We start from the raw sequence: 57,671 nt of genomic DNA, 5'->3' as shown, positions 1-57,671 counted from the left end.
GATCGGTGATTCGTTCACCCAGGGCGAAAAAATGAAGTTTACCGGTATTCCGAACTTCGCCCCGGAACTGTTCCGTCGTATCCGGCTGCGTGACCCTCTGAAACAGAAACAGTTGCTGAAAGGGCTGGTACAGCTTTCAGAAGAAGGTGCCGTCCAGGTGTTCCGCCCGGTCTCAAACAATGATCTGATCGTGGGTGCCGTCGGTGTGCTGCAGTTTGATGTGGTGGTTGCCCGACTAAAAAGCGAATATAACGTTGAAGCTATCTACGAATCGGTAAACGTTTCAACGGCGCGCTGGGTTGAATGCAGCGATGTGAAGAAGTTTGATGAATTCCAGCGTAAGAACGAAGTTAACTTGGCGCTGGATGGCGGGGATAATCTGACCTATATCGCACCGACGATGGTTAACCTGAACATTACTCAGGAACGTTATCCGGATGTTGTCTTCCGGAAGACACGCGAACACTAACCGGTTGTTGTTTCCATGAAACCGGCCTCTGGCCGGTTTTTTTAAGATATTCCCGCGTTCTGATTCAGGATTTTCCTGCTTCTGCCAGCCTGTATATATTGCTTATTATCACTTTCTTTTGGCAGTGAGGGCTTCCCGTCTTTGCTTTGCAGCAGTCTGTTTCCGGACTCAGCAGATTCCTAAAAATCTGCACAACAATAAAACTCAACTATTATTAAAGAGATGTGACCGATGCCCGTACCGGGAATGACCGGATACGACATTCAGCGACAGGCAGACGTCACTATCATGCAGGATATTATTAATGAAAAAAATCAACCAGCTGAAAAAGCTGTTACTTATTTCCGCACTTTGCAGTCTGCATGTCTACGCCGGCGGGCCGTCGACAGAGAACTCCCCGACACAGGGGAAATCGGTGATGCGAAGTGTAGACAACTTTATGGATGACAGTGCCATCACCGCGAAAGTAAAAACTGCGCTGGTCGATGATAAAGAGATTAATAGTACCGATCTTTCACTGTCGACAACCCGGGGTGTGGTCACCGTGGATGGCTTTGTGACATCGCACCAGCAGATTGAACGGGTGGATCACCTGGTCAGAAGCATCAGCGGGGTGAAGCAGGTGATTAACCATCTGCATTTAAAATCAGCAGAACAGACAAACCTGAAGAGTTATGCCAGTGATACCGCGACAACCAGTGAGATTGTGGCCCGCCTGATGGCGGATAAGCAAGTCTCATCGAGGCATATCTCTGTGACGACCACCCGCGGTATGGTCCTGCTGACCGGTAATGTCAGTAGTCGTGAGCAAAAAAACAGGGCCGCTGAGGTCGTACGGAAGGTTTCCGGGGTCAAAGCGGTCAGAAACGAATTATCTGTCAGCAAATGACCTGAGCTATCGACGCAGGCTGCAGGGAAATTGAAGATAAATACGCGTTCTGAGTGGTTGTCAGAACAAATTATAAGATGAGTCTGTTAATGAAGGTAAGGAGATTACTATGTTTCGTTGGGGAATTATCTTTCTGGTGATTGCATTAATTGCAGCGGCGCTGGGCTTTGGCGGACTGGCAGGCACTGCTGCCTGGGCTGCTAAAATTGTATTTATTGTCGGTATCATCCTGTTCCTTATCAGCCTGTTTACCGGCCGGAGAAAGTTATAACGTTGTCCTGAAGTCTCTCACTCTACTGCCGGAAGGGATGCCGGCAGCGTCCCCGCCTGATACACTTCTCCGTACAGTCTGACGGCTACCCTGTTTGTTACAGCGTTTTCTGCCGCCGGCACTTTATTATGCTGCCCGGGAGAATGTTGTGCGTTTTATTGATACCCACTGTCACTTTGATTTTCCGCCATTTGCTGAGCATGAGGCTGAGGAGCTGACCCGTGCCCGTCACGCCGGGGTACAGGGGATAGTCATTCCTGCGGTGACGGCTTCCCGGTTTAGCCAGATTATCTCTCTCTGTGAACGTTTTCCTTCCCTCTGGTATGCCCCCGGGCTGCATCCGTTATGGATTGCAGAACATACTGCGGAAGATGTCGATTGCCTGCAGCAGTGTCTGCAGCAGGGGGGGGATAAGCTGGTGGCGTTGGGGGAGGCCGGGCTGGATTTTTATACGGAGGAGCTGGCCGCACAGGCAGATAAACAGCGCTCTCTGTTACAGAGCCAGCTGACATTGGCACGGCGCTATGACCTTCCGGTGATCCTCCATTCCAGACGTTCTCATGACCCGCTGACCGCTTTACTGCGGAAGGCTGACCTGCCTGCCGGCGGGGTGATCCACGGTTTTTCGGGGAGCCTGCAACAGGCCAGCGCATTCGTTCGTCTGGGGTTTGCTATCGGCGTCGGCGGCACGATCACCTATCCCCGGGCCCGTAAGACCCGTGAAACTATAGCTTCTCTGCCCCTCAGTGCACTGGTGCTGGAAACCGATGCTCCGGATATGCCGGTCCACGGATCCCAGGGGCAGCCAAACCGGCCTGAACATGTGGTCACTATTCTGCAGGCTCTTGCGGAACTCCGTCCGGAACCCCCGGAACAGTTGGCTGAAACCCTATGGCAGAACTCTTTGCGGCTATTCCCTCGGTTACACGTACACGCCTCCGATGCGGATTAAAGTTATTTTGTTATTTTTATAACATTTACCCTTCCGGCCCCTGACGGCTTTTCCCGAATTTTACGGCCTTATTTGCGATTTTTTCCTCTTTTAGTTCGGGGGAATGGATTATTTGATCCGTCACGCAGTCCTTACGGCGATTAATTGTTAGAATTATGACAAATAGTGGTGCGTCTTTTCCTGCACCGGATACCGGCTCTTTGCAGAGGAATAAAGAATGACTGATATGACAACGATCGCCCGCCGGGCCCTCGGATTGATGGATCTCACCACGCTGAATGATGATGATACTGATGAAAAAATTATCGCTCTGTGTCGGCAGGCAAATTCAGCCGCCGGACAGACGGCCGCCATTTGTATCTATCCGCGGTTTGTTCCGCTGGCCCGGAAAGTCCTGCGTGAGCAGGGGACTCCCGGCATCCGCATCGCCACCGTGACCAACTTTCCGCACGGTAATGATGACATCGATATCGCGGTGGCAGAAACCCGGGCAGCCATTGCCTATGGTGCGGATGAAGTCGATGTGGTTTTCCCCTGGAAAGCATTGAAGCGCGGAGACACACAGCGGGGAGCCGAACTGGTCAGCGCCTGTAAAAAGCACTGCGGAGAAGCCAATGTGCTGCTGAAGGTGATTATTGAATCCGGGGAATTACAGGATCCTGCGCTGATCCGTCAGGCCTCGGAAATTGCCATCGATGCGGGGGCTGATTTTATTAAAACTTCCACCGGAAAAGTGGCCGTCAATGCCACCCCTGAAGCCGCCAGAATTATGCTGGAAGTGATCCGTGATAAAGGTGTATCAGCGAGCGTCGGTTTTAAACCTGCCGGCGGCGTGCGTACCACCCGGGATGCCGCCGATTATCTGGCGATGGCTGCCGGGATCCTCGGAGACGACTGGGCCGATGCCCGCCACTTCCGCTTCGGAGCCTCCGGGTTACTGAACAGCTTACTGAAAAGCTGTGGTGTGGACACCGAAGCACCGGCCGCCGGTTACTGACACGGCATACCTCATACCTCAGAAAAGTGATATTACTGCCGCGGCACGTCATTCGTAAAGCCCGACGATGCCGGTATCAGGGAGTCAGGACTCTTCAGCACAGCGGGGAAGCACCATGTTTTTGCCACAGGAAATTATCCGTAAAAAACGTAACGGTCACAGTCTGACAGACCAGGAAATCAGGGCTTTTATTCAGGGGATCACGGACGGTAGCGTCGCCGGGGAACAGATTGCTGCGCTGGCGATGGCTATCTGGTTTCGGGATATGACGCTGCCGGAGCGCGTAGCCCTGACCCTGGCAATGCGGGATTCCGGTACCGTACTGAACTGGCAGGATCTGCATCTTAACGGACCTGTACTGGATAAACATTCCACCGGCGGTGTCGGGGACGTCACTTCTCTGATGCTCGGCCCGATGGTCGCAGCCTGTGGTGGGTATGTTCCGATGATTTCCGGGCGTGGCCTGGGACACACCGGAGGGACTCTGGATAAACTGGAAGCCATCCCCGGGTTGAATATTTTTCCCGACAACGATCGCTTTCGTCAAATCATTCGCGAAAATGGTGTGGCAATCATCGGTCAGACCCGCACCCTGGCACCGGCAGATCAGCGTTTTTATGCTACCCGGGACGTGACCGCAACCGTGGATTCTGTTCCGCTGATCACGGCATCCATTCTGGCGAAAAAACTGGCTGAAGGGCTGGATGCGCTGGTGATGGATGTCAAAGCCGGCAGCGGGGCATTTATGCCGGATTTTGACAGCTCGGAGCAACTGGCCCGATCCATTGTCGATGTGGCAAACGGTGCCGGCTGCCGGACGACGGCGTTACTGACCGATATGAGTCAGGTACTGGCCTCTTCGGCCGGTAATGCGCTTGAAGTCCGTGAGGCGGTACGCTTTCTGACCGGCGAGTACCGCCATCCCCGGTTACTGGAAGTGACCATGGCCCTGAGCAGTGAAATGCTGATCAGTGGCGGATTGGCCGGCAACGATCAGCAGGCGCGGGCCCGGTTGCAGCAGGTACTGGATAATGGCCGGGCCGCTGAGGTGTTCGCTCAGATGGTCGCGGCTCAGGGCGGCCCGGCCGACTTTGTCGAACAGTATGCGCGTTATTTAACGGCTGCGCCGGTGATTAAACCGGTATTTGCCAGGGAGCCAGGGGTTATCAGTGCAATGGATACCCGGGAGATCGGGATGACTATTGTCCGGATGGGCGGCGGCCGTCAGCGGGCCGGTGAAAGTATCGATTACCGGGTCGGTATCAGTGATATTGTCGCCGCGGGCCAGCCGGTGGATACGCACCGCCCTCTGGCAATGGTGCATGCGGCCGATGAGCAGAGCTGGCAACAGGCGGCAGAGAGCCTGCAAGCCGCCATTTCGGTTACGCACCAACCGCCAAAAGAAATCCCTTTAATTTATCGCAGAATTTGCTGAATGGTTGCATACTGTTCTGATCAGTTTTTTTCTCATGACATGAACGCACAGGAGGCGAGCATGAAACGTGCATTTATTATGGTGCTGGATTCCTTCGGGATCGGAGCCAGCAAAGATGCAGAGAAATTCGGTGATGTCGGCTCAGACACGCTGGGCCATATTGCTCAGGCTTGCTACGACGGTAAGGCTAATCAGGGCAGACAAGGTCCGCTGCATTTACCGAATCTGACGGCGCTGGGTCTGGCAAAAGCCGCAGAGATATCGACAGGTAAAATCCCTGCGGGGATGGATGCCGATGCCACTATTCTCGGGGCTTATGCTAGTGCGGCTGAACTTTCCTCCGGGAAAGATACGCCGTCCGGGCACTGGGAGATCGCAGGAGTACCGGTGCTGTTTGACTGGGGATATTTCAGTGACACAGAAAACAGTTTCCCGCAGGCGCTACTGGACACGCTGGTCGAACAGGCCGGGCTGCCGGGTTACCTGGGGAACTGCCATTCTTCAGGTACGGTGATCCTCGATAAGCTGGGCGAGGAGCATATGCGTACCGGTAAGCCTATCTTTTATACCTCCGCGGACTCGGTCTTCCAGATAGCCTGCCATGAAGAGACGTTCGGTGTAGAGCGGTTGTATGAACTCTGCGAAATCGCCCGTAAGATCCTGACCGAGGGTGGCTATAACATCGGCCGTGTTATTGCCCGTCCGTTTATCGGAGCCAAAGCCGGTGAATTTGTCCGTACCGGTAACCGCCATGACCTCGCGGTCGAACCGCCTTCTGCCACCATGTTACAAAAACTGGTGGAAGAGAAAGGAGGAAAGGTGATTTCGGTCGGTAAGATTGCCGATATTTATGCCCAGCAAGGGATCACCCGTAAGGTTAAAGCGACCGGACTGGATGCGCTTTTTGATGCCACACTGACAGAGATGAAACAGGCTCCGGATAATTCGATTGTCTTCACTAATTTTGTAGACTTCGATTCCAGCTGGGGACACCGCCGTGATGTCGCCGGATATGCCGGGGGGCTGGAATTATTTGACCGCCGTCTGCCGGAATTAATGGCGTTGGTGGGGGAAGGGGATATTTTGATCCTGACCGCAGACCATGGCTGTGACCCGACCTGGTCTGGCACGGATCATACCCGTGAGCATATCCCTGTATTGATCTACGGACCCGGGGTTAAACCCGGCCCGCTGGGACAGCGTGAGACCTTTGCCGATATCGGGCAGACAATCGCGACCTATTTTGGTCTTTCAGCTATGGATTACGGGCGTAACATGCTGTAAAAAAGTCTCCTGTTTCTCATTTGCTGGCAGTCATGCCGGTAAATGACACGATTAAAAGGAAAAATAACATGGCAACACCTCATATTAATGCTGAAGCTGGTGATTTTGCAGACGTTGTTCTGATGCCGGGCGACCCTCTGCGTGCGAAATATATTGCTGAAACTTTCCTGCAGGATGCCCGTGAAGTGAATAACGTTCGCGGCATGCTGGGTTATACCGGGACCTATAAAGGCCGCCGTATTTCAGTCATGGGACACGGTATGGGGATCCCTTCCTGCTCTATCTACGCGAAAGAGCTGATCACCGAGTTTGGCGTCAAAACCATTATTCGTGTGGGTTCCTGCGGTGCGGTACGTTCTGACGTTAACCTGCGTGATGTGGTTATTGGTATGGGCGCCTGTACGGATTCTAAAGTGAACCGTATGCGCTTCAAGGATCATGACTTTGCCGCGATTGCTGATTTCGATCTGGTTCGTAACGCAGTGGATGCAGCGAAAGCGCTGGGTATTGATGCCCGTGTCGGTAACCTGTTCTCTGCCGATCTGTTCTATACTCCGGACCCGCAAATGTTTGACGTCATGGAAAAATACGGCATTCTGGGTGTGGAAATGGAAGCGGCCGGTATCTACGGTGTGGCCGCTGAGTTCGGTGCTAAGGCTCTGGCTATCTGTACCGTTTCAGATCATATCCGCTCCGGCGAGCAGACGACGGCCGAAGAACGTCAGCTGACTTTCAATGATATGATCAACATCGCGCTGGAGTCTGTTCTGATCGGTGACAAGGCTTAAGATATCTCTTATTTAGCCTCAGCAACGCGAAGAGTGATTGCTTTTCGCGTTGTTCATTTCTTGTTACATTCTTCAACAAATGACACACTTTAATCTTTCCCGGATCAACTTGTCACTGGCACTGGCTGACTATCTCTCTATGATAGGCTGCTGGTGATAGCTCTCCCTGCAAACTATGTTATGTAATGAATCTGCGCAATTTCGAAATTGAAGAAAAACTATTTATTCGTCGTGCCATCACGGCGTTTGTTCTGGTAGCAGTATGCTTTGGCATCCTGGTATATAACCTCTATCGGCTGCAGATTTGTGAGCATAGTTATTACCAGACCCGATCAAACGATAATGATATCAAAATGATCCCGATCGCACCCACGCGGGGGATTATCTACGATCGCAATGGCACGGCGCTGGTACGCAATATCACTCAGTATGATCTGACGGTGATCCCGTACAAAGAAACCAATCTTAAAGCGACTATCCAGGCGCTGACGCCACTCATCGGCCTGACGCCGGAAGATGTGAGCGATTTCTGGCATCGTCTTAAACAGACCAGCCGTTATAAACCTATCATCATTAAAGATGAGCTGAGCGAAGAACAGATAGCGCGCTTTGCAGTGGATGAATATCGCTTCCCCGGGGTCAGCATCGACTCTTATCAGGATCGTCAGTACCCGTATGGCGCGGATTTGGCCCATGTCGTCGGTTATGTTTCTAAGATCAACGACAATGACTTCAAACGCCTGAATGCCGAAGGGATTGCTGAGAACTATGCGGCAGACCACAACATTGGTAAGCAGGGGATTGAAGGTTACTATGAATCCGTCCTTCACGGCCAGACCGGTTATCAGGAAGTAGAAGTCGATAACCATGGGCGCATCGTGCGCGTACTGAGTGAAAAGCCACCTGTTGCCGGAAAAAATGTCTGGCTGACACTCGATTTGCCGCTGCAGCAATATATTGAAAGTTTGCTGACGGGGCAGCGTGCTGCAGTGCTGGTGGAAGATCCCCATGATGGTTCTGTACTGGCGATGGTTTCGGCCCCCAGTTATGATCCTAACCCGTTCGTGAAGGGAATCAGCTATCAGGCCTATAAGAAGCTGCTGGATAATAAAGATCTGCCGCTGATTAACCGCGTGACCCAGGGGTTATACCCGCCGGCATCGACGGTGAAACCTTATATGGCGATGTCTGCGTTGCTGAACGGGGTTATCACTCCGCAAACGACGTTCTTCGGTGCTCCGACCTGGACACTGCCCGGGACTGACAGACGTTATCGTGACTGGAAGAAGACCGGTCACGGCATGCTGAATGTGACCAAAGCCATCGAGGAGTCGGCAGATACCTTCTTCTATCAGGTAGCTTATATGATGGGGATTGATCGTATTCATCATATGCTTAGCCAGTTTGGTTACGGTAAGCTGACCGGTATCGACTTGCATGAAGAGTATAAAGGTCTGCTACCGAGTCGTGAGTGGAAAGAGAAAGTCCATAAGAAAGTCTGGTATCAGGGGGATACTATCTCTGTCGGTATCGGGCAAGGATACTGGATAGCAACGCCTATTCAGATGGTGAAAGCCCTGGTGGCCTTACTGAATAACGGCCGCGTGATCACCCCGCATTTGTTATACAAAGAACAGCAGGGTAACGATGTTCAATTGTATCACCCGACCGAGGCCCAGCCGCAGATAGGTGACCCGAATTCGCCTTACTGGGCACTGGTTCGCCGTGCCATGTTTGGTATGGCGAATGCACCTAACGGGACCGGCTATCGCTATTTCCATACGGCACCTTATGGTATAGCGGCGAAAAGTGGTACATCGCAGGTATTTAGTCTGAAGCAGAACCAGATCTATAACGCGAAGATGATCCCGATACGCTTACGTGACCATATCTTCTATACGGCATTTGCGCCGTTTAAGGATCCGAAAGTTGCCGTCGCATTAATCCTTGAGAACGGTGGCGTCAATGGTGTCACGGCAGCGCCGTTAATGCGTAAGATTCTGGACCATATTATGTTACCGGCAGACCAGGCGAATATGCCGGTCACCGATAAAGATAAGGGCAGCGTTCCTGCGGATATCCCGGGGATGGGAGATGCCGCACCCGGGTCGGTGACAACTGACCAGTAAGAGCCGGACAGACAGAGGCGCAAGGTGTTGCCTTTGTCTGTTGTTTTTACGGGAGTTGGGCTAAATTTCAGCGCATTGCTGTAAAAGTCAGCGGTCAGTTCATCTGAGACGAAAAGTGATTGACGGAAAAGCGCTATTACGGTTTAATGCGCCCCGTTGCCCGAATAGCTCAGTCGGTAGAGCAGGGGATTGAAAATCCCCGTGTCCTTGGTTCGATTCCGAGTTCGGGCACCACTCTTTCTAAGGCCCCGCAGAAATGCGGGGCTTTTTCGTTTCTGCGGTATGGTCCTTCCCCGGGGTGTCCTCTGTTTTATCCTGATGCCTGTCTCCAGATATTGCCTGTAGCCTGCTCACTCACACATTCCTGCTGTTCTGACGGCCTGACATTCTGTCTGTGTGGCCCCGGTCAGCTTCTGCTGTGCCCTATGCATGACTCAGCTCTGTTTCTCTTTTTTTCCGGGAGAATTACCTGAGCAGGCTCAGAGTTTCTGGTTATCCACTCATACCGTACTCTGGCAGCTTGATGAACATCATACTGTGCCTGATCCCCTTTTGTTGCAGATTGCTCCGGGGCATCCGGAGTTTGTGTTGTATCCGGAGGATGGCGGATATTTGGGACCCGGTATTGTCAGTGATGAAGGCCAGGGAATGTTCTTTTTTCCCTGGTAACGACTGAGACGGATAACGGAGGCCATCTATAAAGTTAAAATATTTCTGATAGTTAACTCAGGATTTCGTATTGTGTTTTTATCGTTATTCATGGGAATACTACATTTAATAGCCTGCCGGTTTTAATTTTTCGAAGACCAAAACCACCCAAAACAGAAAATAAAAATGGACTCATCCTGCCCCTGCATTTATCAAAAATGCTGCGTACAATTAATGATAGCTGGGAAACCTATTGCATCAAAAGCGACTAAGTAGCGTTCATATAATAATTTACTGACATCAATAAACAAACTCCGGATTGTCCGACAAAAATGTATCGGGATAACACGATAAGGCAGTGCACTATTATGTGGCAGAAATGCACAAAATCATGTTTTTTTGAACCATTATCGGTAAGTTACGCACCATAAAAGTGATTACCATGCACTTTTCTCTCCCTCTTTAAATTGTCCAACAAAATAAGGTAATGACATCTTGCTTTTTCGCGGTGGCGGGTGTTATGTTTATTTTGACTCTGCAAACTGATGGACAATTTGTGTGGTGTTGTCTCCTGGCGGGGAGCTGATTTTTGATCGCTTAAGTCAGAATTTTGAGTGCTGTCCTCTGTGAGAAAGGGCATATTTTTTATGTTTAAAAAATCAAAAGCAGAGAAACTATGATAACCAATGATGCAATCAAAAAATCCAGGCTCTCAGCTGCACTCAGCCTTCTTGATGAAAGTGGTCTGGTGAATGGAAAGGATGAAATATCTCCGGCTCTGGTAAAAAATATCTTAAATATCAGATACGGACTGGAGGGTGAATTAAGACGGTTACCTACTGAAAAAGATGACAGTTTTATTCTGACTTGCGACGGGGGTCATCGCCTCGTAAAAATATCATCATCCGGCGAATCACGTGGAGTCGTGGAAATGCAGTCGGCCGTAATGGAATGGCTTAATAACCACACTTCGGCCTGGGAAGTGCAGAATGTTATTACCACCCTGGATGGCGAGAGCATTGTTCCAATTCAAACAAAATCTGTTCGTTATTTACGGGTATTGACCTATATCTCCGGTGACATTATGGCAACTGTTCCGGTTGACGAGGAGCAGCTTATCTTAACAGGGCGCGCTGCCGGTGAGATTGATATGGCATTGCGGGGATTTGCTCATCAACATGATTTGCATCCTTTGGTATGGGATCTTGCAAATGTTCCAACGCTGGAAATTCTGCAGGAAGAATTAACAGATGAAAATCTTCGGGCATTAGCCGCTGAAGCTTTTGAGCGGTTTACACGCAATGTGGTCCCTCTGATGGGAGAACTTGAAACCCAGGTAATACATGGGGATTTCAGCCCTTACAACGTCTTAGTCTCTGCAGAGTCGGCGGATTTTGTCAGTGGAATAATTGATTTTGGTGACGCAGTTCGGACGTGTGTGATATTTGAACCCGCCGTAAGCGTATGTAATCTCCTGGGCAAATGGGCTGATGACCCCTGGGGGGCTCCCCTGGCTTATCTGCGGGGATATCTGTCGAGCTATCAAATGTCACCAGCGCATGCGGTACTCATTGCTGATGCGGCTACTGCTCGTCTGGCATTACGTGCGGTGGTTTCTCAATGGAGAGCACAACGTCTCCCTGACCGCCGGGAATATATTGAATCTCATGCAAAACATGACCGGGACAACCTCGCGATGGCGCTGGCGACGCCCGTTTCAGATGTGCAGGCGCGCATCCATCACCTATCTGCAACGTCATCTTTCTGACCGGAGCAATGACCAATGACAACTCCTAAGTACGACACAAAAGTAAGCCGGGCACTTGAAGTTTATCCCAATAAATTTGATCCCTCCCGGATGGATAACCTTGAGCCACGCTTGCGTTCTATCGTGGAACGGCGAATGAGTATTCTGGGGCCGGGATATTCACTCATCTATCGTAACCCGGTTGAATTTGTGGAAGGGCGGGGAGCTCATCTGTTTGATCGCGAAGGAAATGACTTTCTTGATGCGTATAACAATGTGGCATGCGTGGGTCACTCGCATCCGCATGTTGTCGAAGCCATCACTTCACAGATTAAGAAACTCAACACCAATAACCGATATGTACAGGAAAGCCTGGTTGACTATGCAGAACGTCTGGTCGCTACCTTCCCGGAGGAACTCTCCCGTGTAACATTCGGCTGTTCAGGATCGGAAGCTAACGATCTGGCCATTCGCGTCGCGAAATTCTACACCCGTAATCAGGGGATTATAGTTACCCGTAATGCCTATCATGGCATTACCAGTGAAGTCGCTTCCTTTTCTCCTGGTCTGGGGCCGACATCGCCTATCGGACCCAATGTTGTTCTTATTGAAGCCCCTGATCCTCGTGTCGCTGCTGCCGAAGGGCTTTCCATTGATGAGTATATGAGGAAGGAGATTAAGCGAGGGATCTCTGAACTTGCCCGGCATGGCTTTGGGCTGGCAGCATTTGTGGCAGACTCCCTGTTCACCAGTGACGGAATTTTTGCTGACCCGACGAGCTATCTGAAACCCATGATTGAAGAGGTTCATGCTGCCGGGGGGCTTTATATCGCAGATGAAGTACAGTCAGGATTCGGCCGTTGCGGGGATGCCATGTGGGGGTTTCAGCGTCATGGTATTATTCCGGATATCGTCACACTGGGTAAACCGATGGGCAATGGATTACCGCTATCGGGTACTGTTTTCCGCCCCGAGGTTGCGTACGAGTTTGGTCAGAATTGCAGGTATTTCAATACCTTTGCTGCCAGCCAGCTCCCCATCGCGGCGGGTGCGGCTGTTCTCGATGTGATCAGCAGCGAGAATCTGTTGGAAAATGCCATAGTCCAGGGGAATGCGCTGCGTAAGGGGCTGCACGAGATCGTTAAGAATTCTCCTCATGTATCTGATATCAGAGGGGTCGGATTATATACCGGTGTTGAAATCGTTGCTGATCGGGATTCCGGATCACCGGATAAACTACGCACTGAAAAATTCATTGATGAATTACGCGAAAGAAGGATCCTTATTCGCAGCTGTGGGGGGGATGGAAATGTCCTTAAAATTCGTCCTCCGTTAGTCTTCAATTCATCTGACGTAACACGTTTTCTTGAGACCTTCTCTGATATTGCAAAAGAGTTACTCTGAATACGTGAGAGCCTTATCAGGGTACCGGTCATTACCCATGTCCGGCCCCCTGATAATTCTGTAATCAGCGAAATGTATGGTAATGTGCTTCGGGTCTGCTTATATATCGGGGCTGTCTGAAAAGGAATGGTCAGACAGTTATCGGAAAGGAAGTCGTCACCGGGCGGTTAACTTTTGCTGAAATCTTTTGCTATTTTCTTACTACAGAATGCACAGTGTGTTTTCTTTTTAAGCAATCATCAACATTAACATGTAGTTATATCATGGAAAATCATCTGCAATCACCTTTGTCTTCTGAAGAAAGCAAATCCACCACTTTAGAATCACTTGTCTTAACGATACGACAGCGGATCCTGCATGGTGAGTTCGAACCTGGCTCATTTTTGCGTGACATCCGTATGGCAGAAGAGCATGGGGTATCCAGAACGACATTCAGAAGTGCGGCTCAGATTCTAGTCAGCCAGGGACTGCTGGTACAAATTGTGAACAGAGGGTTCTGTGTACCAAAATTCGGCCCTAACGATATTGTTGATGTGACGCGGCTTCGCGGGGTTTTAGAAGGCGAAGCGGTACGCATGATTACCTACAGTGGATTGATCCCTAAAGGTGCTCTTGATGCTATTGAAGTTATGCGTGCGGCTCCTGCGGGTGCATCATCGGCATACCTGAGTGCAGCCGATAGAGCCTTTCATCGTGCGATTATCGATGCCAGTTTGAGTCCCAGGTTACAAAAAAGTTATAGCGTTTTGGAGGGTGAGATTGAGTTACTCATGGTTCAGCGTAATGCCTTCTACGAGAATTCAAAAGAATTAGTGGCTGAACATGAGCATCTTATACGTTGCCTTGAAACGCGTGTGTTCGATATTGCCCGTGATGCATTTGTTGAGCACTGGGAGGATTTGAGTAAAAAGTTATTATTACCGACGTGAACCTTCTTAATTTAACGGGGATTTATTAAATTCCCGCCAAATAGTGGGCCATAATTAGCCCTTACTAAGATCCCCACCGATGATAATTACTGTACCCCCTCTGTTTTAAAACCGGGAGCGGGAAAATACACGATTACAACGGCCCGCTTCATATATCGCAGCAGTATTACTGAATTTTCAGCGGCAGAAGAAGCCTGCGCTATCTGCAAAGTATTTCTTATACCGGTATCGTTCATGAACCGGAACGTATTTCCTGCTCACGGCCTTTAGCAACCGGCGCGTCAAAGTCCGGTTTACGCTTCACATTACACGGTGTCCGGGACAGGAACAGTGGCAGTAAAAATATCATTGTTTATCGTCTTTGCTCAACTGTCTGTTTAGAACATTGTGATCGGCAGGCGTGAAAGTCTGCATGATCGGTAAGATGTTCGCTGCCACTGACCTGCGCAGTCTGCCGAAAATAATAAATTTCCTTCCCGGACAATGAGTTTACAAAAAATAATGACGAGTCATCTTGATCAAAACACTCCGTTAGTATTACTGTATATTTATACAGTAAAAATCTGAGAAACCGATCATGAAGTTCTATCTGCCTGCAGAGATCCATGCCATGCAGGATCTGCCTTTTTTTATCAGTCGTGTCCCTTGCGGTTTCCCGTCACCTGCACAGGATTATGTTGAACAGCGTATCGATCTTAATCAGTTATTGATACGGCATCCCGGTGCTACCTATTTTGTCCGGGTCAGTGGTGACTCCATGATTGAAGGCGGGATCGATGACGGCGATATGCTGATTGTCGACAGCTCACTTAAGGCAGGGCATGGGGATATTGTGGTGGCCGCAGTGACGGGGGAATTTACCGTCAAGCAACTGATGCTGAGACCTTCACTGCATCTGAGGCCGATGAATATCACCCATTCAGTGATAACGATTTCTGATGCTGATCAGTTTGAAATTTTCGGTGTAGTAAAACACGTAGTCAAAACGCTGGGGCAGTAATGTTTGCGCTGGTAGATGTGAACTCATTTTATGCATCGTGCGAAACCGTATTCCGCCCGGATTTAAAAGGGACGCCGGTGGTTGTGCTGAGCAATAACGATGGTTGTGTTATCGCGCGTTCAGCGGAAGCTAAAAAACTGAATATCAGTATGGGGGAACCCTATTTCCGGCTGAAAAAACTTTTTCGCGAGCATCGGGTCAGTGTGTTCAGCTCAAACTATGCCTTATACGCAGATATGAGTCACCGCGTGATGAGTACGCTGGAAGCACTGGCACCGGCAGTAGAAATTTATTCCATTGATGAAGCATTTATGGATCTCACCGGCATTCGTCATTGCCGGAATCCGGAAGCCTTTGGCCGGGAAGTCCGGGAGCGGGTGCTACGTGATACCCATCTTACCGTAGGGGTCGGGATAGCCCCGACGAAGACATTAGCCAAGCTCGCCAATCATGCGGCTAAAACCTGGCGAAAAACCGACGGAGTCGTTGATCTGTCAAATGTCGAGCGTCAGCGTAAATTGATGGCCCTGACTCCGGTGGCGGAAGTCTGGGGAGTGGGGCGGCGCATCAGCCAGAAACTGAACAGGATGGGTATCCTCACGGCAAAAGATTTATCGGAACAGAGCACATGGGTCATTCGCAAACATTTTAATGTGGTACTGGAACGGACGGTGAGGGAACTGCGGGGCGAACCTTGTCTTGAACTGGAAGAATTTGCTCCGGTGAAACAACAAATTGTCTGTTCCCGTTCGTTTTCTACACGGATCTCTGAATATACGGCGATGCGTGAGGCCATATGTAATTATGCTGTACGGGCTGCGGAAAGATTACGTGGAGAAAGACAATATTGTCGTCAGGTGACGGTATTTCTGCGTACCAGCCCGCATGCACAGGGAGAGATATTTTACGCGAACCAGGCCACGGGCAATCTGCAAACCCCCACCAACGATAGCAGAGATATTATCCGCATTGCGATGAAAGTACTGGACCGTATCTGGCAGGACGGGCCACGGTATATGAAGGCGGGTGTCATGCTGGGGGATTTTTTCAGCCAGGGAGTCTCGCAGCTCAATTTGTTTGATGACTATAAGCCTCAGGCTAACAGTGAATCACTGATGAGGGTCATTGATGGCGTTAATCAGAGTGGAAAAGGGCAATTGTGGTTTGCCGGCCAGGGCGTCGAACAACTCTGGGTAATGAAACGCGATATGCTTTCTCCCTGTTATACCACCCGCTACACCGATCTTCCCGTGGCCCGCTAAGGCGGGGCATATCCGGTCACCCGGTGCCCACGGGTTTGTTCCGGACATTTGCTCTCTGTGGCAGAACCCCGTCTGAAATTAGCGATATTAAATAATTTATTTAAGTTAACCCGCTATCAGTATATCGCTGGCGGGGTAGTAAATGTGCGCGCTCCCCGGGGATATCCGGAGCGGAGGTCGTTTCTGATATGGGAGCATACAGAAGAAGAATAAAGGGAAGTTGATCTCTGCTTGTGATAACGATACTAATTCTCATTATTATTTACATTTATTGGTTTGTTCGTACAATAGGAAACATCTGCCGGTGTAATAAAATGTTACATGGAGCATTCTGTTTGCAGTCATCGGCGAGGGTGAAGCATTTTGATCAACAAATGGAATCGATGATAATGAGAATACTTCGCGTAAAACCGTTCGCAGTGATACTGACAACGGCCTTTTTCCCCGGAATGGCGGATGCTACCGATAAAGAAACACTGGTGGTCACTGCGACGGGTTTTGAACAAAAAATTCAGAACGCACCGGCCTCCATCTCTGTGGTTACCAGAGAACAAATCGAAGACAAAGCCTACCGCGATATTACCGATGCGCTGAAAGATGTCCCTGGCGTGGTCGTCACCGGCGGGGGGAGCAGCAGCGATATCAGTATCCGCGGAATGTCCTCTCAGTACACTCTTATCCTGGTCGATGGTCGGCGGGTGAGTACGCGGGGAACCCGGCCAAATAGTGATAATGCCGGTATTGAGCAGGGCTGGTTACCTCCTCTGGGATCTATAGAACGGATAGAAGTGATCCGCGGCCCCATGTCTTCCCTGTATGGTTCGGATGCGATGGGAGGGGTCATTAATGTGATCACCAAAAAAACCTATAACCGTGGTAACTGGCTGGGATCACTGCATTCGGAAGCCACTTTTCAGGAACATCGTCGCTCCGGAGATCTTTATCAGACGGATGCCTATGTTTCCGGCCCGTTGATTGACGGGCTGCTGGATATGAAACTCAGCGGGTTACTCTCCCGACGTCAGGAAGACAGGGTAGTCAATGGCTATAACGAGCAGCGGATGCGCAATGGTGCCGCGACGCTCACCCTGACACCTGATGACAGAAACCGTATGAGTGTGGATATTGCCAGAGAGCTTCAGGACAGAAACAGTACTCCCGGAAAATCTCAGGCAGTGGAGAGCTGTCGGGGCACCGTATGTACGCCGAACAGCCGCAGTGAAAACCGTTATGAACACACGACTTATGCGCTGACGCATCATGGATATTATGATGAGCTGAATACCAGCAGCTATCTGCAACGGGAGGAAACTAATAATCCCGGCCGCGCAATGAAATCTTATAACACTACACTGAATACTCAGGGCCAATGGCTGCTGGATGAGCATTCGATCACTTTGGGCGGACAGTATGGTTATGAAAAACTCCATGATGACGGAAACCAGTTAGAAGCGGCCGCGGGACTGAATAAACTGACACGCTGGAGCTGGGCTGTTTTTGCGGAAGATGAGTGGGCAATAACCCGGAGTTTTTCGCTGACCGGTGGAATGCGGATGGATAAAGACCAGAACTATGGAACACACTGGACCCCGCGAGGCTATGGTGTCTGGCACCTGAACGACCAGTGGACAATAAAAGGCGGTATTTCAGCGGGTTATCGCTCACCCGATCTGCGTCAGTCCTCCGCCAGTTGGGGGCAGACCACCGGAGGAGGGCGGTCAAACGGAATTATTGTCGGTAACCCTGATCTAAAACCCGAGAAGAGCCTGAGCGAAGAAATAGCGCTGCTATGGGATAACGGTCATCAATTGAATGCCGGATTAACGCTATTTAATACCGATTTTAAAAATAAAATTACCGAAGTTCGTCGGTGCAATAGTAGTGCAGACCCCGCCTGTACCATTGGCAGTACGCATTACGATTTTGTCAGTGACCGTGTCAATGTGGATAAGGCGACTCTGCGTGGTGCGGAGGCGACTCTGGGATGGAAACCCGCAGAAGGCTGGAAACTGACCGGTAACTATACGTATACAGATTCTGAGCAGAAAACCGGGCAGTTTTCCGGCAAGCCACTCAATAAAATGCCAAAACATATGGTTAATATGACACTGAACTGGCAAGCAACCCGGGATCTGTCCGTATGGAGCCGGATAAACTTCCGGAGCAGAACGTCGGAGTATCTGAGCCGCACAAGTATGGCGGAAGGAACGCCCTCTTATAGTTTTGTTGATACTGGTATTAATTACTCTGTGACTGAATCATTATCACTGCTCACGGGGATTTATAACCTGCTGGATAAAACTATCAGCTATGAAAACTATTCAGCGACTCTTGACGGACGTCGTTATTACCTGGGAGCCAATTATAATTTCTGATCTTACCGGCCACACTTGTGTGGCCGGTGTTAACGCCTTACATTTCTTAGATTTATTCTATTTCCCTCCTAAGATCATCCGAACTTTTATTTTTAATTTTCTCTTTTCAATTAATGCTTATTATTAAGAATAATTCCATATGTGGTTGAGCTGCGTGAATTATTAACGGCGGATGAAAGTTTCAGAGTGTTGACTCTGATTATAATAATCAAATGCTTTTAATTACCGCGTTAATAAATAAAACAAAAATAAACACTCCGGATAAATAAATAAACGATCTTTTAAGTGTTAATTTAAAAAATAAATGAAATAAAATACCTAAAATCTAACTGTAGCTAGTGGTTTGTGCTGTTTGTGTGTTTACTGATGGTTTTTAAGTCTGTTTTTTGTGTTTTACATGGCATTAAAAAGCAAGTACCATCGCCTCAAGCTTTGGGTGGAATTAAAAATGTATATTCTTATGTCTGGCGATAGTTATAACCAGATGGTAGGGGAGGATGGGCTATTATTTCATCCTGTAAGGGTGCTGAAATATTCCTGGCAGAGTGATTGATGATTTTTCTTATAGTAATAATAACCACTGGAATATTTTAAGAGTTAATGTGTCGAGAGTGAGCTATGAGGTCTGTTTAATTAAAGGGTCTTAAATGAACTCTTCCTCAGAACTAATCTATTATTTCCATATAAATAATATTAAATAATTACGCTGTTTAATTTCATTATGAAAAAAGAAAATATTGAGAACATGACCCGGGGATGGTTTATCGGTCCTTTTGAGCCTTCCGTATTCCGAACCAGCAATATGGAGGTTGCTGTAAAATATTATCAGGCAGGTGACCAGGAACATGCACATTATCATAAAGTTGCGACAGAGATTACTGTTATCGTTTCCGGCGCGGTCAGAATGTCAGGTCAGTATTATTACCGTGGAGATATTATCACTATTGAGGCGGGGCAGGTAACCGACTTTTATGCTGTTGAGGATACCGTGACCACGGTGGTGAAAATTCCTGGCGTCAATAATGATAAATACAGTGCAGAGGAAATGATATGATGAATATTATTATTCCCATGGCAGGTCGGGGTAGCCGTTTTTCAGTCGCCGGATATCGGGAACCCAAACCGTTAATTCGCCTCGGTGACAAGAAAATGATCGAAGTCGTGGTCAATAATCTTCGTCCGCACAGAGCGCATCGGTTTATTTTTGTTTGCCAGGAAGAACATATCTCAGAGTATAAGTTGATTCCATTACTGGAAAATATTGCACCTGGCTCCGTGATAGTCCCTATAAAGGGAATTAGCGGGGGCGCGGCTTGTACTGTATTAGCCGCAGATGCCTATATTGATAATGACCAGCCACTGATGATTGCTAACTCAGATCAGTGGGTTGATATCTGCATTGATGATTATCTGAAACAAATGGATGAGCGGCATCTCGATGGCCTGATAATGACAATGACGGCCAGTGATAGCAAGTGGTCTTATGTGCAATGTAATGAGCAAGGGTGGGTGCAGCGGGTCGTCGAAAAGCAGGTAGTCTCTGATGAAGCGACAGTGGGTATTTATAACTACCGGCGTGGCCGGGACTTCTGTCATTTTGCCCGGCAAATGGTGGGTAACAATGATCTTAGCCACGGAGAGTTTTATGTCGCACCTGTATACAACTACCTGCTGCAACATAATAGTGATTGTCGTATCGGCATTATGAATATAGGCACTGAGATGGATGGCATGTATGGACTGGGTACGCCGGAAGATCTGCAAAACTTTGCCCGGTTACCGGTAGCCAGACAGGCTATTACCTTCTGATAAGAATGCAGCAGGGTGACTTTTCCCGTGAAAATTATTCGCTACGTACATGACAGGAAACTCGGGGCGCGGCCACTAAGCCGGCCTTATACCCTGGCATCTCTGGACATGGATAACACAGAAAATCTGACAGTGATCAGTTTTTCGGACTGCCTTGACCGGCCGGCAGATGAAACCTATATCGTCAATGGTTGCTCGCGGTTTTTTATCGCGGATCTTCAAAATGTCGCACTGGTGAACGTACAGAATGATTCAGCCTTTTATGCACATATGCTTTGGGATATCACTCACCAGATGCCGGCAGGCGGTAAGCTGTATATCCGGGAGAAGATTAGGTGCGAAACACTGCTGGAACGTGGTTACTATCGTGAGGCATTTACAGAGAGCCCGGAGAGCGTATCAGGCTTTCGTGTGTATCAGAAGAACAGCCCTCTGGCAGCCTCGCGGGATAAAGGGCTCACTCAATGGAGCTTCTGCATTCCGGTTGGCCCGGAAGAGCCGACATTTATTAATGCCTGTGTCGAACGCATACTGCAGCTGGATATTGCGGAAAAGGAGATCATTCTGTGCGGTACACCGCACCCGGATTTTCGTTTTTTTGAGCAGGTAAAGATTGTGGGTCAGGATATTCCTGCACCACCAGTACATATTACCCGTAAAAAGAATCTGCTGGTGGAGTCAGCCAGGTATCCGAATCTCTGTATCCTGCATGATCGTGTTCTGCTGGCACTGAACTTTTATCAGGCGGTGCAACGTTTCGGAGATGACTATCCGATGACCGGATTTCAGTCGTTTTATTTTACCGATCAATATAACCTGGTGCCCAGGAAATACTCTGATTTCAATACGATAGAGCAGGATCTGACGAAAGAACTGTCAATCACCGCGGTGACTCAGAAAGACACATCTCTCATCAGTAAGTTGTTTTATTGTTATCAGCATCCGGCCAGAAGCCAGTTTGGCCATGATTATCTGACAGGCAGTTTGTACATCTGTAAAAAGTCAGTCTGGCAGCACTCCCCGCAGAATGAGCAGTTGTACTGGAATGATTATGAAGATATCGAACAGGGAATTCGCTGTAGTTATGAAGGGATCCCGACAATTATTAATCCCTGGTCGATCACGCAGAGTATGAATGCCCGTTCAGTGATCCATTATTACGGATATGTTGCAGTCAAAGATTACCGGGGGAACAAAAAAATGAGCCGTTGTCGCCTGGAAATGTTGCCTTTTATTCCTAAAAAGCCGTTGTTCCGTTTGTCAGATGAACAGGCGAGGAATTTTATTTATCATTTTGCGAAAAAATACGGTGCTTCACAGGAAATATTGCTCTGTATTTCTTCATCAGCGATGAACGGATTGGGCCGTTTTTTACTGATAAAAAAAGTGATCAAAGATATTAAAGTCAGACTTGAGGAAACCAGTGAATTTCTTCGTGACTTTAGTCGCTGGATTTTATGTGAGGATATGGCCCCGAATGAACTGGTGAGGGTTACCCGTGTAATGAATTCGTCCGCCAGTCCGGCGACAAAAAAGAGTATGCTGCTGGGATGCTTTATACTAAATAATCAGCTATCCCATTCCTGGTTTTTTTCGCCATTCTATAAGAATAATGATGACTGGTTTATCAAAAAGCGCAGGATGATTTGTATAAGTAATTTTATATCAGCATGTTACCTTAAATACCTTTACCGGGGAGCTTATTTTCCGATGTCGGTGATGGAGGTGGCAAGGTTACTGAACGACAGTACACCGTACCAATGTGAACGGGGACGCAATGGAACTGAAGGTAGAAGGGATCACTGAAGAGGAATATGGACTGTGGCTTAATGGATTCCCGCAATCGACTATTCCGCCGATGGATGAAGCGGAGTACCAGGTAATTCATATGGGCTTCGATCTGGAGCGGGCGAAGAACTTTTCTATCAGGCCCGATAAGCGAAGATATACGCTGTTCGTTAAGGTCAGTAATGATAAGGAATATGATACTTATCGGGAGCATCTGATTACTTTGGTAAAAATACTGATCATGGATAAATCTGCACAGTGTGAGTCTGTCACCATCTTTATTGTCTCTGCACGATATGAAGATTATAAAAATGAGTTGTGTTCGTTTTTTACGATGAGCACCAGCTATCTGAGAATTAATAATTTTGGTGAGAAGGGTGTATTATTAACTAATTTATCGATGGCATTGTTAGGCGTAAACATAACAGAATTTTTTATTAAATCGAAAAAGTGGCTAAAAGGAAAGGTAAAGGCTCTCAGGAATAGTTGATGGGATTGTTAAGTATCATTTTTCAGGGAGCGGTCATCCATAAAAACAAACTCTGTTGTGATGTGATAGAAAACATAGCTATCACGCGGCATTACTTTCCGAAAGATGAAATTATCCTGTCTACCTGGAAACTGTCCGCACAGTTACGCCAGCAATTGCAGGAGCTGCTGAAAACACTACAGGTAGTCATTATTGAAAGTGAAGACCCCGGACCGCTGGTTTACCGGGAACGGGAAACGCGCTGGGTAACCAATATTAACAGGATGATCGTCTCTTCCCGGCAGGGGATTGGTCGGGCTACCCATAGTCATGTTGTTAAATTACGGACAGATTCCAGGCTTTACAACAGGAATATCGCCTATTTTTTACAACTCTGCGAAGAGGAGGAGAAAGACCAGGTGTACCCACGGGATCAGGCTTATAGCCTGTTCCGTCAGCGGATCATTAATGGCAATCTTTTTGCCCGTAATGTCAGAGGGTATATGCCTTATCTTTTTCATCCGGGAGATATCCTGTTGGCGGGGAATAAACAGGACTTATTAGATCTTTTTGATATTCCACTTGCAGATGAATCAATATTTGAAGTGTGTTTCTGTTTTTCTATTTTTAGTCTGATGCGCTATGTTCCCGAACAGTATATCTGGGTGAAATATATAGAAAAAGTCACCGGGGTTAATGAGTTTCCCGGTAACTGTTTTACGTCGGAGCATCTTAAAAAAACATCGGAAAATTTTTATATCAATAATTTCATCCCTTACTCCAGTGAGGCTTTGGGATTCTTGTGGAACAAATACAGTGAAGTGTATAAAAATAAAGGGTTATCCAGTGTATATACCACCGCGGACTGGGTAGCGTTACAGCATCAACCGTCGAATGCAGAGGCAGGTATATCAATCCTGAGTCAAAAGGCAGACTCAGTGTGGATATTTATCCTGCGAACAATCTTATGGATTAAGTTTACCCCGCTGCATATTCCATTTATCCGGCGGCTGGCAATAAAGATGTTCAGTCGCCGGAGCTGAATGTCTACCCATCAAAGCAGAGGTATAACGGAGGGAATATGCAGATCTTGTCACACCGTGGGCTCTGGACCACAGCAGAAGAAAAAAATAGTCTGCAGGCTTTTTGTCAGTCATTCAGTGCCGGATTCGGCACTGAAACGGATGTCCGGGATTATTGCGGAGAACTGGTCATTTCTCATGATATTCCACACCAGGGATGTCTTTTACTGAGGGATTTTTTTGAATTATTTGTAAGTTATGATCCGTTACTACCCTTAGCGTTAAATATAAAAAGTGACGGTCTGGCTGAGACATTAAAAAATCTCTTACGGGAATATAATATTCATAACTATTTCTGTTTTGATATGTCGGTACCCGACATGCTGAGTTATATCTCCGCCGGAGTGAATGTGTTTGCAAGGCTCAGCGAGTTCGAGTGTGAAAATTCCTTGCTGAGTCAGGTCCAGGGGATTTGGCTGGATAATTTCATTAATGACCAGTGTGACGGGGAAAGGATACAGCGACTGATTGTCAGGGGCTTACCGGTCTGTTGTGTCTCTCCTGAACTTCATCAGCGGGACCCGGCAGAATACTGGCAGCAGCTCCGCAAGGTCGCGGGAGGATTGCCGGTAACGGACGCTCTGATGCTATGTACCGATGTACCGGATCAGGCCCGGGAGGTTTTTCGTGAACACTAACATCAAAGCGGTCATTTTTGATATGGACGGAGTGCTGATTGATGCCAGAGACTGGCATTACGAAGCGCTGAATCAGGCATTAGCCCTGTTCGGGATGGCGATAGCCCGGCATGAACACCTGTCGAAATTTGACGGCCTTCCTACACGCGACAAACTGGCTATCCTGACGGCTGAAAAAGGGTTCCCGACAGCATTGCATGGTTTCATTAATCAGCTAAAACAGAAATATACCCTGGATATCGTGTTTCGCCACTGCAAACCCGTCTTCCAGCATGAATTTGCGTTATCCGAATTACGTAAGGAAGGTTATCGCCTGGCGGTCGCCTCTAATTCTATCCGTGACAGCATAGAAATTATGCTGAGCAGAGCCAACCTGCTGGATAAACTGGAATTTTTTCTCTCTAACCAGGATGTGGTTCAGGGTAAGCCGTCACCGGAAATATATCAGAAAGCTATCTCCAGGCTTGGATTATTACCTGAGCAGTGTCTGGTGATTGAAGACAATGAAAATGGTCTTCGGGCAGCCAAAGAAAGCGGTGCCCGGGTCATGAAGGTGGAGAGCGTGAATGACGTGAATTACACCAATATCAGGCAATATATCGATAGAATTGAGGGGAAAAAAGGATGATCACCGTCATTACCTCCCTGGGAGGACAATCGCTGTACGAGATGAGTTCTGAGTTTTCTTATCCGAAGATCCTGAATGAGATAAATAATAAAACGTTATTCGAATACTCACAGGAAATTATCAGCAGCTTGCATGAGGATGTCAGACGCATTTTTCTGCTGCCTGAAGATAAAGATGATGAGTATCAGCTCTCACCAATGATCTCGGTGGCCAGCCATGGTCAGGGGGAAATACTGCATTTACAAGGTAATACGGGAGGGGCTGCCTGTAGTTGTTTACTGGCCATAGATAAAATCGATCCGGAAGACGAAATGATCATTATTTCTGCCGATCAATATATTCGTGCTGATCTTAGTGAAATCATTGATCATTTCCGATCGCAATCGGCAGATGCCGGTGTGCTGACATTTCCTTCTTTACACCCAAAATGGGCATTTATAAGAAAACAACCGGATGGCCAGGTGACGGAAGTGGCAGAAAAGAGAACCATCAGTCGTGAAGCGATAGCCGGATTTTATTACTTCAGGAAAGGGAGCTTTTTTACCCGGGCGGCACAGAATTGCATTATGAAAGGTGCAACGGTGAACGGACAATATTATTTATCGGGTTGCCTGAATGAGTTAATTTTAGAGAGCAAAAAAATCATCGGCTGGTCACTGGATGATGGAAGCTATTATAATTTTTATGATAATCATGCTATCAAGGCATTTTCTTCGTCACTTCAGGCGAATAAAAATCTGTTACCCGGCGGTTTTAGCTACTCTGATATCTTCGGGATGAAAACTATCCGACATCCTGATGCTATTTTTGATCCCGGTGTTTCTTTACACGAACACTCCCATAATTACATTGGGGTAATTGCAGTCTCTGATTATCTTATTAATTTAATCGGAAAGTCGGAGAAGTTATCTATAGAGTTACAATCTCCCATCAACGAAGGGAATAAAATTATTATTCTTTATGCATTATATTATGGGGATATTTATTCTCAATTCCTGGATGTTATTACGCTTTCTGGTCACGGTAAAATTCTCACAATTCAGCACTCATTGATTAATTAATTATTTGGTAATAATTACGTTTAATTCAGGATGTTTTTTATTTAAATAAGGATGTTTAATGAAACATGTACTCCATGCAGCCATAGTCTCTGCTTGTCTGTGCGGTGCGTTGCCTGCTAAGGGCTTTGACAAAATATATACCTTTGGTGACAGTATCAGCGATGGTGGATTTGCGGGAAATGATACCCGTTATATTTCCGGTTATGCCAGTAAGCTTTATTCAGAGATTATTTCTGAGACTTATACTGGTCAGGAGCTTCTTACTTATACTCAGGGAGGAACAAATTACGCGCAGTCAGGCTCAACCGCCAGCTATACCCCACTGCTGATCTATAAAACCGGCTGGCAAATTGATGATTATCTCGCAAGTCAGCAACAGAAGGCCGATGCTAACGGATTGTATGTTTTATGGATTGGCGGAAATGATATCTCGGTCGATGTGGAGAGTACCATACTGAGACTGAATTTCGGCGCATTGTTTAAACAAGGTGAACATTATCAGTTGTCTGATGCGCCGGCAAATGTAGTGAGTCAGGCCAAAACATTGCTTGATGCCGGGAGTGGTATGCTGGTGATACCTAATCTCCCGAATGCAGGGATGAGTCCCTGGACCGGGACGGCATTATTCGGTTTTGCACAGGCTTTTCTGGGCGGCAACCTGTTCGATTTATTCGAGCTGTATACCCTCCAGGATACTTACCTGCGTTCTTTGGGTTCTGTCCAGGGGGAAGAGGCACGTCAGTCTGCGGTCATCGATTCGTTATCGGTGGTACTGGCCAGTAAAGGGATCACCGTACCGCGGGAGCTGACGGCCAGTATTTTCCGCTGGTTCCTCAACACCGAAAATATGCTTACCGAGCAGTTTAATTATGATGTTGAGCAGGGGCTTTCCCAACTGAACGGCAATATTGTTTATGCAGATATTAATCAGTTGTTTAATGAGATTATCGAGTCTCCGAAAACCTATGGCTTCGACAATATCCTGGTCCCGATCTGTGGTATAGGCACCGGGGCACCGAGGTGTAATGAGGATACGGCGAATTTTCATAACGATCAGGTTTATCTCTTTTCTGACTGGTTCCATCCAAGCCCGGTGGCCCATGAAGTTCTGGCCCGGTACATGATGTCGATTATTGATGCCCCTTTGCTGGTCAGCAGCCTGCAACAGGGCGTTCTGAATGTTCAGTCAGACAGACACCTGTATATGGATGGACAACTGCAGACCCTCCGTTCATTAGACGGCCGGGAAAAAGTGACAGTCTTTGGCGGATACAGTGGTAAGTATGCCAGAGTTCGTGACAATATTTCCTCGTTCAACGGGCATGGTCTTGCCAGCAATGCGCTGCTGGGTTTCGCCATACAACCAGTGGAAGGCGTCCTGGTGGGGGGAACGTACAGTACCGGCTATAACCGTTATCAGTCAGCATCCCTGTTCAAATATAGCTATAGCAGTTCCATTATGGGGATATTCAGCCAGCTTAAAATGGCTAACGGACTCTGGGGAAATGTGGATTTCAGCAGCGGCAGCGTCAATTTCCAAAATATTACGAGACAGATCCAGTTGGGGAGTGCGCTGAGAAACGAAAAAGGTAACAGTCGCGGACGGTTCAGCGGTGTTGCGGTAAAAGCCGGCTATGATTTACAGCTTAATCGTTATCTGACTACGGGGCCGGTGCTGGGCTTTAGCTATGACCGTGCGCGTATCAATGGCTATCATGAACAAGCAGACAGCAGTACCTCAATGCGTTTTGGCGGACAGAATGTTAACCGCCGTCAGTTTACCGGTGGATGGCGTATTGAAGCGAACGGATTGCGGGTTAATCCTTACCTTGAACTTGCGTATCGGCATGAAAACATTTCGGCGACATCCGGGATTACCGCAGCACTGAAGAGTACCGGGACGTCGTTCCGCCGTGATGATGCAGGAAAAAAGACCTCTCAATGGCTGGAAGCCAGACTGGGGATGAATTCTGCACTGTCTGAAAATCTCGGGGTGCATGCAGTCATTAATCTCAATAGCGGTAGTGGAGGAAATACCAGCATTAACTATGCCACGGGCCTGAATTACTCATTCTAGTGATCACCGGAGCAGGCAGGCTGGACAGAACATCTGGTCAGTCTGCCCCGGTAGCTCATCTGAAACTATCCGCTATCCTGGTCTGAGAACCGACAGAGGTCAGTCATGCCCGGCAAAAGTCATAACACACAGATAGAAATGATCCAGATATATCGTGCTATAGCGGCGCTGGCTGTGATTATTTATCATTACAGCTGGTTTGCTTTCCCGCTGGGACAGACATTTTTACGCAGGGGATATCTGGGGGTAGATATTTTCTTTATGGTCAGCGGATTTCTGGCATGGACAACAACACGCCATTTACCCGCAGGCTGGCGCAGCAGTACGACATATCTGCTGCGGCGGGGGTTTCGGATTATTCCAGCCTATGCATTTATCACATTAGGATATGCCGTATTTTTTTATTACTATTCTCCGCAACCGGAGCTGGGATTAAATACACTGAAGTCACTGTTGTTCATCCCCTTAAATGGCGGAGGATCTCCGTCCTATGGTTTTCCGTTGCTTGATAATGGCTGGACGCTGAATTACGAGTTTTTTTTTATCTGCTGGTTACGCTGAGCCTATTGTTACCCCGCTACCGGTATGGCGTTCTGGTGATTATATTAATCGCTTGTATTATGCTATTGCCACGGGGGAACATACTGTCCCTTCAGCAGAAGGATCCCCGGTTTTACTGGCAGTATCTCTGTATGATCAGCGATACGATTAATATGGATTTTCTTGCAGGGATTATCACTGCGATGCTCTACCAGAAAATGTCCGTACGTGCAGGCATTCAGCATTGGTTAATGATGCTGGCATCGGTGATTTATTTCATTGCTGCCGTCGGCTGGTTATATAAACCGTTCGGGGAACTCGGAAATAATCATACCAGTGTAATGACCTTGCCGTGTCTGCTGGTTTTTTTATCCGGGCTGAAACTCAGTAAAGTGAGAAGAATAAATTATTCCGGCTGTTTACTTTTTATAGGTGAAATATCCTATTCACTTTATCTGTTGCATATGGCTGTTATTTTTACGGTGATTGAATTATTTACGTGGTTCTTCGGGAACGACTATTTTGAGGTTTTTTCTCATCGTTTTAATTTGCTCTGCATAAGTTTCGGGATCACTCTTCTTTTATCCTGCGGGTATTATTCTCTGATTGAAGTCAGGTTTTCCCGCTGGCTGAGAATTAATTTTTTCAAATTTATTGGTTTATAAAATATTAAACTAACTCATTATCTTCACGGAGTTTTTATGAATAGTGAAAGGAAATCACGCAGCAATAAAAAGACCGAAATCCTGAAGGCTCTGGAAGAGTTATGCCTGGAAAATGGTTCGTCATCCGGGGGCAGCGGGGCGCTACCGGAGCTGCAGCACTGGCCGAAAACCCGGCAAATTTCAGACCGTTGTGATACCAGTATTTATGTGACCCGTGCCATCCTGTTACAGCTGGTGGATGAGGGAAAAGTTCTGAAGTCTCCGGAGCTCTATTTTAACTCTTTACGCTGGTATATCCGTAAGCGCTGACAATAGCCGGTATCCGTTGATTTATCTGAAAGCAGCAGTCCCCCGGAACCGGGACTGCTGAAAATGATTAAGGACAGGCCATTGCGGTATAGCATTACTCTCTGGTGAACAGACGACGTTTGACGTTCATTAAGAATTCACGGTACGACATACCGCTGGCAGAAACAACAATACGCTGGGCAATCAGCAGGCCTGCCGCCATATAGAGAAAGGCGAATAACCAGTCAGTAAAGGCCGGATCTCTATGGGTCACAAGGTAGTGCAGCGTAGAGAGGGATACCGGCATCAGGACAAAAATGGCCGTCACCAGGCCCGGAGAGTAATACCGGGTGGGTGACATCCGGATAGCCAGCAGATGGGCGATGACTTCCAGTAAACCCAGCAGCATCGGAGCAATTGCCAGGAATAAAACTCCCGGAAAGAAGAACGGGATAAAGACGATAAAGATGACATAACAGGAGGTGATAATCTGCCCGAAATGCAGGTCGTCCCCTTTAAAATTTAGCTGACTGGCAATCATTTCGGTGAATCCCCCCGGGAAGCGGCCTTCTTCCCACAAATGTAAGGTGATCCCGAAAATAAACAGGCCTGACATTCGTTGTGTTACAGGCATGAGCTGCCAGTGAGTCAGTGTGTAGATCAGTATGGCAATGGCCGCCAGACTGAATAACGCCAGATTATGCTTAATTATAAATTGCTTCATTTATTTTCTCCGTTATTCAGCATGGATAATGACCTGTTACACGGTTGACGGCAACCCATGCCGTTCTGAGATCCCGCAGACCCAATACCAGGGATTGCCGGGCATTGATCAAACTGTATTCGCTATTAAGAACGTTATGGTCAGCCCGCCTTCATAGGGCGACTGAAGCAGCGACTATTCTTCTTGTGCATTATGGCGCAGTCAGTGTTTGTTGTACTGCTACCTAACAGACAAGTATATCGTTAATTTCCTTCCATACCGGCAGAAGAAAACTGATTACTTTCTCTCGTTTAGCTGATAAAAAAGTTTGCTATAAGGAGCCGTCTGCTGCAGAAGACAGTCGACATTCCGGGCAAGGTATCTGTGTTGTTCAGTGACAGACCGGCACAGACAATGTCATGCCTATTCGCATCAATAGCCAGAGACAGTTTTCGCCATATATGACGGCCCTGTTTGCCGTATTGTTTGACTTTGCACTCACCTTCATCAGGGAAAATGGGATCCATAATGCCCTGTACTGCGCTCAGAGTGGGAACGGAATACACGTTTAATCCCCGGTCCGTGTAGCTGAATGATGTATGGTGGGATCCCCCGACACAGAAAACATTCAATTCATTCAGGAATGCGAGTTCTTACCTGAAATTCATCGTTTCCCATAATACCACCCGTCTGCACATTTGCACCATTTAAGTGATTGTCGGTAAATAAACTTTTTCTTATTGATTACAGAGGTAGGAGTATATCCATCTGATATTAGTGAATAAATTTATTTTTATATTTTTGGCATGCCAAATGCATGTCAATTACTGAAGATAAAAATTACGGACAATACTGGGGCAAAGAAATAATGAGTCATTCACAGGTATCCGGATCACGACATCCTCTGGAAATAAATCAGCTAAGCCATCATTTTGTACTGGATAACGGAGAAGAGTTACGTCTGTTTCAGTTTCTTAATTTTGAGGTCAGGGCCGGAGAAATTGTGGCCATCGTGGGCCGGAGTGGTGCCGGGAAAAGCACATTATTTAACCTTATCTCCGGGTTGCTAAAACCCAGTTCCGGCAGTGTGGTACTCGGTCCCGCTAAAAATGGTGCTACCGGTCGGATTGCCTACATGCTGCAAAAAGATCTGTTATTACCCTGGCGGACAATTCTGGACAATGCCTTACTTGGCATTGAATTGTATAGGAAAATTACACCTGAAGATCGCGATAGGGCAATTGATATGCTGGCCCGTTATGGGCTCTCCTCGGTAGAAAACGCCTATCCATCTTCACTCTCCGGAGGGATGAAACAGAGGGTTGCACTGACCCGTACACTGCTATGTGACCCGACGGTGATCCTGCTCGACGAACCTTTTTCGGCACTGGATTATGAAACCCGTCTGATGCTTGAAGATGATGTCATGAACCTGACTAAAAGCGGGGAGACCAGTGTGATTCTGGTGACCCATGATATTGATGAGGCCATTGCTATGAGTGACAGGGTGGTACTGCTGGGAGGTCGACCTGCAAAAATTGTGATGGAACAAAAAATCGATCTCACGACCCAGGGACCGAGGACTGCCGTCTCTGCCCGGGGAGCTTCGGAATTTCATGATTATCACACGAAGATCTGGGATGGATTAAGAATGAATAATGTGGCTCACGGCAAATAGGAAAGATTTCAATGATACAAAATACAGATAAGCGCAGAGCAACCGTTATTGTCTTTCTTATTCTTTTTATCCTGGTGTGTTTATGGGGACTGGCTTCACAGCAAAACTGGATTAACGGACAGTTATTAGGTTCTCCTTACGGTATTTATCATTCGGCGATGCTTGGTCTGACTCAGGGACAACTGGTTTACGATACCTGGATCACGTTCTATGAAACGATTATGGGGCTGGTGATAGGGAGCGGGCTGGGGATTATCCTCGGACTTGGGCTCTGGTTCTATCCGAAGTTGTCCCAGGTTGGGGAGCAATTTTCTGTCATTCTTAACAGTATCCCTAAAATAGCTTTGGGGCCGATGATTATCATCTGGTTTGGGTCTGATACCACGTCGAAAATCTGGTTATCTGCAATTTCCTCATTTGCAGTTGCCATGATCTCCGCCTGTGCGGTGGCCAGAGAAATCGACAGTGATTTAATGAACTTATTCCGTTCCTTCAAAGCGTCGAATATACAGATTTTCAGAAAACTGATTATCCCGTCATCGATACCGTGGATATTTTCTATTATTCGCATCAATGTGGGGTTTTCGCTGATTGGAGCGGTAGTCGGGGAATATATTTCCTCAAATAACGGGTTGGGACACGAAATTTTTGTTGCCGGTTCTTTGTTTGATCTTAATACCGTCTGGCTTGGCGTCATTGTTCTGACAGTCATGGCATCGTTAGTCACCTGGTGTATTCAATATATTGAGAAGAGGGTAGTTAAATGGAAAGCATGAAGATGAAATCTGTTCGTAAACTGGCTGCTGCCGCTGTGCTGGTGGGAACATCTGCATTTGCCTCTGTGGCTCAGGCTAACCAGCCCGCCGTAATTTATGAAGCTTTCCACTCGATTCAGTACCTGCCGTTATATGTGGGGATTGATCAGGGCATTTTCGCCAGACACGGTGTCGATGTAAAACTGATGACTGCCGGCAGTGGTGCTCAGGCGGTGGCAGCAGTAATAGGTGGTCATGGTGATTTTTCCCTGCAGGACCCGATGACTGCAGTACTGGCTCATATTAAAGGTGCGCCAGTCACAAATATCGGGCTGGTTGTATCAGGAGTACCGGTGTGGATCATCGCTCCGCCTTCAGCCAATCTGACGTCGGAAGCCGATCTTAAAAGGAAAACCGTCTCGACAGCAATGCCACCGAGTACCACAACCTATCTGCTCCAGCAGCTAATTAAAGATAAAGGAATTCAGGATGTACACCTAAGCACGGTTCAGTTGGGGACGGAACTGTCACCGCTAGGTGTGGGGCGGGCACAGGCTGCGACCGTTTATGAACCACAGGCCGATCAGGGAATTGCCAGCGGTTATAAAATTATCTATTCGTTTAATGACAAATATCACGGGGAATTTGCCTTCTCTGCAATTGATACACTGGAGTCAACGCTGAAAAATAAACCTGAGATGGTGAAAAACTTTATCGCAGGTCTGGCAGATGCGGAAAAAGTTATCCATAACTCGCCGGACATCGCCCGTAAAGTGGCGATTAAAGAGTTCCCGACCCTGGATGCCAAGGTGGTGACCAATGCGGTTGACCGACTGTCGGAAAATAATATCTATGCAGTTGATCCCTATATTTCTGAAGGTGCATTTAATAATGCCATCAACGTTCAGCAGTACATCGGTAATATTAAACCCGGACAGGTGACCTATTCGGACGTTGTGCATAATGTTTACAAAAAATGATCCCTCAGGCCCGGGCATTGATAGAAAACGCCATGGAAACACCATTACGCTGTCTCAGGCAACCATAACAGCACATCAGCGTAATCCTGAGTTAAAGGCGTTTGTGTATCTTCCGGAGAATTATCCCGGGACTCAGGAAGGATTACCGCTTTCTGGCATACCCGTTGCCGTGAAAGACCTGATTGATACTCACGATATGCCTACGGCCTACGGCTGCCCGCTATTTCAGGGGCAGTATCCGGCGCAGGATGCGAATATTGTCAGGCAACTGAAGGCGGCAGGTGCGACTATTTTTGGTAAAACGGCAACGACTGAATTCGCCTGGCGCCACCCGGCGGCCACCGTCAATCCCTGGAATGTTCGGCACACCCCGGGGGGCTCTTCCAGCGGTTCAGCGGCAGCAGTAGCTGCCGGTATTGTTAATATAGCTATCGGAACCCAGACGGTAGGGTCGGTTATTCGCCCTGCGGCATATTGCGGGGTGGTGGGATTTAAACCCACCTATGGGCAGATCCCGATGGAAGGGGTTCAGCCTCTGTCCGGTTCACTGGATCACATTGGATTTATTACCTCTGATTGTCATTATGCCAGTCTTTGTCAGCAGGTAATTATTGAGCATCAGACCCGGATTACACCATTAACTGACCTGAAGCCGCGTCGGGTCAGTCTCTATTTTCCTGAACAATGGCAAGCTGCCGATGAAGAACTGAAGGCCCTGTTTTTGACACTGGTCAACTGGCTGGCGGCGCAGGGTGTTGAATGCTCCCCCCTGGAGGCGTCAAATCAGGCCCCGGATTGGCTGGCGGCACTCGATGTCATTCTGGCATTTGAAGCCAGTCAGGAATTATCCGTGAAAATTGGTCCCGGGGTATCAGCGGCAGGAGATGCTACCGTCGCACTTATTCAGCAGGGGCGTGATATTTCAGAACAAGAATATCAGGCAGCTTTAGCTTTTATGCAGCAATGTCGTCGGCAGCGAGATTATTACTTCGCCGACAGTGATCTGATTTTATCACTAGCGGCACCATCGGTGGCACCGGCGGGGCTGCTATCCACCGGCGATGCATCCTTTTGTGCCCCCTGGTCATTTCTTGGATTACCTGCGCTGACATTACCTGCCGGAATTTCGGGACGGCGATTACCGATAGGATTGCAGTTAATCGGCCATTCATTTAAAGAGAGCGAGCTGATATCAATTGCCTGCTGGTTTGAATCACGTTTGCCACGGATTAAAGTACCACTGAAGAGTGGGGGAGAGTGACAATGCTTAGGGTCGATCAGCAACAGTTACTGACGATGATCAGTAATAAACTTCAACGCGCCGGGCTTACAAGTCCTCATGCCGGAGCCGTCGCAGAGTCTCTGGTACATGCTGACAAGCGCGGAGTTCACTCCCATGGTGCTCTGCGTACAGAATATTATGTGGAGCGACTCTGTAAAGGTGGTATTAATACCGCCCCAAAGTTTACCATCACCCATGATTTACCCTCAGTCATCACCTTTGATGGTGATAATGGTGCCGGGCATTTTGTAGCCCGGGAGGCAATGACCAGGGGAATTGAAATCGCTCAGCAACAAGGTATTTGCGCGGTAGGCATTCGTCGTATCAGCCACAGCGGTGCACTGTCATTCTTCGTCGAACAGGCGGCGAAAGCGGGAATGGTGGCGTTATCACTCTGTCAGTCTGACCCGATGGTCGTTCCTTACGGCGGGGCAGAACCTTATTACGGGACAAATCCGATAGCCTTCGCCGCCCCGGGAGAAGGGGATGATTACATGATGCTGGATATGGCGACCAGTGTTCAGGCATGGGGAAAAATTCTTGATGCGCGGCTAAGACATCAGCCTATACCCGATGACTGGGCGGTTGATTGCAAGGGGAATCCTACCACCGATCCTACGGCAGTGGCTGGCTTGAACGCTATCTCCGGGCCGAAAGGCTACGGGTTAATGATGATGGTAGATGTACTGGCTGGAATGTTGCTGGGACTTCCGTTTGGCAAACATGTCTCTTCTATGTACCAGAAGATGTCCGAAGGACGAAATCTTGGTCAGTTACATCTGATTTTTGATCCGTCAGCTTTTACTGACAGTAATATTTTCCGCGCTAATGTGTCGCGTTCGATGGCAGAACTGAAAGCGAGTAAACCGGCACAGGGCGTTGAGCGGGTTCTCTATCCCGGTGAAGACTGCGTGCTACGAGAGAAGCTGGCCGCCAGACAGGGAATTGCGATTAACGAAGATGTCTGGCAATACCTGAACAGTGACCATTTACATGCTGACCGCTATGAAACCGGGAATCCTTTTAATGGAGCTGAATAGAGCGGGGTAGGAGGAGTATGGCAGAATAAGGCAGTACATCTGCCTGTTCGGTGACTCAGATAAATCGCCGGTTATTATTGCCAGCGATTTATTTAATACGGCAGTGTTATCCGGCGATCCCTGCGTACTGTAGTATCACCTGCAATAAGACGTTAGCTCCGGCAGTGACATGCTCCGGGGCCGCATACTCCGCTTCGTTATGACTGATACCGTCTTTGCAGGGGATAAAGATCATCCCGGTAGGAACCAGGTAACTCATATAGACTGCGTCATGTCCGGCACCGGACACAATCTCCCGTTGCGGATAATTTAGCGTTACAGCAGCCTTCGAAATCGCAGCCTGGCAATCACTATCAAACGAAGCTGCAGGGTAATGGCTGACTTCTGTCAGCTCGATCTGTAAGCCACTTTGTTCACTGAGAGTAGCAATGTATTCCCTTAGTGCCGAATCCATGTCCGTTACCAGCGCATCACTGGTATTGCGTATATCGATAGAAAATGTCACTTCGCCCGGAACCACATTGCGGCTATTAGGATAGACTTGAACACTACCAACGGTACCCCGCCCCTCAGGGGTTTGTCCGGCAATAGTGATCACCTGCTGCATGATTTGTGTCGCCGTTTGTAACGCATCTTTGCGCAGAGACATCGGTGTCGGACCGGCATGAGATTCCTGACCGGTCACTTTACAGTCATACCAGCGGATACCGAGCACGCCCTGTACCACACCAATCACTTTTTCTTCGTCTTCGAGGATAGGGCCTTGCTCGATATGCGCTTCAAAATACGCGCCTACCGGATGATCCCCCGGCGTTTCTGTGCCGATATAACCGATCTTCTCCAGTTCACTGCCAACACTTTTCCCCTCACTGTCGCAGACCGCATAAATATCTTCGAGCGGGAAGACGCCCGCAAACACTCCTGACCCCATCATGACAGGAACAAACCGGGAGCCTTCTTCATTGGTCCAAAAGACGACTTCAAGTGGAGCTTCTGTCACGATGTCCAGATCATTCAGCGTTCGAATGACTTCCAGTGCGGCCAGTACACCATAATTACCATCATATTTACCTCCGGTGGGCTGGGTATCAATATGACTACCTGACATTATCGGTGGCAGAGACGGATTACGTCCTTCCCTGCGCATAAAAACATTACCAATTTTATCGATAGTAACGGTTAACCCAGCCTCGGTTGCCCATTTAATCACCAGGTCCCGCCCCAGACGGTCAAGGTCGGTCAATGCTAACCGGCAGCAGCCTCCTTTCGCCGTCGCACCGATTTTCGCCAGTTGCATTAACGATCCCCATAATCGTTCACCATTGATCCGTAAACATGTGGGATCGGATACGGACTTAACCAGTACTTCGGTAGTCATTATTTTTCTCCTGAAGAAAGTGTTACTGCCATCTCAATTAATCGTTGGTCACTGCCTCGTGGCCCAAGAAAGGAAATACCAAGCGGACTCCCGTTTACTTGTGTCATGGGCACGGTAACCTGTGGTGCGCCGGTCATGACGGCGATGATCAATAAATCCTGCGACAACTTGCGGGTTGCTTCAATCTGCTCTGTACTGGCAGTGAGTAATGGTGCGATTTCAGGGACTGTCGGCAGTACCAGAATGCGACCGGCCAGCTGCTGTTCCCACCACGATGTAAACTGTTGGCGCAGACTAACCGCTGTATGGTAATCACTCTCCGTTACCCCACGTCCAAATTCAAAGCGTGCTGCCACATCCGGCCCGAGAGACAGACCATAGCGTTCAATTGTCCTGCCCTGTGCCTGCCAGGCTTCATAACCCTGAATGACCCGAAATGCCTGAAACAGTTCTTCAGACTGTGGAGTGAGCTCTTGCAGCGGCGTAATCTCTCCCCATAAATGCCGGATGTGATGTACTACCGGAGTCAGTGCCTGCTGACTTTCGGTCGGCAGACGGCTGAAGAGATGAGGGTCAGATACCAGTCGTATCTCTGCCGGCAGTATGCGGTCCTCACCCAGCAGACATTTCGCTGCTGCGGCAAAATGCTCCGCGGTTGATGCAAAAAAACCACAGGTATCCATAGAAGGGGCCAGTGACTGGCAGCCCTGTAAGCTGATCCGCCCATGGGTAGGGCGGAGGCCAAACAGACCGCAATAGCTTGCCGGAGTACGTACTGACCCCCCGGTATCAGTACCCAGGGCGATATCGCACAGACCATTGGAGACAGCGGAAGCGGAGCCGGAAGAAGAACCACCGGGGATCCGGTCAGGGGCTGCCCCGTTACGGGGAGTACCGTAGTGAATATTATGGCCACTCATCGAAAAGGCCAGTTCGTTGGTATGTGTTTTCCCGACAAAACGGGCACCGGCATCCAGCAGTTGCTGAACGGCAGGTGCGGTGTTTTTTTTCACCCCTGAGAGGGCCAGAATATGCGGATTTCCGCCCCCGGTGGGATACCCGGCAACATCAAATAAATCTTTTACAGCAAAGGTCAATCCATTTAACGGACCATGATTGGCATGTTTAACCTCGCGAAACGGATAGGGCATAAATGATCGTGATGCTTCCCGCATTATTCTCTCCTGGCAGGCTTTCGCCACAGTCTATCTGCTGTGGCCGGGCAATCTGCTGGCTGATACTGATAACGATAGTGTTAACAAGCAAATGCCATACCACCCTGGCAGCATGCCGTGGATATTTAGTTTTAATCTCAATAGATCAGTCAATTAGGGTATTTCAGGAAAGAGGTTTTATCAGGATGACGTTTATGGCAACGCAGGGGGGTGCACTGTACTGGTGAGCAGAACGGAAGATAACCTGTGCAGCCAGCAGAGGTTTTCCTCCACCCGGAAATCGGTAAAAGTGACAGGGGTATCACCAGGGATGCTAATAAAATCTCCATCCCTTATACAAAAGCAGAGTTGCTAACATCTTGTCGGGTCAGCGATGTTTTAGAGGAGACAGGCGGACGGTTAAGTCCCGGAAGGCTTCTTACCTATAAAACGCAGGGCGTATTCTTTTCCCTCTCTGCTGCGGACTTTAAAGAAGAATATCATTATTGTCTGAACTGATAGTGTACAAGACAGCCATCTGCTGCGTACTGGCTGCAGGTGAACATAGGATGTGTCATCCGGCAGTAGCAGCGTTTCTGCTATTGTTGCATTATTAATTTGTGCTCTATGATGGCGGTTATCGCTCAGAGCATCGTTAATTAATCGCCCATAAGCGTCTGCAGATCACAGACGCCACTCTTATACTCCGGCTTTCCTGTGATATCATCAGGGATTGACCAGGCGTCCGATAGCGCGGAAAAAGCTTTTGTTCCGGTGTCCTTTTTTGATAGCCCCTTCCCGGTAAAAATAAACCTTCCTCAGATTACAATGCAGGAGCTCAGCGATTTCTTTCGTGTTCAGGTTATAAAGATAACCGCGTAATAGCGATACCTGCTCTTTGGTTAAATCCAGACGGCTATGAAATATAACGCTATAATTTCTTTTACATTTCCCCTGGTTGTCACGACAGAGAATACGAATAAAAAAACTGAAGTCGTCCAGAGGAAGCCGTTTATCCAGTTCAAAGTCAGCGTTTCTAATATACATGAACTGGTGTAACACCGAGAGCAGACAAACCTTACAATGGGGATTTGCCGATTTTATCTTTAAAATATCATTTTCGGGGTCGATAACTATCGGACAGGTTGTCAGTATGTCATAAAATACGAAATCGAAATCCCTTACTGAACGATTATTTAGTAGTTCTTCTACCGAAGTAAAAGTGTAGACGATAATATTGTCAGAAATGTGCCTGCATATAGAAGAAATTGCCATGCAGGTATAGTTACAGGTATCGATAATGGCAATGGAACGAATGACTTCCTTGTTATTCATATAGCACCATATTTATATTATTCGTTTGATTTTTAAAGTGAATTTTTTTCTTGATTTTTCCGAAGTCAGTGCGAAACGTTATAAGCGTACCGGAGTGTTATTTTTGTCTGTTTTTCATCCTGTCGCCTGAAGGTTTTAAACACTGTAATGAATGAAATATCACTGGATTATGTCAGCTATTTGCCATCTGTTCTATAGAGTCAGCCAAAATTGTTTGAAAATAAGAATATTTCAGTTTCTTCTATTGGACGGGTAACGATATTTAATAGTGTCTGTCTGCTGGTGAAACGGGAAGTATAAATTATTACCGTCACCCTAATTCGGTCATTACCTTTATAACCGGTACGGGGAACATAATTGATTCCGGCAGTATAAGCCCGGGCATACATTTTCTTTACCGCGATATTTTTATCTGTGCATCAGTGTGTAAGACAGATAAGTATCGATGAACATTAGGAGGCAAATATCTGACAAGGATCACATATCTTCTCAAAGCTTCGTGAGAATGGCTGAAAAGCGTTTATTCCCCGGGCTGTTGCGCGTACAGTTACGCGTAACAGTTAGTGGTATGGGGGCAGAAAATGAGTAACTTATTTAACCTGAGCGGAAAGCGAGCCTTAATCACCGGGTCTACCCAGGGTCTGGGATTACTAATGGCTTATGGACTAGGTGAGCATGGTGCCGAAGTCATTATCAATGGCCGCAACAGGGAGCGTTGCGAACACGCCGTGACGCAATTACAGCAGGCAGGAATAACGGCACATGCCTGCGCATTTGATGTCACAGACCCGCAAGCCGTAGCGCAAGCAATTGAACAGATAGAGACGGGTACAGGTCCGCTGGATATTCTGATTAATAATGCGGGCATTCAGTTCCGTACACCTTTCACCGATTTTCCGGTTGAACAATGGGATAACATAATGAATGTTAACCAGAAATCAGTATTTCTGGTGTCTCAACAGGTTGCCCGCAGGATGATTGAGCGTAAGCGTGGAAAAATCATCAATATCTGTTCCATGCAAAGCGAATTAGGCCGCGACAATATTACACCGTATGCCGCATCCAAAGGTGCAGTAAAAATGCTGACTAAAGGCATGTGTGTTGAACTTGCCCGGTATAATATTCAGGTTAACGGTATTGCGCCGGGTTATTTCGATTCAGAAATGACATCGGCACTGGTCAATGATAAACAGTTCACTGACTGGCTATGCCACCGGACTCCTGCAGCCCGCTGGGGCAAACCTGAAGAACTGAAAGGAGCCGCTGTCTTCCTTGCCGCGCCGGCTTCTGATTTTGTGAACGGCCATATCCTGTTTGTTGATGGCGGCATGTTAGCGTCAGTTTAATCCGTCCGGGCGGGAGGCGATGCTCCCGCCAGTAAACGATCCCGCCTCTGCCTTTATCACTGACCGTAGACGTCACTGTGCCTTGTGTCTCCGGGTGATGGCCCGCATTACGTCAGACAGGGTTATCCGGGCAGTATCTGCATTTCACAGGTAGACTACCCGCGAAAAAAATACTTACAGGAAATGTTATGAAACGAAACCGTATGTCCCTGCAGGATATCGCGACCCTGGCAGGCCTGACAAAAATGACGGTAAGCCGCTATATGCGTGATCCGTCTAAGGTTTCAGAGCGTAGCAGATGTGCTATTGATGAAGTGATGCGCCAGCATAATTATATTCCTAACCGGTTACCGGAAATGCTGTCGGGGGCGGGGAGCAAAACGCTTGGTGTGATCATTCCGTCTTTCCGGAATCAGATTTTTTCAGATGTGCTGGAAGGTATTCAGCAGGTCGCAGAAAAGCATGGTTATCAGACAATTATTGCCAGTGATAACTATGATCCGCTGACCGGACAGGAAAAAATAATCACTCTGCTCTCCTACCATATTGATGGTTTACTGCTGACCGGTACACAGCACACTCAGACAGCCAGAGATTACCTGAAAACATCCGGTATTCCGGTGGCTGAGCTGATGGAAATAACTTCTGATCCACTGGATATTCAGGTCGGATTTGATAACCGGCAAGCCGCTTTTGATATGACCGGTGAATTTGTCAGGCGCGGTAAAAAACAGATGGCCTTCATCGGTGCGATGGATGATCCGCGTGATGTCAGCCGCTATCAGGGGATGACGCAGGCATTACAGGAATATGGATTGTCAGGGCATCACTATGTCCCCGGAGCAATCTCCTCGATGGTGTTAGGTCGCCGGTTATTTCAGCAAATCATCGCACAGCATCCGCAAACTGATGCAATATTTTGTACGAATGATGATCTGGCGATGGGCGTATTGCTGGAGTGTCAGGCGCGTCTGATCAGGGTCCCTGAAGATATCGCGATTGCCGGTTTCCACGGTCTGGATATCGGTTCAGCAAATCAGCAAAAACTCGCCAGTGTGATCACACCAAGGCTGGAAGCAGGTCAGGTCGCTACCGGGTTGCTGATTGCACAGCTGGAAGGTCGCCGAACAGCGGGCAGTGAAACCGTGGATCTCGGGTATCGTCTGTTTACCGGCGATACTCTCTGAAAGCAGCGACAGGCGGTAAAGCCTGTCGCGGTTGGGTATTATAGTGTTCGCTGACAGGTGTCTGACTAATGTCGCGAGCGAACCAGCTGATAGCGACGGGTCAGATATTCTACCGGCGCACTCCAGATATGAACCAGACGGGTAAAAGGAAATACTAAAAAGAGTGTCATTCCCAGCACCAGGTGTACCCGATAGATCATGTCCACGCCATCCAGAAACGAGGCTGCATTACCCCGGAAAAAGACGATAGATTGTGCCCAGCCTGCCAGCTTCATCATTTCCTCGCCGTCCATATGACGGCTGGAAAACAGGATGGTCGTTACCCCGAGACAAGCCTGGAGCACCAGTAAACTCAGGATAAGAATATCGGCGTGGGTAGAGGTCGCCCGGACACGGGGGTTATACAGCCTGCGTTTCAGCAGTAATCCCCCTCCGATCACCGTCATGATGCCGCAAACACCTCCGGCCACCATGGCTATCTTTTGTTTCGTTGCAATCGGCAGGAAGGACTCATAGACCCAGTGCGGGGTCAGTAAACCAAACAGATGCCCGAAGAAAATTCCGAGAATACCGATGTGAAACAAATTGGAGGCCAGCGTCATGCCTTTTTTATCCAGCATCTGGCTGGAAGAAGCCCGCCAGCTGTACTGGCCGTAATCGTAACGTAACCAGCTTCCTGCCAGAAACACCGTTCCGCACAGGTAAGGGTAAAGATCAAACAGAAAAGTATTCAGCCAGCCTATCATTTGACACCTCCGGCAGATAAATCCAGATACTGCGGTGTGACCTGGTCACGGAAGCGCTGGCGGTATTGTTGTTGTGCCGCATTCTTACATGCCGGATCTTCAATAAATTTCACCTGCTCTTCCTCCCAGATAGCATCCATTGCCTGCGGAGTATCATCGCGGGATTCTCCGGCAATTTTATCAAGCACAGTGTGGCTACGTAGCGGGCTGTCAGCCAGCACTAACAATTGGTCAAATAACACCCGATAGTCACTGCCCCGCTGTGTCAGACGACCGCCGAGCAGAGCCAGTATTTCAGCGATATCCCGTAACCCCTGACGGCATTCCTCTTCCGTGCACAGCGACAGATATTCCAGATACACCGGCAGGTAGTCGGGCAGCTCACGGCAATCCGGTTGCAATCCTGCAGCCTGGTATTGCGTCATTAAGTCGACCATCGCTTGTCCGCGGTCACGCGACTCCGCATGGACGTGTTCAAACAGCAGCAGTGAGGTGGCGCGTCCACGGTCAAAGGTTTCACACCATTCCTGCTGACGATCCAGTAACGGAGCCTGCAAGTAACGTTGAGTAAATTCGAGTAACTCCGGTGATCCTGCGGTGATAACTGCTAATATTTCTTCTGACGCTTCCCACAGTTCCTGAGAAGGATATTCCAGCATCACAGCAATCAGTTTTAATGGCTGCATCACTGATCTCCTGTTTTTTCGGACACATTGATGGCATCGATCCGGCGGCTGTTAAACAAATTAAAACGGGTATCACTCCCGTGGCAGCCATCACCGAAGGTAAATCCGCATCCGCTTTTTTCCGGGAATGCATGTCCGGCCATTTCACGGTGACCGGAAGGCACGACAAACCTGTCTTCATAGTTGGCAATGGCCAGATAGCGGTACATTTCTTCTGCCTGAGCCACTGTCAGTCCTGTCTCTTCAAGAGCCCGGGTATCGGTTTTGCCTTCCACCGTTTGAGCGCGTTTATAATGGCGCATCGCCATCATGCGTTTTAATGCTGAAATTACCGGGGCGGTATCACCGGCTGTCAGCATATTAGCCAGATACTGAACCGGAATACGTAGTTCTTCTACTGCCGGTAATACGCCATCGCTGGTTAAAGCCCCGGATTCAGCAACCGACTGAATCGGGGAAAGCGGTGGTACATACCAGACCATAGGCAGGGTACGGTATTCAGGATGTAACGGCAGAGCCAGCTTCCAGTCCATGGCCAGTTTCCAGACCGGCGAATTTTTTGCTGCTTCCAACACATTCTGCGGGATCCCTTGCTGTTGTGCTGCAAGGATCACCTGCGGGTCATTGGGATCCAGGAAAATATCAGACTGGCGCTGATAAAGATCCTGTTCATTCTCCGTGGCAGCGGCCTCAGAGATCTTATCGGCATCATAGAGCAAAACGCCCAGGTAACGGATCCTGCCGACGCAGGTCTCGGAGCAAACGGTAGGCATACCTGCTTCTATACGCGGATAGCAGAAAATACATTTTTCAGACTTTCCGCTTTTCCAGTTGAAGTAGATCTTCTTGTACGGACAACCACTGATACATAAACGCCAGCCGCGGCAGCGATCCTGGTCTATCAGGACAATACCGTCTTCTTCACGCTTATAGATAGCACCGCTCGGGCAGGTTGCAACACACGACGGGTTCAGGCAATGCTCACAGAGGCGTGGCATATACATCATGAACGTATGTTCAAACTCGCCATAGATTTGCTTTTCCATATTCGCAAAGTTCTGGTCCGCTGAGCGTGTTTCAAATTCACCTCCGAGAATTTCTTCCCAGTTCGGGCCTGAGGTGATCTTATCCATGCGCTGACCGGTGATTAGCGAGCGGGGACGTGCCGTCGGCTGGTGTTTCCCCTGTGGCGCATTGTGCAGGTGCTGGTAATCGAAGGTAAAAGGTTCGTAATAGTCATCGATCCCCGGGACCAGCGGATTGGCAAAAATTTTACTTAATACCCCGACCTTGTTGCCGAGGCGAGGCTCCAGCCGGCCGTTGATTTTGCGGATCCACCCGCCGCGCCATTTTTCCTGATCCTCCCATGCGGTCGGATAACCTGTGCCGGGTTTACTCTCCACGTTATTGAACCAGGCATATTCCATACCTTCACGACTGGTCCAGACATTTTTACAGGTCACGGAGCAGGTATGACAGCCAATACATTTATCAAGGTTCAGAACCATACCGACCTGGGAACGTATTTTCATTGGTTAGCCTCCTGAACCTGATCATGGCCTTCATCGTCCAGCCAGAGAATATTTTTCATTTTGCGGACAATAATAAATTCATCACGGTTGGAACCCACGGTTCCGTAGTAGTTAAACCCGTAGCACTGATGGACATAGCCGCCGATCATATGTGTGGGTTTAGGGCTGATACGGGTCACTGAGTTATGGATCCCCCCACGCATCCCCGTCACCTCGGAACCAGGGATATTCGTAATACGTTCCTGTGCGTGGTACATCATGGTCATACCTGCAGGGACACGCTGACTGACCACGGCCCTGGCGGTCAGAGCCCCGTTACTGTTAAAGGCTTCAATCCAGTCGTTATCGCGGATGCCCATCTCTCTGGCATCTTCCTCGCTCATCCAGACAATCGGTCCGCCGCGCGAAAGCGTCAGCATCAGCAGATTTTCGCTGTAAGTGGAGTGGCTCCCCCATTTCTGATGAGGAGTCAGAAAATTCAGTGTCTTCTCCGGATAGCCATTGGAAGGAATATGCTGCATTTTCTCAACACTACGCGTATTGATCGGCGGTCTGTAGCTAACCAGACTTTCTCCGAAGGCCCGCATCCAGGGGTGATCCTGGTAAAGCTGCTGGCGTCCGGTCAGAGTACGCCAGGGGATCAATTCATGGACGTTGGTATAACAGGCGTTATAAGAGACGTGTTCATCTTCCAGTCCTGACCAGGTCGGGCTGGAGATGATCTTTCTTGGCTGTGCCTGGATATCACGAAAACGGATCTTCTCTTCCTGTTTTGGCAGGGCTAGATGGGTATGGTCGCGTCCGGTAATTTCACCCAGAGCCTCCCAGGCTTTTACGGCGACTTGTCCGTTAGTTTCCGGGGCCAGTGCCAGGATCATCTCTGCGGCATCAATGGCCGTATCAAGCTGTGGCTGACCTTTGCCTGCGCCTTCAGCCCGGGTGTGATTCAGCTGACGCAGCAGTTCGACTTCCTTATCTGTGTTCCAGGAGATCCCTTTGCCGCCATTACCCAGCTTTTCAAGTAACGGACCGACAGAGGTGAATCGTTCACTGAGGGCGGGGTAGTCACGTTCAACCACCATGATATGCGGTGCCGTTTTACCCGGTTGCAGTTCGCATTCACCTTTGTGCCACTGTTTCACCTCGTAAGGTTGCGACAGTTCTGCAGGGGAGTCATGCTGGATAGGTAACAGCACCACATCTTTCTCTACCCCGAGGTGACCCGGACAGAGTTCAGAGAAGGTTCTGGCAATCTCTTTGTAGATTTCCCAGTCACTGCGGGATTCCCATACCGGGTCGACGGCTGCCGACAGCGGATGGATAAAGGGATGCATATCCGACGTATTCATATCGTCTTTTTCATACCAGGTGGCCGTCGGTAAAACGATATCGGAAAACAGGCAGGTACTGGACATCCTGAAGTCGAGTGTCACCAGCAGGTCCAGTTTTCCTTCCCGGGCGGGAGTCTGCCAGTCTGCTTCTTCCGGAGACATTTCCGGGTCTGCTACGGTTTCATCGCCCTGGATACCGCTGTCTATCCCTAACAGATAACGCAACATATATTCATGGCCTTTCGCCGACGATCCCAGCAGATTTGAGCGCCATACAAATAAATTTCGGGGATGGTTATTACCGCTGTCCGGTTGTTCACAGGCAAAACGTAACTCACCTTCCTTCAGTGCCGAAACGGTATAATCAACCGGGGATACGCCGGCCTTTTGGGCCATTGAAGCAATGGTCAGAGGGTTAGTATTCAGTTGCGGCGAAGACGGCAACCAGCCCATTCGTTCAGCACGGATGTTAAAATCAATCAACTGGCCGCTGAAGGCTTTTTTATCTGCCAGCGGAGATAACAACTCCTGTGTGGAGAGTTTCTCGTAGCGCCACTGGCTGGAGTGATTATAGAAAAAGGACGTCCCGTTCATATGGCGTGGCGGACGGGTCCAGTCCAGCGCAAATGCCAGCGGTTGCCAGCCGGTTTGTGGTCGCAGTTTTTCCTGACCGACATAATGCGCCCAGCCACCGCCGCTTTGCCCGACACAGCCGCAGAAGATCAGCATGTTCATCAGGCCGCGGTAATTCATATCCATGTGGTACCAGTGGTTCATACCGGCACCGACGATTATCATAGAGCGACCGTGGGTCTTGTGTGCTGTGTCGGCAAACTCGCGCGCGATGCGGATAATCTGATCCCGGGGAACGCCACAGATTTGTTCTGCCCATGCCGGGGAGTAGGCTTTTATTTCATCATAGGAGGTGGCGGCCTGAGTATCGCCCCAATCGCGATCGATGCCGTAATTCCCTAAGGTAAGATCATAAACGCTCACGACCTTCGCCTGTGTACCGTCAGCAAGAGTCAACAGTTTTGCCGGTAAGGTATGGACCAGTACCGGAGAGTGTTCGACATGGCGAAAATGTGGTGATTGCTGGCCACCGAAATAAGGGAAGGCCACTTCTGCCAGTTGATCATAATCTTCTGCCAGGCTGAGGCGTAATGTAGTCTCTTGTCCGCCTGCACGGGCCTCCAGGTTCCACCCGCCTTTCTGTCCCCAGCGGAAACCCGCTGAACCATTTGGGATCACTAACTGTCCGTCATGGTTAATCGCGACAGTTTTCCAGTCCGGATTATTACTTTCACCGAGGTTATCAGCCAGATCAGCGGCTCTTAACAGACGGCCTGCGCTGTAATAACCTTCATCGGTTTCTTCCAGTACGACCAGCATCGGCATATCTGTGTAGCGCCGGCAATAATTAATAAAATAGTCGCTGGGGTTATCGAGGTGAAACTCCCTGAGGATGACATGGCCCATCGCCATCGCCAGAGCCGCATCGGTTCCCTGTTTGGGGGCCAGCCATTGGTCACTGAGTTTCGCGACTTCAGCATAATCGGGGGTGATGGCGACAGTTTTCGTTCCTTTATACCGGACTTCAGTGAAGAAGTGAGCATCAGGAGTACGGGTTTGCGGGACATTCGATCCCCAGGCAATGATATAGGCAGAGTTATACCAGTCTGCCGATTCAGGCACATCCGTCTGTTCACCCCATGTCATCGGGGAAGCCGGTGGCAGGTCGCAGTACCAGTCGTAAAAACTCAGGCAGGTGCCTCCCATCAGAGAGAGATAGCGTGTACCCGCCGCATAAGAAACCATCGACATGGCCGGTATCGGAGAGAAACCCGCTACCCGATCCGGGCCATAATTTTTGACGGTCCAGATATTGGCAGCCGCAATTAGCTGGTTCAGTTCATTCCAGTCTGAACGGACAAAACCACCTTTTCCGCGGGCTTTTTTATAGCGGGCAGTTTTTTGCTCATCACGGACAATACTGTCCCAGGCATCGACCGGGTCGCTGAATTCCTGGCGGGCTTCGCGCCATAACTGGATTAACTGCTTGCGGACTAAGGGGTATTTGAGGCGGTTTGCACTGTAGATATACCAGGAGTAACTGGCTCCGCGCGGACATCCGCGCGGTTCGTGATTAGGTAAGTCTGAACGTGTACGTGGGTAATCAGTTTGCTGGGTTTCCCAGGTCACCAGACCGTTTTTTACATAGATCTTCCAGCTACAGGAACCTGTACAGTTAACGCCGTGGGTAGAACGGACAATTTTATCGTGCTGCCAGCGCTGCCGATAACTATCCTCCCAGTCACGGTTACTGTTCATCGTCTGACCATGATCTTTTGAAAACGTGCTGCCTTTTTGCTTAAAGTAGCGGAGTTTATCCAGTAGTTTGCTCATATTTTCCTCCGTACAGAGTCGCTTGTTTCGGCGTTGACTCTGTCAGGTATCCGGTAGGTAAAATGCCCGCTGAGCGGGCATACGCTTTTATTGTTTTGCGGGTTTTTTACGACCGTAGACCAGCCCGGTGACCAACAGGCCAACCACGTAAAATACCAGGAAAATTACCATTGCCCCCACCGGGGAACCGGTGAGATCCAATGAGCTACCAAAGGCTTTAGGGATAAAGAATCCGCCGAATGCGCCAATTGCGGAGATAAAGCCCAGCGCGGAGGCAGTTTCAGTCACTGCGAGTTGCTGAACTTTGTCTTCGCTGACACCGTCTTTCAGCGCCTTATTGATAGTCAGCTGACGGAAGATCACAGCGATCATCTGAAAGGTGGAGCCACTCCCCAGCCCGGCGGTCAGGAAGAGCCCCATAAATACGGCATAGAATGCGGTGAAATTACCGTGGCTAGTGCCCCCGACCGGCAGCGTGAAAAACAGTAATCCGGTGAATAACACCATAAAAAGGTAATTAATGAGGGTGACGCGAACTCCGCCGAACTTATCGGAGATCATGCCGCCGAACGAACGGGCAAGTGCACCGATGAAAGGGCCAAAAAAGGCCAGTTTGAGAATATCGACTCCCGGAAACTGCGTTTTTGCCAGCATGGCAAATCCGGCGGAGAAACCAATAAACGAACCAAAAGTGGTCAGATACAAAAAACTCAGTAACCACATATGGCCGCGTTTAAGTACCGGCAACTGCTGGCGGATAGACAACCGGGTGCCCGGAACATCATTCATCGCAAACCAGGCGGCCAGTGTTGCGATAACCAGCAGGGGGACCCAGACCCAGGCGGTATTCGCCAGCCACAGCAGGCTGCCATCCGCCTGAGTGACGCTTTTACCACCGAGCAGACTAAATAACGGGACGACAAGAACCAGCGGAGCGACCAGTTGCATCACACTGACGCCGAGGTTCCCCAACCCCCCATTGATGCCAAGTGCGCTACCCTGACGTGCTTTCGGGAAGAAGAAGCTGATATTCCCCATACTTGAAGCAAAGTTTGCGCCGGCAAAACCACACAGCAGAGAGATAATAATGAAAGTGGAATAGCGGGTGCTGGTATCCTGTACCGCGATACCCAGCCAGAGACACGGGATAATCAGGATCACTGTAGAAATCGCCGTCCATTTCCTGCCACCGATTAACGGCACCATAAAAGAGTAAGGTACGCGCAGGATAGCTCCCGAAAGTGCAGGGAGGGCAGTTAACATAAATAGTTGATCAGTCGTAAAATTAAATCCGGCTTTGTTCAGATTAATAGAAACAGCGCTGAACAGCATCCAGACGCAAAAAGAGAGTAATAACGCAAACACTGACACCCACAGGTTCCGCTGCGCTATTTTTTTTCCGCTTTGCTCCCAGAACTGACTGTTTTCCGGCTCCCACTGCTGCAGCAGTCCGGAGTTTTTTCTCTTTGATAACGACATGGCTAAGCTCAGTGTTAATAGTTGATAGAGAAATTACCTGGTGTCAGGTAACGACAGGGTTAATGGATGAACGAATAATTAATGATAATCTTTCTTATCTATTGATATCTTTTTATTGTATTGCTACTGCGTAATTAATATATCCTGGCAGATGAGATGCCTGGCTTGATCTTAAACATGTTTCAGGAACTATTAATTCCGTGATGACATGCTTTGTTACTTACATTAAGATTTAATTAATTATTCACATTAATTAAATTATATTCCCCGGATCCCTGAGGATTAAAGATGAAATTCAGGATCCTTAGCGGATGAAATTATTTCATCCGTATACTTATCCGTTTTTTTATGGAGTTTGTGGTACAGATGAACGACTGACCCGACAATAATCAGACCGGGAGTACGAATACCGTCACAGAGTGCGGACAGTTCATTGAGTTGACCGATCCTGACGCGCTGCTGCGCCCGGGTACCATTTTCAATTACAGCGACCGGGGTATGTTTACCGGCACCAGCGTTCTGAAGCTGTGCACAGATATCAGCAGCCCGCTGTACCCCCATATAAATCACCAGAGTTTCGTCATCGCTGAAAGTCGTTAGCGGAACTGATATGGCGGAAGGTTGCCGGTGTCCGGTGATAAAGCGCACGCCTGAAGCGTGTGCACGGTGTGTCAGTGGAATTAATGCACTGGCGGCGCAGCCACTGGCCGCGGTAATACCGGGAACAACGGAGCAGGGAATACCTGCGGCTTGCAGAGCTTCCAGCTCTTCTCCGCCCCGGCCGAAAATAAGCGGATCACCACCTTTCAGCCGCACCACTTGTTGACCGGCTTCTGCCTCACGTATCAGGATGCGGTTAATCTCTTCCTGGGTATAACCAGGCTGACCGCATCGCTTTCCGGCAGCGATCCGTTTAACGTTCTGCGGGATCAGCGCCAGGATCTCATCAGACACCAGCAGATCATAAACCACGACATCGGCTTGCTGCAGGGATCGCAGGGCTTTCACGGTCAGTAATTCGGGATCACCCGGCCCTGCGCCGGTCAGTATCACCTGACCGGTCGCTGCCGGAAAATACGGCCAGGCATTACCCGGGACAGGGGATGTCATACACTGGTCACCGTATCGCCACCCGGTATAGCCGCCGGCAGAGTGCTTACCTGCACTGCGCCCTCAGAGACCCTCACCGCATACCCGGGGACGGAATAACGGTTGTCCTCCATACATAAACCATCACGCAGCCTGAAGTGCTGTTTTTTCAGCGGGCTGGCTACCCAGAGATCCCCCTGATGTTCAGCGATAATGCCCCGACTGAGTACACTTGCCTGAAAAAAAGGGTCAATGTTACTGATGGCATAAATCTGCACATCATCCCGCGGACGGAACAGAGCAACCTGATGATTTTCAACTAAAGCGCAGACGCCGGTACCAGGCAGAATATCGTTGACGTTACAAACAGTTATCCACTCAGTCATCATTTATCCTCCTGCAGGGCTACCGGAATGCGTTCTTCCGGTATTGCTGGCCGGTGTTGCTGGCCTTCGGGGACCATCTGAACCAGCATGTCACGTTGCGGACTGTTAACGAAATGATGGAACCGGACACGTGTCTCCGGGGTATCCAGGGTTTCACGCCATTCGCAGTGATATTTTTCCCTGAGTAAACGCAGGTCCTCTTCCGCCTGCTGAGCCATATTTAAGTGATCGTCGATGATCACTTTTCTCAGGTAATCGATCCCGCCTTCCAGGCTTTCGAGCCAGACCGAAGTACGTTGTAATTTATCGGCAGTGCGCAGATAGAACATCATAAAGCGATCGATATAGCGAACCAGTGTGGCCTGATCGAGGTCGGCCGCCAGCAGATCCGCGTGACGGGGTTTCATGCCTCCGTTACCACAGACATAAAGATTCCAGCCTTTTTCGGTAGCGATGACGCCAATATCCTTACTTTGTGCTTCAGCACATTCACGGGTACACCCGGAAACACCGAATTTCATTTTATGGGGAGTACGGATACCTTTGTAACGGTTTTCCAGCATGACCCCGAGTCCGGTGCTGTCCCCGACACCATAACGGCACCAGCGACTACCGACACAGGTTTTTGCCATGCGCAGAGCTTTGGCATAGGCATGACCGGTTTCAAACCCGGCATCCAGCAACCTCTGCCAGATCTCCGGTAAATCATCTTTCTGAACACCAAACAAAGCAATACGCTGTGAACCCGTGATCTTGCTGTACAGGGAGAATTCAGTCGCTACCTCACCGATAACCTTTAATTGTTGCGGGGTGATCTCCCCTCCGGGGCTACGGGGGATGACTGAATAGGTACCGTCCTTCTGGATGTTTGCCAGAAAGTTGTCGTTGGAGTCCTGTAACGGGACCAGTGCCGGTTGCAGGATATAATCATTCCATGCCGAGGCCAGCAGGCTGGCAATGGCGGGTTTACAGACTTCGCAACCGTATCCTTTACCGTATTGCCGGAGTAGTGCATCAAAGGTTTTGATTTGGCCGACCCGAATCAGATGAAACAGCTCCTGACGGGAGTAAGGGAAATGTTCACACAAATGGTGGGTGACTTCGATTCCCTGTCGTGTGAGTTCACTGTTCAGTACCTGCGTCAGTAGCGGAATACAGCCGCCGCAACCGGTGCCGGCATGGGTGGTGGCTTTCAGTGCTGCTACGGTATGACATCCGTCGGCAATGGCTTTAATAATGGTGCCTTTACTGACATCAAAGCAGGAACAGATTTGAGCACTGTCCGGAAGCTTATCGACCCCCATCACCCGGCTTTCTCCTGCCGCATACGCAGGCAGGATCAGCTGGTCGGGATTTTCCGGCAGTTCAATGCCGTTCAGCATCAGTTGTAATAAATTAGCGTAATCGGAGGTATCTCCGACCAGCACGGCACCCAACAGCAGACGGTTATCAGCACTGACAATCAGACGCTTGTAAACCTCTTGATTTTCATTCAGATAAATATAGCTGCGGCAGCCCGGGGTGCGGCCATGAGCATCGCCCAGTCCGCCGACGTCGACCCCGAGTAATTTGAGTTTGGCACTCATATCGGCGCCATCGAATTCGGCGGGCTGATCACACAAGTGTGCGGCAACCACTCGTGCCATTTTGTATCCCGGGGCGACCAGCCCATAGACACGGTTTTCCCAACTGGCACATTCGCCGATGGCATAAATATCCGCATCACTGGTCTGGCACTGCTTATTAATCACAATTCCCCCGCGTTCAGCAGTCACCAGCCCGCATTGACGAGCGAGACTATCCTGCGGGCGAATACCGGTGGAGAACACAACAAAATCGGTTTCCAGAGAGGAACCGTCAGCAAATAACAGCGTCTTACGCGATTCGCTCCCCTGCTGAATAATCTGGCGGGTATTTTTTCCGGTGTGGACGTTAACCCCGAGACGTTCTATTTTTTTGCGTAGCTGTTCGCCCCCGGTCGTATCCAGTTGTTCGGCCATCAGTACACTGGAAAATTCGACGACATGGGTTTCAACACCGAGATTTTTCAGTGCCCCGGCCGCTTCAAGGCCCAGTAATCCGCCACCAATAACAACACCGCGTTTACTGCGTAGTGCACAGGCTTCTATTGCATTCAGGTCTTCAATGGTTCGGTAAACAAAGCAGTCAGGGCCGTTACTGCCTTCGATAGGGGGGATCCACGGATAAGAACCGGTGGCTATGACCAGCTTATCGTAACAGACCGTACGGCCAGCGGCTGAGCTTACCTCTTTACGCTGGCGATCAATGGTCAGTGCGCGCTCTGCGATAAAAACCTGAATATGATGTTTTCCGTAAAAATCTTCTCGAACCAGCGACAGATCTTCAGCGGTATGATGTGAAAAATAGGATGAGAGATGGACCCTGTCATACGCCTGGCGGGGTTCTTCGCAGAAAACAGTGATCTCATACTGGTTAGCGGGGGACTTATCGATCAATTCTTCGATAAAACGATGTCCCACCATACCATTTCCAATCACGCAGAGTCGTATAGTACGCATTGTGGCCTCACTGGAATGACAGAGGTATCACTCTACGATAAGGGAACTTCAGACGTGTTGATGTAAGTCAAATGCATCTTTAATCAGACAGACGTAATAAAATGGTATACCCCATAACAGGCGAGTGTAAGAGAATTCTGTATTCTCAGGGCATTCCTTGTAAGAATAAAGATTGGCTGCTAGGTTTTTTACATAGCCTAAAAAAAGGGAAATGAAGATGAAAAAGACATTAACTGCTGTTGCTATTTCTATGACGTTCTTTACTGCGCATGTTTTTGCAGAAACGACTTCACAGCAGATTCAGGAACAGACTCAGCAGCTTAAAAATAGTGCATCAGAGACGACTGAGCAGGCTAAAGACCGCAGCGCGGAAATTGCTAACAAAACCAAACACCGTCTGCAGGAAAAAAATGAGCAGACAGTCAATAAGCTGAAAAACGGTGGTCACACCACTACTACTGACGCAGCGAAAGAGAAATCACAGAAAGCCTGGAACCGTACTAAAGAAGGTACTGAGAAAGGCTGGAACAAGACGAAAGAAACCACCCACAAAGCGGTGAATGGTACTCAGGAAGGTGCAACCAAACTTTGGAATAAAACCAAAGATGCGGCATCCGATACTAAAAGTGCTATCTCTGAAAAAGTAAACTGATAATCCGGGCCGTCAGGCACCCAAATCAGATTTTCAGCTAAAGGCCCTCTGCAGTTGCAGGGGGCTTTTTTATTGCCGGAGAAGAGTTATTGCACGGTGGAGTCCCGAGTCCCGGGGTATCCGTCGGAAGGCCGGTAAACGTTTAGCCACCACGAATGCGCGCAGTTCTTAATGCTTCCCGGAGAGATGATTCCGGATCTGTACCGGGGGTTGTGGAAGCCATGTCTGACGCCACCATCAACACACCGGTATCAGCGTTTATCAGATGACGTGACTATTCAGCAAGTATTGCGCTGGCAGTCACCGATGCACCGCCGCAGACGATCACCAGTACATTATCATCGGCGGAAAACTGAATTTTCCGGTCATACAACAGTGACAGCGAAACACCGCAGGCAGGTTCTGTCAGTACGCGGTGGTCATCAAGAAAAGTCCGGCAGGCACTCACCGCTTCTTCATCGGAGACCAGCATACTGTGAACGTTGTGACGGGTTGCAACATCGAATGCATTTCTGCACACCTGGCTTGCGGCGAGTGTTGTGGCTATGCCACTGACAACCGGTAATCTGACGAGTTCGCCGGCATTCACCGAGGCATTCAGTGATGCCGTACCATAAGTTTCGCCGGCATAAACAGGGATATGCCCTAACTGGTGCCTGACCAGTCCCTGAACGACACCTGAAAGTAAACTGCCCCCTCCGACAGACAGAACAACCGCATCAGGGGTTACTCCTTCTTCTATGACTTCATCAATGATTGAGCTGATCCCCTCCCACAGATGCGGGTCATCGAATGGATGAATATAAACCGTGTTACCGCTGGTGAGCGATAATGCGTGATCGTTAGCCTCGCTCCAGACTTTTCCGTGAACAATCAGTTGTGCACCTTCGCGGAGAATAAGTTGCCTTGCCATTAACGAGGTGGTTTCCGGTACTACGACCGTTACCGGCAGTCCCAGCTTTCTGCCACTGTGTGCCACAGAGATCCCGGCGTTCCCCCCGGAGGAACTGACAAAGCCGGTGGCTCCTTGCTCTGCATAATACCGGCATGCATTGGCTGCGCTGCGGAGTTTAAATGAACCGGTGGGCTGAGCCGATTCCATTTTTAGCCAGACATTGGTTTCTAAGCATTCACTCAGAGGAAGCGAATTTATAAGCGGGGTTTTGATACTTATTCTCATTCGTGGGTGCCTGTATTAGTAAATAAGGAAATTTATACGAAGAAAAAGGGGTGATAATATTTCAGAAAGTCTGCTTCTCTAACTTGTCACACCAGGGCAGTGACGGTAAAGAGATATTATTCCGGCACTGCGCCCTTTGCCCGGTCGCCCGCAGCGGATTACAGGCAGCAAGCCTTATTACAAAGCGAACGGAATATTCACCGTGCTGACACAAACAAATTCTTCGGTTCCCAGGTATCCGCTCTGAGCAGATTCCGTCCGTTATACGTGAAGTAGTTTCAGTTGCCGCATGGCGGCGGCCGGGTTAAGGCCCGAAGGCGCGGACCTTAACAATCCGCGCCTGGCGCAGGTCCTCGCTGTCCCCTCACTTATCGCTCCGGCCTGACGGCCCGCCCGGATCCGCCGTCCTGGCTCAGCCTGGCCGTCACTCTGCGTTCGGCGCTGCGGATAGCGCCCCAAAACCTGCTCTCCGGGCATCACCACTGTTTTCCGGTTTTAAAACAAAACCACAATCCGCTTTTCCGCGGATGACTGCACCGATGGTCGGGCGACATCGCACCGCTGAGCGAGTGAATGTGGCCAGGACGAGCCGCAGGGACGCGGCGAGAGGTCATGCTGAGCAGGAGCGAATCATGACCGGTCCGTAAAGGACACATGAATGAGTGAAGGTACCGCGCAGCGGCGGGCAGGCCTGTCGCAAGGCCGGGAGTGCAGAGGGCGCGGCCATGCGCCCTTTGCCCGGTCGCCCGCAGCGGGGTGCAGGCAGCAAGCCTTAATGCAAGGCGAACGGAATATTCACCGGCCTGAGATAAAAATAACAGATGAGTTTAAAACCCGCAGACCGGCTAACGAAAAATCCCCCGTTTTTCTCCGGGCCACCCACCCGGTGACTTACCGCGACATCGCACCGCTGAGCGAGTGAATGTGGCCAGGGCGAGCCGCAGGGACGCGGCGAGAGGTCATGCTGAGCAGGAGCGAATCATGACCGGTCCGTAAAGGACACATAAATGAGTGAAGGTACCGCGAAGCGGCGGGCAGGCTTGTCGCAAGGCCGGGAGTGCAGAGGGCGCGGCCATGCGCCCTTTGCCCGGTCGCCCACGGCGGGGTGCAGGCAGCAGCCTTATTACAAAGCGAACGGAATATTCACCGTACGGAGATAAAAATAACAGATGAGTTTAAAAC

At 49.0% G+C, this 57,671-nt stretch carries 48 protein-coding genes, 1 tRNA gene and 1 pseudogene (1 of these 50 running past the window's edge); 37 read left to right on the top strand and 13 right to left on the bottom strand.

Translation table 11 applies throughout. The annotated features are described in order from the left end of the window. From prfC to GTPT_RS16110, 29 genes are all read left to right on the top strand, one after another. Positions 1–469, top strand: partial view of a peptide chain release factor 3 gene (prfC, locus tag GTPT_RS16245; RefSeq protein ID WP_025903224.1) — the end only. 1,121 nt of this gene lie to the left of the window's left edge; the window shows 469 of its 1,590 coding nt (coding positions 1,122–1,590); its start codon lies beyond the left edge, outside the window; its stop codon occupies positions 467–469. A gap of 304 nt (positions 470–773) precedes the next feature. Next, complete coding sequence (gene osmY / locus GTPT_RS16240; protein WP_025903225.1) at positions 774–1,358, top strand: molecular chaperone OsmY; 585 nt, start codon at positions 774–776, stop codon at positions 1,356–1,358. A 109-nt stretch (positions 1,359–1,467) separates the two neighbouring features. Beyond that, a complete protein-coding gene (locus GTPT_RS17195; RefSeq protein WP_071780103.1) occupies positions 1,468–1,629 on the top strand; it encodes a DUF1328 domain-containing protein in 162 nt (53 codons plus the stop codon). A 148-nt stretch (positions 1,630–1,777) separates the two neighbouring features. Beyond that, positions 1,778–2,581, top strand: a complete 804-nt coding sequence (locus GTPT_RS16235) for a TatD family hydrolase (protein ID WP_029990012.1) — start codon at positions 1,778–1,780, stop codon at positions 2,579–2,581. A gap of 217 nt (positions 2,582–2,798) precedes the next feature. Further along, on the top strand, positions 2,799–3,578 hold the full coding sequence (gene deoC / locus GTPT_RS16230; protein ID WP_029990010.1) for a deoxyribose-phosphate aldolase: 780 nt from the start codon (positions 2,799–2,801) through the stop codon (positions 3,576–3,578). Positions 3,579–3,693: 115 nt separating this feature from the next. Next, on the top strand, positions 3,694–5,013 hold the full coding sequence (gene deoA / locus GTPT_RS16225; RefSeq protein ID WP_025903228.1) for a thymidine phosphorylase: 1,320 nt from the start codon (positions 3,694–3,696) through the stop codon (positions 5,011–5,013). Positions 5,014–5,073: 60 nt separating this feature from the next. Continuing rightward, on the top strand, positions 5,074–6,297 hold the full coding sequence (gene deoB, locus GTPT_RS16220) for a phosphopentomutase (RefSeq protein ID WP_029990008.1): 1,224 nt from the start codon (positions 5,074–5,076) through the stop codon (positions 6,295–6,297). Between the two features lie 68 nt (positions 6,298–6,365). Continuing rightward, the gene (gene deoD / locus GTPT_RS16215) at positions 6,366–7,085 is read left to right on the top strand and encodes a purine-nucleoside phosphorylase (protein WP_029990007.1); all 720 of its coding nucleotides are present in this window, start codon (positions 6,366–6,368) and stop codon (positions 7,083–7,085) included. 185 nt (positions 7,086–7,270) lie between these two features. Next, positions 7,271–9,214: a penicillin-binding protein 2 gene (gene mrdA / locus GTPT_RS16210; RefSeq protein WP_025903231.1), complete on the top strand. Its 1,944-nt coding sequence runs from the start codon at positions 7,271–7,273 to the stop codon at positions 9,212–9,214. 158 nt (positions 9,215–9,372) lie between these two features. Further along, a tRNA-Phe gene (locus GTPT_RS16205) sits at positions 9,373–9,448 on the top strand. Between the two features lie 195 nt (positions 9,449–9,643). Further along, complete coding sequence (locus tag GTPT_RS16200) at positions 9,644–9,883, top strand: hypothetical protein (protein WP_029990004.1); 240 nt, start codon at positions 9,644–9,646, stop codon at positions 9,881–9,883. Positions 9,884–10,538: 655 nt separating this feature from the next. Continuing rightward, positions 10,539–11,630 (top strand): phosphotransferase, encoded by a 1,092-nt coding sequence (locus GTPT_RS16195; protein WP_025902797.1) that lies wholly within the window; start codon positions 10,539–10,541, stop codon positions 11,628–11,630. Positions 11,631–11,645: 15 nt separating this feature from the next. Beyond that, entirely contained in the window at positions 11,646–13,013 is a 1,368-nt protein-coding gene (locus GTPT_RS16190; RefSeq protein WP_025902796.1) for an aspartate aminotransferase family protein, read from the top strand. A 263-nt stretch (positions 13,014–13,276) separates the two neighbouring features. Continuing rightward, positions 13,277–13,942: a GntR family transcriptional regulator gene (locus GTPT_RS16185; RefSeq protein ID WP_029990000.1), complete on the top strand. Its 666-nt coding sequence runs from the start codon at positions 13,277–13,279 to the stop codon at positions 13,940–13,942. 577 nt (positions 13,943–14,519) lie between these two features. Then, complete coding sequence (gene umuD / locus GTPT_RS16180; RefSeq protein WP_025902794.1) at positions 14,520–14,942, top strand: translesion error-prone DNA polymerase V autoproteolytic subunit; 423 nt, start codon at positions 14,520–14,522, stop codon at positions 14,940–14,942. Continuing rightward, positions 14,942–16,204, top strand: coding sequence for a translesion error-prone DNA polymerase V subunit UmuC (gene umuC / locus GTPT_RS16175; protein WP_029989999.1), 1,263 nt, complete (start codon positions 14,942–14,944; stop codon positions 16,202–16,204). The genes umuD and umuC overlap by 1 nt, the downstream gene beginning before the upstream one ends. A gap of 389 nt (positions 16,205–16,593) precedes the next feature. After that, positions 16,594–18,579 (top strand): ligand-gated channel protein, encoded by a 1,986-nt coding sequence (locus tag GTPT_RS16170; RefSeq protein ID WP_029989998.1) that lies wholly within the window; start codon positions 16,594–16,596, stop codon positions 18,577–18,579. Between the two features lie 721 nt (positions 18,580–19,300). Next, positions 19,301–19,633 carry a hypothetical protein gene (locus GTPT_RS16165; protein ID WP_029991518.1) on the top strand — a complete coding sequence of 111 codons (333 nt, stop codon included), beginning with the start codon at positions 19,301–19,303 and terminating at the stop codon, positions 19,631–19,633. Further along, on the top strand, positions 19,630–20,388 hold the full coding sequence (locus GTPT_RS16160; protein ID WP_025902790.1) for a glycosyltransferase family 2 protein: 759 nt from the start codon (positions 19,630–19,632) through the stop codon (positions 20,386–20,388). Before GTPT_RS16165 ends, GTPT_RS16160 begins: the two co-directional genes overlap by 4 nt. Before the next feature lie 27 nt (positions 20,389–20,415). Further along, a complete protein-coding gene (locus GTPT_RS16155; RefSeq protein WP_025902789.1) occupies positions 20,416–22,194 on the top strand; it encodes a hypothetical protein in 1,779 nt (592 codons plus the stop codon). Further along, on the top strand, positions 22,166–22,666 hold the full coding sequence (locus GTPT_RS16150) for a hypothetical protein (RefSeq protein WP_025902788.1): 501 nt from the start codon (positions 22,166–22,168) through the stop codon (positions 22,664–22,666). The genes GTPT_RS16155 and GTPT_RS16150 overlap by 29 nt, the downstream gene beginning before the upstream one ends. Beyond that, positions 22,666–23,688: a WavE lipopolysaccharide synthesis family protein gene (locus GTPT_RS16145; RefSeq protein WP_025902787.1), complete on the top strand. Its 1,023-nt coding sequence runs from the start codon at positions 22,666–22,668 to the stop codon at positions 23,686–23,688. The genes GTPT_RS16150 and GTPT_RS16145 overlap by 1 nt, the downstream gene beginning before the upstream one ends. 38 nt (positions 23,689–23,726) lie before the next feature. Continuing rightward, a complete protein-coding gene (locus GTPT_RS16140) occupies positions 23,727–24,365 on the top strand; it encodes a PI-PLC domain-containing protein (RefSeq protein WP_029991515.1) in 639 nt (212 codons plus the stop codon). Beyond that, the gene (locus tag GTPT_RS16135; RefSeq protein ID WP_025902785.1) at positions 24,355–24,993 is read left to right on the top strand and encodes an HAD family hydrolase; all 639 of its coding nucleotides are present in this window, start codon (positions 24,355–24,357) and stop codon (positions 24,991–24,993) included. Before GTPT_RS16140 ends, GTPT_RS16135 begins: the two co-directional genes overlap by 11 nt. Continuing rightward, positions 24,990–26,054, top strand: coding sequence for a sugar phosphate nucleotidyltransferase (locus tag GTPT_RS16130; protein ID WP_025902784.1), 1,065 nt, complete (start codon positions 24,990–24,992; stop codon positions 26,052–26,054). Before GTPT_RS16135 ends, GTPT_RS16130 begins: the two co-directional genes overlap by 4 nt. Positions 26,055–26,112: 58 nt before the next feature. Further along, positions 26,113–28,131, top strand: a complete 2,019-nt coding sequence (locus GTPT_RS16125; protein WP_025902783.1) for an autotransporter domain-containing protein — start codon at positions 26,113–26,115, stop codon at positions 28,129–28,131. Between the two features lie 105 nt (positions 28,132–28,236). Then, positions 28,237–28,692 carry an acyltransferase family protein gene (locus GTPT_RS16120; RefSeq protein WP_025902782.1) on the top strand — a complete coding sequence of 152 codons (456 nt, stop codon included), beginning with the start codon at positions 28,237–28,239 and terminating at the stop codon, positions 28,690–28,692. Between the two features lie 35 nt (positions 28,693–28,727). After that, positions 28,728–29,336, top strand: a complete 609-nt coding sequence (locus GTPT_RS16115; RefSeq protein WP_145959562.1) for an acyltransferase family protein — start codon at positions 28,728–28,730, stop codon at positions 29,334–29,336. 36 nt (positions 29,337–29,372) lie between these two features. Next, complete coding sequence (locus GTPT_RS16110) at positions 29,373–29,645, top strand: hypothetical protein (RefSeq protein ID WP_025902780.1); 273 nt, start codon at positions 29,373–29,375, stop codon at positions 29,643–29,645. A 94-nt stretch (positions 29,646–29,739) separates the two neighbouring features. On the opposite strand, the gene GTPT_RS16105 is transcribed toward GTPT_RS16110, so the two are convergent. Further along, complete coding sequence (locus tag GTPT_RS16105) at positions 29,740–30,348, bottom strand: HXXEE domain-containing protein (protein ID WP_029991512.1); 609 nt, start codon at positions 30,346–30,348, stop codon at positions 29,740–29,742. A gap of 796 nt (positions 30,349–31,144) precedes the next feature. On the opposite strand from GTPT_RS16105, the gene GTPT_RS16095 reads away from it, so the two are divergent. Genes GTPT_RS16095 through allD form a run of 5 tightly spaced genes read left to right on the top strand, consistent with a single transcriptional unit; the run spans position 31,145 to position 36,062 of the window. Next, complete coding sequence (locus GTPT_RS16095) at positions 31,145–32,005, top strand: ABC transporter ATP-binding protein (RefSeq protein WP_211255098.1); 861 nt, start codon at positions 31,145–31,147, stop codon at positions 32,003–32,005. 11 nt (positions 32,006–32,016) lie between these two features. Beyond that, on the top strand, positions 32,017–32,781 hold the full coding sequence (locus GTPT_RS16090) for an ABC transporter permease (RefSeq protein ID WP_051170926.1): 765 nt from the start codon (positions 32,017–32,019) through the stop codon (positions 32,779–32,781). Continuing rightward, the gene (locus GTPT_RS16085) at positions 32,778–33,740 is read left to right on the top strand and encodes an ABC transporter substrate-binding protein (protein ID WP_111678729.1); all 963 of its coding nucleotides are present in this window, start codon (positions 32,778–32,780) and stop codon (positions 33,738–33,740) included. Before GTPT_RS16090 ends, GTPT_RS16085 begins: the two co-directional genes overlap by 4 nt. Further along, positions 33,724–35,001 (top strand): amidase, encoded by a 1,278-nt coding sequence (locus GTPT_RS16080; RefSeq protein ID WP_051170924.1) that lies wholly within the window; start codon positions 33,724–33,726, stop codon positions 34,999–35,001. Before GTPT_RS16085 ends, GTPT_RS16080 begins: the two co-directional genes overlap by 17 nt. Positions 35,002–35,003: 2 nt before the next feature. Beyond that, positions 35,004–36,062, top strand: coding sequence for an ureidoglycolate dehydrogenase (gene allD / locus GTPT_RS16075; protein WP_029991503.1), 1,059 nt, complete (start codon positions 35,004–35,006; stop codon positions 36,060–36,062). A 106-nt stretch (positions 36,063–36,168) separates the two neighbouring features. Here the strand turns inward: allD and GTPT_RS16070 are convergent, their stop codons facing one another. The 3 genes from GTPT_RS16070 to GTPT_RS17600 form a co-directional block, all read right to left on the bottom strand. Next, positions 36,169–37,440 carry a Zn-dependent hydrolase gene (locus GTPT_RS16070; RefSeq protein ID WP_029991501.1) on the bottom strand — a complete coding sequence of 424 codons (1,272 nt, stop codon included), beginning with the start codon at positions 37,438–37,440 and terminating at the stop codon, positions 36,169–36,171. Then, entirely contained in the window at positions 37,440–38,615 is a 1,176-nt protein-coding gene (locus tag GTPT_RS16065; RefSeq protein ID WP_029991499.1) for an amidase, read from the bottom strand. The genes GTPT_RS16070 and GTPT_RS16065 overlap by 1 nt, the downstream gene beginning before the upstream one ends. A gap of 705 nt (positions 38,616–39,320) precedes the next feature. Then, positions 39,321–39,929, bottom strand: a complete 609-nt coding sequence (locus tag GTPT_RS17600) for a hypothetical protein (RefSeq protein WP_145959563.1) — start codon at positions 39,927–39,929, stop codon at positions 39,321–39,323. A 581-nt stretch (positions 39,930–40,510) separates the two neighbouring features. Between GTPT_RS17600 and idnO the strand changes: the two genes are divergently transcribed. Further along, positions 40,511–41,275 (top strand): gluconate 5-dehydrogenase, encoded by a 765-nt coding sequence (gene idnO, locus GTPT_RS16050; protein WP_025902777.1) that lies wholly within the window; start codon positions 40,511–40,513, stop codon positions 41,273–41,275. 188 nt (positions 41,276–41,463) lie between these two features. After that, a complete protein-coding gene (locus tag GTPT_RS16045; RefSeq protein ID WP_029991495.1) occupies positions 41,464–42,462 on the top strand; it encodes a LacI family DNA-binding transcriptional regulator in 999 nt (332 codons plus the stop codon). Between the two features lie 65 nt (positions 42,463–42,527). Here GTPT_RS16045 and narI read toward each other — a convergent pair whose 3' ends face one another. From narI to nirB, 8 genes and pseudogenes are all read right to left on the bottom strand, one after another. Further along, the gene (gene narI, locus GTPT_RS16040; RefSeq protein ID WP_025902775.1) at positions 42,528–43,205 is read right to left on the bottom strand and encodes a respiratory nitrate reductase subunit gamma; all 678 of its coding nucleotides are present in this window, start codon (positions 43,203–43,205) and stop codon (positions 42,528–42,530) included. Then, the gene (gene narJ / locus GTPT_RS16035) at positions 43,205–43,894 is read right to left on the bottom strand and encodes a nitrate reductase molybdenum cofactor assembly chaperone (RefSeq protein ID WP_025902774.1); all 690 of its coding nucleotides are present in this window, start codon (positions 43,892–43,894) and stop codon (positions 43,205–43,207) included. Before narJ ends, narI begins: the two co-directional genes overlap by 1 nt. Further along, positions 43,894–45,426: a nitrate reductase subunit beta gene (gene narH, locus GTPT_RS16030; protein WP_029991493.1), complete on the bottom strand. Its 1,533-nt coding sequence runs from the start codon at positions 45,424–45,426 to the stop codon at positions 43,894–43,896. The genes narJ and narH overlap by 1 nt, the downstream gene beginning before the upstream one ends. Further along, positions 45,423–49,163 (bottom strand): nitrate reductase subunit alpha, encoded by a 3,741-nt coding sequence (locus GTPT_RS16025; protein WP_029991492.1) that lies wholly within the window; start codon positions 49,161–49,163, stop codon positions 45,423–45,425. The genes narH and GTPT_RS16025 overlap by 4 nt, the downstream gene beginning before the upstream one ends. Before the next feature lie 87 nt (positions 49,164–49,250). Then, positions 49,251–50,642 carry a NarK family nitrate/nitrite MFS transporter gene (locus GTPT_RS16020; RefSeq protein WP_025902771.1) on the bottom strand — a complete coding sequence of 464 codons (1,392 nt, stop codon included), beginning with the start codon at positions 50,640–50,642 and terminating at the stop codon, positions 49,251–49,253. Positions 50,643–50,924: 282 nt separating this feature from the next. Next, positions 50,925–51,701: pseudogene (gene cobA, locus GTPT_RS16015) on the bottom strand (uroporphyrinogen-III C-methyltransferase); the annotation flags it as partial. Positions 51,702–51,748: 47 nt separating this feature from the next. Continuing rightward, positions 51,749–52,117 carry a nitrite reductase small subunit NirD gene (gene nirD / locus GTPT_RS16010; protein ID WP_025902769.1) on the bottom strand — a complete coding sequence of 123 codons (369 nt, stop codon included), beginning with the start codon at positions 52,115–52,117 and terminating at the stop codon, positions 51,749–51,751. Continuing rightward, complete coding sequence (gene nirB / locus GTPT_RS16005; RefSeq protein ID WP_029991488.1) at positions 52,117–54,657, bottom strand: nitrite reductase large subunit NirB; 2,541 nt, start codon at positions 54,655–54,657, stop codon at positions 52,117–52,119. Before nirB ends, nirD begins: the two co-directional genes overlap by 1 nt. Positions 54,658–54,874: 217 nt before the next feature. Here nirB and GTPT_RS16000 point away from each other — a divergent pair, with 217 nt between their 5' ends. After that, positions 54,875–55,309, top strand: coding sequence for a hypothetical protein (locus GTPT_RS16000; protein ID WP_051170921.1), 435 nt, complete (start codon positions 54,875–54,877; stop codon positions 55,307–55,309). Between the two features lie 274 nt (positions 55,310–55,583). On the opposite strand, the gene GTPT_RS15995 is transcribed toward GTPT_RS16000, so the two are convergent. Then, on the bottom strand, positions 55,584–56,489 hold the full coding sequence (locus GTPT_RS15995; protein WP_029991484.1) for a pyridoxal-phosphate dependent enzyme: 906 nt from the start codon (positions 56,487–56,489) through the stop codon (positions 55,584–55,586). Positions 56,490–57,671: the final 1,182 nt, after the last annotated feature.

The sequence above is a fragment of the Tatumella ptyseos ATCC 33301 genome, from assembly GCF_000735525.1.
GTDB classification, from domain to species: domain Bacteria; phylum Pseudomonadota; class Gammaproteobacteria; order Enterobacterales; family Enterobacteriaceae; genus Tatumella; species Tatumella ptyseos.
The sequence above is the reverse complement of the archived record's forward strand: the minus strand, read 5'-3'. Positions and strand labels throughout refer to the sequence as shown.

What these genes read in the sequence shown, in the direction of transcription:
- osmY (WP_025903225.1), top strand. Translation starts at nt 774, where the DNA reads ATGAAAAAAATCAACCAGCTGAAAAAGCTGTTACTTATTTCCGCACTT.
- GTPT_RS17195 (WP_071780103.1), top strand. Translation starts at nt 1,468, where the DNA reads ATGTTTCGTTGGGGAATTATCTTTCTGGTGATTGCATTAATTGCAGCG.
- deoC (WP_029990010.1), top strand. Translation starts at nt 2,799, where the DNA reads ATGACTGATATGACAACGATCGCCCGCCGGGCCCTCGGATTGATGGAT.
- deoA (WP_025903228.1), top strand. Translation starts at nt 3,694, where the DNA reads ATGTTTTTGCCACAGGAAATTATCCGTAAAAAACGTAACGGTCACAGT.
- deoB (WP_029990008.1), top strand. Translation starts at nt 5,074, where the DNA reads ATGAAACGTGCATTTATTATGGTGCTGGATTCCTTCGGGATCGGAGCC.
- deoD (WP_029990007.1), top strand. Translation starts at nt 6,366, where the DNA reads ATGGCAACACCTCATATTAATGCTGAAGCTGGTGATTTTGCAGACGTT.
- mrdA (WP_025903231.1), top strand. Translation starts at nt 7,271, where the DNA reads ATGAATCTGCGCAATTTCGAAATTGAAGAAAAACTATTTATTCGTCGT.
- GTPT_RS16200 (WP_029990004.1), top strand. Translation starts at nt 9,644, where the DNA reads ATGACTCAGCTCTGTTTCTCTTTTTTTCCGGGAGAATTACCTGAGCAG.
- GTPT_RS16195 (WP_025902797.1), top strand. Translation starts at nt 10,539, where the DNA reads ATGATAACCAATGATGCAATCAAAAAATCCAGGCTCTCAGCTGCACTC.
- GTPT_RS16190 (WP_025902796.1), top strand. Translation starts at nt 11,646, where the DNA reads ATGACAACTCCTAAGTACGACACAAAAGTAAGCCGGGCACTTGAAGTT.
- GTPT_RS16185 (WP_029990000.1), top strand. Translation starts at nt 13,277, where the DNA reads ATGGAAAATCATCTGCAATCACCTTTGTCTTCTGAAGAAAGCAAATCC.
- umuD (WP_025902794.1), top strand. Translation starts at nt 14,520, where the DNA reads ATGAAGTTCTATCTGCCTGCAGAGATCCATGCCATGCAGGATCTGCCT.
- umuC (WP_029989999.1), top strand. Translation starts at nt 14,942, where the DNA reads ATGTTTGCGCTGGTAGATGTGAACTCATTTTATGCATCGTGCGAAACC.
- GTPT_RS16170 (WP_029989998.1), top strand. Translation starts at nt 16,594, where the DNA reads ATGAGAATACTTCGCGTAAAACCGTTCGCAGTGATACTGACAACGGCC.
- GTPT_RS16165 (WP_029991518.1), top strand. Translation starts at nt 19,301, where the DNA reads ATGAAAAAAGAAAATATTGAGAACATGACCCGGGGATGGTTTATCGGT.
- GTPT_RS16160 (WP_025902790.1), top strand. Translation starts at nt 19,630, where the DNA reads ATGATGAATATTATTATTCCCATGGCAGGTCGGGGTAGCCGTTTTTCA.
- GTPT_RS16150 (WP_025902788.1), top strand. Translation starts at nt 22,166, where the DNA reads ATGGAACTGAAGGTAGAAGGGATCACTGAAGAGGAATATGGACTGTGG.
- GTPT_RS16145 (WP_025902787.1), top strand. Translation starts at nt 22,666, where the DNA reads ATGGGATTGTTAAGTATCATTTTTCAGGGAGCGGTCATCCATAAAAAC.
- GTPT_RS16140 (WP_029991515.1), top strand. Translation starts at nt 23,727, where the DNA reads ATGCAGATCTTGTCACACCGTGGGCTCTGGACCACAGCAGAAGAAAAA.
- GTPT_RS16130 (WP_025902784.1), top strand. Translation starts at nt 24,990, where the DNA reads ATGATCACCGTCATTACCTCCCTGGGAGGACAATCGCTGTACGAGATG.
- GTPT_RS16125 (WP_025902783.1), top strand. Translation starts at nt 26,113, where the DNA reads ATGAAACATGTACTCCATGCAGCCATAGTCTCTGCTTGTCTGTGCGGT.
- GTPT_RS16120 (WP_025902782.1), top strand. Translation starts at nt 28,237, where the DNA reads ATGCCCGGCAAAAGTCATAACACACAGATAGAAATGATCCAGATATAT.
- GTPT_RS16110 (WP_025902780.1), top strand. Translation starts at nt 29,373, where the DNA reads ATGAATAGTGAAAGGAAATCACGCAGCAATAAAAAGACCGAAATCCTG.
- GTPT_RS16105 (WP_029991512.1), bottom strand. Translation starts at nt 30,348, where the DNA reads ATGAAGCAATTTATAATTAAGCATAATCTGGCGTTATTCAGTCTGGCG.
- GTPT_RS16095 (WP_211255098.1), top strand. Translation starts at nt 31,145, where the DNA reads ATGTCAATTACTGAAGATAAAAATTACGGACAATACTGGGGCAAAGAA.
- GTPT_RS16090 (WP_051170926.1), top strand. Translation starts at nt 32,017, where the DNA reads ATGATACAAAATACAGATAAGCGCAGAGCAACCGTTATTGTCTTTCTT.
- GTPT_RS16085 (WP_111678729.1), top strand. Translation starts at nt 32,778, where the DNA reads ATGAAGATGAAATCTGTTCGTAAACTGGCTGCTGCCGCTGTGCTGGTG.
- GTPT_RS16080 (WP_051170924.1), top strand. Translation starts at nt 33,724, where the DNA reads ATGTTTACAAAAAATGATCCCTCAGGCCCGGGCATTGATAGAAAACGC.
- allD (WP_029991503.1), top strand. Translation starts at nt 35,004, where the DNA reads ATGCTTAGGGTCGATCAGCAACAGTTACTGACGATGATCAGTAATAAA.
- GTPT_RS16070 (WP_029991501.1), bottom strand. Translation starts at nt 37,440, where the DNA reads ATGACTACCGAAGTACTGGTTAAGTCCGTATCCGATCCCACATGTTTA.
- GTPT_RS16065 (WP_029991499.1), bottom strand. Translation starts at nt 38,615, where the DNA reads ATGCGGGAAGCATCACGATCATTTATGCCCTATCCGTTTCGCGAGGTT.
- GTPT_RS17600 (WP_145959563.1), bottom strand. Translation starts at nt 39,929, where the DNA reads ATGAATAACAAGGAAGTCATTCGTTCCATTGCCATTATCGATACCTGT.
- idnO (WP_025902777.1), top strand. Translation starts at nt 40,511, where the DNA reads ATGAGTAACTTATTTAACCTGAGCGGAAAGCGAGCCTTAATCACCGGG.
- GTPT_RS16045 (WP_029991495.1), top strand. Translation starts at nt 41,464, where the DNA reads ATGAAACGAAACCGTATGTCCCTGCAGGATATCGCGACCCTGGCAGGC.
- narJ (WP_025902774.1), bottom strand. Translation starts at nt 43,894, where the DNA reads ATGCAGCCATTAAAACTGATTGCTGTGATGCTGGAATATCCTTCTCAG.
- narH (WP_029991493.1), bottom strand. Translation starts at nt 45,426, where the DNA reads ATGAAAATACGTTCCCAGGTCGGTATGGTTCTGAACCTTGATAAATGT.
- GTPT_RS16025 (WP_029991492.1), bottom strand. Translation starts at nt 49,163, where the DNA reads ATGAGCAAACTACTGGATAAACTCCGCTACTTTAAGCAAAAAGGCAGC.
- GTPT_RS16020 (WP_025902771.1), bottom strand. Translation starts at nt 50,642, where the DNA reads ATGTCGTTATCAAAGAGAAAAAACTCCGGACTGCTGCAGCAGTGGGAG.
- nirD (WP_025902769.1), bottom strand. Translation starts at nt 52,117, where the DNA reads ATGACTGAGTGGATAACTGTTTGTAACGTCAACGATATTCTGCCTGGT.
- nirB (WP_029991488.1), bottom strand. Translation starts at nt 54,657, where the DNA reads ATGCGTACTATACGACTCTGCGTGATTGGAAATGGTATGGTGGGACAT.
- GTPT_RS16000 (WP_051170921.1), top strand. Translation starts at nt 54,875, where the DNA reads ATGAAAAAGACATTAACTGCTGTTGCTATTTCTATGACGTTCTTTACT.
- GTPT_RS15995 (WP_029991484.1), bottom strand. Translation starts at nt 56,489, where the DNA reads ATGAGAATAAGTATCAAAACCCCGCTTATAAATTCGCTTCCTCTGAGT.